Genomic DNA, 57,375 nt, shown 5'->3' on the forward strand with positions numbered 1-57,375 from the left:
CTCCTCCTCTAGGTCTGATGACCCTCCGCAAGTCGAAGAGCCTTCGGCTCTTCTCCTCCTCTAGGTCTGATGACCCTCCGCAAGTCGAAGAGCCTTCGGCTCTTCTCCTCCTCTAGGTCTGATGACCCTCCGCAAGTCGAAGAGCCTTCGGCTCTTCTCCTCCTCTAGGTCTGATGACCTGTCGGAAGTCGAAGAACGCTGATGCGTTCTTCTCCGGTCTCACCTCTGATGAGGTTCGACCTCCAGAAGCCCTTTATCCTTACGGAAACGCCATATATGATGATGGACTGGCTTTTGGTTGTTGGCGTAATCATTGCGGTTTACGCGATGCTCGCCTACCTTATCAAGACATGGAACCTGTGGGAGGAGCATATCGTCTTCTATGGCCCGATCCTTGCGATCAAGACGGACCGTGTCGGTTTTTTCGACTGGTTCGCCCAATACCGTCGTTTCTTCCGGTTTTACGGTACGATCGGTGTTATCATGGTCATCGTTGTCTCGGCGCTGATGACTGCGATGCTCGTCCTCTCCTTCCAGATGACGATCGTCACGACGCCCGAGCCAACCGCGGTCAACGAGCTGAGGAATGTCCTCGCTATTCCCGGTGTGAATGATTTCATCCCCCTGACCCTCGCCGTTCTCATGGGCCTGATCATCACCATGGTGGTCCATGAATTCGGGCATGCGATCCTCTGCCGTATCGAAGGCATCCGTGTCAGGTCGATGGGAATACTCATCCCCGTTATCCCTATCGGTGCATTTGTCGAACCCGATGAGGAGGACCAGGAGAAGACAAAAGGCCTGGCGAAGATGCGGATGTTCGGGGCCGGCATCACCAACAATATCGTTCTTGGTGTGCTCTGTTTCGGGCTGTTGATCTTCCTGCTCGGTTATGCGGTCCCGCTCACGACCCCGGTGATCAGTGGTGTGTATGTCGATTCACCGGCCTTTGCCGCCGGTATCCCGGCGAACTCCCTGATCACGGAGGTGAACGGTGTCAGCATCACCACGAGGGATGATGTGGCAAAGGTCCTGGATGCGACCCGGCCTGGCGATACTGCAACCGTGGTCGTCGAAAACAACGGCATTGCGGAAACTTACCGTCTGACCCTCGCAACATGGCCGGCAGGACCGACTGGCAAGACGAGCGGGTTTATGGGAGTGTCGTACTACGATGCCGGCCAGCTGAAACAGATCTTCGATAACATGTGGAGCCCGGTGGGATTCCTTGTCCTCCTTGCCATCCCCATCTGGGTGATCCTCGATCCCTCCCAGTTCGGGGCATTCATGATCCTTATGAACGATACCGCCGGATCTGTTATGTGGGACGTGCCGTTCCCCTTCTTCTGGTTCGTCATCCAGCTCCTCTTCTGGTGCGGCTGGTGGAACCTTGTGGTCGGGACGTTCAACGCCCTGCCGCTGGTCCCCCTTGATGGAGGGTACATCATGAAAGAGGGAGTGGACCGGCTCCTCGATAAAAAAGGACTGATCCGGTACTCGGGACATCTGGTCGCAGCGGTCAGTTACGCGATACTGATCATCATCCTTGCGATCTTCCTCCTTCCCCATCTGGCCCATTAGGAATGGATATCATACTTTTTCTAAAATAATTTCAAATATTTTTTATAGGCCCGTGGAATACGTTCTCATCTATGCAAAAGAGACGGGGAGTTTTTTCGTATAGATGGGTTTTCCTGATCGCACTGGTTGTCCTTGCCTGTATGATTGCCGGGTGCACCCAGCCTGCGGGAAGTGGTCCAGCGGCACCGGCAAAGGGCCCGGGTGGCTGTGATTCTGCGGCAACCTGCAGTGCCTACTGCCAGCAACACGGGATGGAATGCGACCAGTTTTGTAGTTCCAATACTGCTGCCTGCGGTGGTGCGATGGGTGGACCGTCCGGTGCATCTTCCGGCAAAGGCGAGATGGGTGCCGGGACGTCCTGTGCCGATGATGCAATCAAACAGAAGATGGGGACGGTCATGAGCTCTGCTCTCGTCAACCCCCCCGAACAGGCCCGAGGCATCAACTGGATGACCAAGACCCTGCCCGCAGGGAACCCGTTCGCCGGTACATACTATGTTATCGGGACGGCATTTGGCCCCGGTGTCGATGAGACCGGCTGGAATGGGGAAGGTGCCCCCCAGTATACTGCCGGGAAGATGTACTGTACGTTCGGGTACTGGGACAGCGTCCCGAAGGGAAAAAGCGCCACGCTCGGACTTGAGACGCCCTCGTCTTTCAGCACGGACAAGTACGACCTGATGGTCTTCTGCGCGAACTTCTCGGCACCATCGCAGGCGGCGATGACTGCGGCACTGCCCACGCTCCCGATGTCCGAAGAGGTGGCACGGCAGTACTTCTACTCGGTGATCAAAAAGGATTTCATCAACATCGACGGTAAGACGATGACGAAGACGGGCAACATGTACCAGCTGATGTGGAAGGACTCATCCGCTTCGCACGATCAGTGGGAGGTCCAGATCGGCCACGGGTACATCAATGTCGGCCAGGGTGCCGTGAACTATGGCGAGACGGAGTACGTGATGTCCCTGAGGGGCCAGGACCCCGGCACGCGCTGGACCTACCATGCGTGCAGGCCCTGCATGAACTGCGGGAAATGGACCGAGGATACGGAGCTGAACAAGGACTGCACACAGAGCTCCGACTGTACCGGGGGACTTTCCTGCAGCGGAGGGTACTGTGTTGACCCGAAATCCGCGGCAACGTCATCGTCTTCAACTTCTGCCGCCATAGTGCCGGCATCAGTGCAGGGGACTGGTGGGCCGGGCAATACCGGGGCGCCGGGTTCAGTATGCAGTGCGATCAAGGACTGTGCGTCCGGCCTGACCTGCAAAGGCGGAACCTGTGCGGTGCCGGCAGGGCCCGCATAAAACCGTGGGGAATCCAACCTTTTTTTTCATTTGTATTTACGATACCCTCGGCCACTGACCGGCGGGTTAAAAAAAATAAAAAAGGATCCGGGTCCCGGTTTTCGGGAATTATTCTTCAGGGCCCTTTTCAAGCGGTAAGACTTTCCGCTTGCTCGTGTCCTTGAGTTCATCTTCCGAAACCTTCGGAACTGCGTCCTGGATATCCTTGAGGATCGCATCGATGGTATCCTGTTTTGGAATGACCCCGAGGATACTGTCATCCATGACTGGCCGTCCTGCCACTTCTTCAACGGACTCATCCTTTGCACCAAGGAACTTTGCACCTTGGCGGATCAGCTCGGAGATCTCGAACGGGAAGATGATCTTGGTTGCCTGCCCGTTTGACATGGACTTGAGTGCGTCCAGCGAGAGCACGGTGATTGCCTTGCGGTCGAGCGGTGCGGCCCCAACGGAAAGAATGCGTAATCCCTGTGCTTCTCCCTGCGCCTGGAGGATCCGGGAGAGCCGCTCGCCTTCTGCACGGAGCACCTTGCTCTGCCGCTCGCCTTCGGCTTCGAGGATCATGCTCTGCCGGAGGCCTTCTGCCTTGAGGATCGCAGAACGCTTCTCCCCGTCAGCCCGCAGGATTGCCGCACGGCGGGCACGTTCGGCCGCGGTCTGCTCGGTCATTGCGCTCTTGACTGCCTCGACCGGGTCTACTTCCTTGATCTCCACACGTTCGACCTTGACACCCCACTGGTCGGTCTCGCGGTCTAGGATGTCACGGAGCTTGGTGTTGATGACGTCCCGGTTGTACAGCACCTCATCGAGCTCCATGTCACCGATAATGCCACGGAGGCTCGTCTGGGCAAGGGCAATGGTTGCGATTCGGTAATTGGCGACCTCGAAGTATGCCTTCTCGGGATCAATCACGCGGATATATACAATCGCATCGACATTGGTCGGGGAGTTATCCTTGGTGATAACTTCCTGGCTCGGGACATCCATGACCTGTGTCCGCAGGTCGAGTTTCGTCACCTCTGATATGAAGGGGACGATCCAGCGGAAACCGGGGTTCATCCGGCCGATGTACTGGCCGAGCCGGATCAGGAGGCCCTGTTCGTACGGCTGGATGATCACGACACCTTTTGCGAAGATCGCAATGATGACGAGTACGAGGAATATGACAATCAGTGTTTCGATAAATGATACCATGTTATGCTACCTCTTCGACGATGATATGGACTCCCTGGGAGTCAACGACTTTCACGTTCCTTCCCGGTGGGATGAGCAGCCCGGTTGATTTTGCACTCCACTCCGTGCTCCCGATCATGACCTTGCCGGAAAGTGTGTCCGGGTTCACGTCTTTAATGACCCGCCCCTCCCTGCCGACAATCGAGTCGCGGCTGATGGTCGTGGGGCTCTCATCCGTGGTGACCCGGCTATACATCCAGACCGTGAACCCGGCGGCAGCAATCGCTACTATGACACCGATCACGATGCCCCACCCGTTGTTGAAGATGTCCATGCCAAGGAGGAGCAGGATGCCAAAGATGATCATGACCGTTGCCGGTACGGTGGCAAAGAACCCGGGGCTTTGGACCTCCACGAGGAGGAGGACTGCTCCGATAACGATCAGCAGCCAGCCGAGGGCGATTCCTTCCAGAAGAACCATAGTTATTGTTCCGTTGGCGGCGGATAAAAAGAATGGGAAATCATCCCGGGCCATTTATTAAAATTTGTGGTTGAATGGGGCCGGACGTCACGGTTATTCCGGTAAGCTCGCACCGGCTTTTTGCAATATCCCATTATGCATGCAAGGCTTGTTCCAGCATACGTGAGGATAGACTATCTCATACGCAACTTTGCCACTTTCACCCCGACGGGAACGCCGAGTTCATCGGCGACCGGCCTGCATTTGGCTGCGAGCAGGTAGGCGATGGGGGGCATGTCGTTCATATCAGAGAGAGACTCGAAGTTTGCCATGCCCTTTGCGATGATGATCGTGCATTGATCGAGGGCCTGCCGTAGATCATCCGGGATCAGGTCCAGGTTTATACCGATCTCTGCTTCCGCTCCCCCTCCGGTGGATGTCAGGTGATCGACAATCCTGTCCAGCCCGAGTTCGAGTGCGTCCTCCATCGTGGCATCGTTCAGGATCGGGGACTCCTTGACGGCAAGGGTTACGTGCGAGCCATGCGATTTGAGGTACTGTATCAGCAGTTTGTCAAATACGATCTCGCCGCAGTTGTCGCTCAGGTACACGACGCGGGAGCAGAGTGGCAGGATCTTTTCTGTGTCGTCAATATAGAGGTCTTTCTCAATTTCCGCTGAGAAAAACGAGAGAAAATCCGTGGTAACATCATGTCCTTTGACGCCATAATCGAAGATGTTGGCGATGACCGCTGCATGGACATAGTCCCGGAATGTATGGAGCCGGTGCCTGACCTGCCGGCAGACCCCGTAAGCCTGCTGGTTGCCGGAACGCTTGAGTTTGTCGAACGGGTCGGAGGTTTTGAGCAGGTCATATGCCCGGCGGTGGATCCGGCTTGCGACCCGGGGGTGGCTGAGCGGCTCGTTGCGGAGTTCATCAATTACCCGGCGGCATGCCCGGCCGGTCTTCTCGGTGAGAGCAGCGTCCGCTCCGCAGAGTGAACACTCAAGGCTGACACGGGAGAGAAGGCAGTCAACGCAGGTATCGGAAATTTTCATACGGGGAGCACCAGAAAAACAACACGAAATGGGGCCACTGAGATTTGAACTCAGGTCAGAAGACCCCCAGTCTCCTAGGATGGCCAGGCTACCCTATGGCCCCGCTCTCTTACTATAGGTCGATATTGCTTATGTATCTTACCTTATCCGGGCTGGCAGGAAATCCCGACGAAACGCCGTAGGTCAGATCTTCCCGCGCTTGAACTCTTCTACCCGCGCTATGAGGTTCTCAAGTTCCGCATCGTTGACCCGGATCCTGCCCGCGATAGAGTCGACCTCGCCGAGGAGCTGGCGGATTCGCACGTACATGAGGTAGATGATGAGCTGCTGGACTACAATGACGAAGCCGAACAATACCAGCATGTAGCCCTCGTATGTCATGGTCACTCCCGAACGATAATCACCGGAACACCGCCCGTGCGAGGCGGTCTACGAACCCCTCTTCGTGGGTGTCTTTATCATTGTCTTCGTATTCAATCCCCGACATCTGCGCTGCGATCCGTTTGAATGCCTTGGTGGCCGGGGCTGTGGGGTACTTCAGGACACAGGGACTCTTGTAGGCCGCCGCTCTCCGTACGCTCGCGTCTTCCGGGACCACGTCGATCACGCGGACACCCAGTACGTCCTCGACACTCTGGGAACGGATCTCGGTATGCTCAAAGCCGGCCCGGTTAAGGATCGCACCATAGACCTGCCCTCCCATGACCTCGCAGAGGATCTTGGTCTTGAGGGCATCGGCCATGGATGCAAGTTCCGGGTTGACCACGAGGATCACCTGGTCCGCAACCGAGAGCGGCACGACGCCTTCCTTGGAGATCCCGCTGGGTGCATCGATCAGGAGAAACTCGCACCTGTCCACCAGCTTGTGCATGACATCCCGCAGCTTGTCCGGGTCGGCCTGCTGGAACCCCTGAAGCGAGATCCCGCTCGGCACGACTTTTACCCCGGCCGGGCCTTCGTAAATCGCGTCCTCGATATCTGCTTTTCCCGCAAGCACTTCGTGGAGGGTGACCGGCACGTCGTCCATTCCGAGGATGAGGGCCATGTTGGCCATACCGATATCCGCATCGAGAATGTAGGTCTCACGTTCGAGCTGGGCAAGAGAAATACCAAGATTGACCGTAAGCGTAGTCTTCCCGACGCCACCTTTCCCGGATGTGATGGTATATGCCCGGATCATCTGGACTCTTATTTCGTCCGGTCAGTCAAAAAGGTATTTATCTGAATTTGCGCCCACCCCTGCCGATTAAATGCATCCGGGTCCCTTGCGGGGGCGGGGAAACAGATATCCGGAAAAAATGGCAGGGATATCTTGTCTCTACCGCTGTCTGGGATCCCCCATGGGGCCCGGCCACCGGAGGCCCGCAGAATATGACATGGAATCCCGCTATCAACCCGAATCCCTGTGATTTTCACCAAAACTGCGATATCACAGGAACCCAAAAAAGAATATGTATTTAAGTTCTTATCAGGTATTATCAATTACACAGGGTAGTGCAGCAGGAGCAGCAGCATGTTAAAAGAGAAGATCTCTGCATTTATTGAAACGATTCGATCCATCGACGGGGTTGCAGCATGTGCCCTTGTATCCCGGGATGGGATCATTGCCGGGAAAAGTTTTGACCGCGATCTCAACGAACCCTGGTTCGGGGCACTTTCTGCAACAATACTTGCATCTGCAGAATCGGTGGGCAGCATCATCAAGATGAAGTCCATGATGTCTGTCACCATTCGTGCCCAGGACGCCTCCATTGTCGTCATGGGTGCCGGGGAAAACTTTCTCATTGCAGCCATCATGGCTGACAAGGCGGATATGGGAACCGTTCATGCTGCGCTGCTCCCTGTTGCCAAAAAAATAGGGGAGGCCATGTAATGTATACCATACTTGTTGTAGATGACAGCCCATTCATTGTCGATGTTTTTGTGACTATGCTGGAGCGTGGCGGATACCGTACCGTTGCCGCGTACGGGGGGGAAGAATGCATCGAGATCTTAAAGACGGTCACCCCGGATCTTATCCTGCTCGATATCATGATGGAACCCATTGACGGGTGGCAGACTCTCGAGAGGATCAAGGAGAACCCCGCAACAAAAGAGATCCCAGTCCTGATGCTCACTGCAAAACAGCTGACCCCTATCGAAGCCCAGGAGTACGGGATCTATATCGAAGATTATGTCTTAAAACCTATTACCCACCGCGAACTCTACGATGCGATCGAACATGTGCTCAGCCGCCGCCAGGCAATCAAGTCCGACATGGATATGGCAAAACAATCGGGATTTGATGCCGAGATCATCTCCGAATATGCCCGCCTCAGCAAAAGCATCGATGTCAACCGGCGCCTTATGAAGATCCTCGAGACCACGTACAATTTCAATGACTCGAAAGTCCGGGTCAGTGACGAGATCTCCCGGGCAATAAAGAGCATGGAGATGAACATCAAGTTCCAGGAGACCCGCCTCCAGCAGATCAAGGGTGAGATGTCCGGGACCCCGTCACCCGGCACGCCAACCTGAAATCCGGTAGATCTTTGAAATAGTATGTGGGTGCATGGTATCCGGCACCCGGGATGATGACAGGTGATGCCTGTCACCGACCCGGCCAGCCGCACACCGGAGCCATGTGCGGGAGAGGGATTCCGTGGATGATACGATCCTGATTGTAGACGATAGCCCTTATATTGTTGACGGGCTCGTCGCGCTGTTAAAACGGAGGGGGTTCAACCCGGTTGCATCCCATGGCGGGGACGAGGCCCTCGCATACCTTGCAACGGAAAAACCCGATCTGATCCTCCTCGATATCATGATGGAGCCCATGGACGGGTGGGAGACCCTCGACCGGCTCAAGGCAGATCCCGCGACAAAGGATATCCCTGTTCTCATGTTCTCGGCCAAGAAGATCACACCGGAGGAAGCCGAGCAGCACGCGCTGAATATCGAGGATTTTGTCTCAAAGCCGGTCAACCCCGCACAGCTTCTCGAAGCGATCACGGGGATCTTTACGCGGAGGAGCGCCGTCATGACGGAAGCGCGGGATGCAAAGGACGCCGGTCATGATACAGGACTCATCGATGAATACTCGGCGCTCCGGAAGAGTATCGAAGTGGACCGGAACCTTCTTGGGGTCCTCAAAAAAGCCTGTGACATGAAAAATCCCGGGCGCGAGGTTCCGCCTGAGGACCTTGCTGCGATCCAGAAACTTGAAGCAAAGATACAGATCGATGAACTGCGTCTCAAAGAGATCAATGAAAATTTTTCAAAGACGACATAAATCACCGGCAGAATTGATCTGTTGTCTTACCAGAGCTTGTACAAGTACCTCAAGAATATTTAAATAGTTTTTTAGCATTGTTATAATGCTCTAAATCTTGGTCTGTATAGTATACCTTGGGTTCGTAGCTCAGTTCGGTAGAGCGCCTGGCTTTTAACCAGGTGGTCGGGGGTTCAAATCCCTCCGGGCCCGTTGCCACGAGCAATCGTGGGTTTTTTGCGGTGATGCATCTGAGAGGAAATCTGTTTATCTGTGAGGGGGTTTTTCATTGAGCACCAAACTGAATGTGCTGGAACACGTGATGGTGCCGGATCATCAAATTATGAGCGAGGAGGAAGTATCCGAACTTCTCACCCGCTACAACATTACTACGGAGCAATTACCGAAAATCTATCATGACGATCCTGCAGTCAAAACGATCAGCGCCGAAGCTGATGATGTGATACGGATTATACGGGCGAGCCATACGGCGGGCAGGGCCGAGGCATACCGTCTCGTGGTCAAGAGACCAAAGAAGTAAATTCCGGGGTTGGTCAGTCTGATTGACAGAAGTATTTTATCGAGGGCATATTTTTCACGGGAGCATGTTGCGCGCCACCAGCTTGACTCCTTCAACTATTTCCTAAAACACAATCTTCAGAAAGTGGTCAACGAGCAGCGGGTCATCGAGACCGACATCGAGAACCGGGGCAAGAATAATGAGCCGGTCTGGGTCGAACTCGGTACGATCGAAGTTAAAAGGCCGCTCGTGCGGGAAGCGGACGGGTCGCAGGGAGAACTCTATCCCAGCGAGGCCCGGCTCCGCAACCTGACGTACGCGGCACCCATCCAGCTCGGGCTTACGCTCGTGCATGGCGATGACCGGCAGGAGCCGATCATCACGACGATCGGGCAGCTCCCGATCATGGTCGGGTCCACTGCCTGCAACCTTTACGGCATGGACGATGCCCAGCGTGTTTCCCACGGCGAGGACGCGTTCGATGCCGGCGGTTATTTTATCGTGAACGGCACGGAGCGCGTGCTCATGACATTAGAGGACCTTGCGTCCAACAAGATCATGACCGAGTTCACCGAGCGCTACAACGAGCGCATCTACGTGGCCAAGGTATTCTCCCAGTTCCGCGGGTACCGCGCACTGGTGGTTGTCGAGCGGAACAAGAAGAATCTCCTCGAGGTCTCCTTCCCGTCCGTTGCGGGTCACCTGAAGTTCGTGGACCTGATGCGGGCGCTGGGCATGACCAACGACCAGGAGGTCGTGAACGCAGTCTCGAGTGACGAGGACATCCTGACGTTCATGATGCAGAACCTGGAAGAGAGCGAGTGCGATTCGGTCGAGGGCGGTGTCATGTATGTTGGTAAGAAACTGGCGCCGAACCAGACCAAGGACTACCAGCGCAAGCGCGCCGAGTTCGTCCTGGACAATTACCTCCTGCCGCACCTGAACTACTCAATGCCGGCAAACCTCAAGGAAGGCGACGAGGGCTACCAGGAAGCAGTCCTCTCGGTCAGGCTTGCAAAAGCGCATTTCCTCGGCCGCATGGCAGAGGCCTGTTTCGACCTTGTCCTGAACAAACGCAGGATCGATGACAAGGACCACTACTCGAACAAGCGGCTGAAACTCGCCGGCGACCTAATGGAAGACCTCTTCCGTATCTCGCTCAACAGGCTCACCCGTGATATCAAATACCAGCTCGAACGCGCCAGCATGCGCCACCGCGACCTCTCGATCGCGACCGCTGTCCGCGCCGACGTGCTGACCGAACGCCTCCTCCACCCGCTCGCCACTGGTAACTGGGTAGGCGGGAGGACCGGTGTCTCCCAGCTCCTTGACCGCGTGGACCATATGGCCGTGCTCTCGCACCTCCGCCGTGTGATCTCCCCGCTCTCCCGGTCGCAGCCTCACTTCGAGGCCCGTGACCTGCACCCGACCCAGTGGGGTCGGATCTGCCCGAGCGAGACTCCTGAAGGGCCGAATTGTGGACTGGTGAAGAACTTCGCCCAGATGGTGGAGATCAGCAAGGGTGTTGAAGACGAGGACGAGATCAACCGCATCCTGCATAACCTTGGTGTCGAGCACATCCGGGGTGAATCATGAGCAAGAAGTCACGTGTATTCGTTGACGGGGCATTGATCGGCCTTGTTGACGACCCGAAGGAACTGGTCGCCAATATCCGGAGCATGCGCCGTCAGGGTGCGATCGCGGCGGAAGTGAACGTATCCCACAAGGAGTACAACGGCGATGTCGTGATCCTGACCGACCGTGGCCGTGCACGCCGCCCGTTGATTGTCCTGAAGAACGGCGAACCCCTCATCACCGAAGAGGACCTCGCCCGGCTCGAGAAGAAAGAAGTGGACATGAACTCGTTTGTCCAGCGCGGCTTAATCGAGTTCATCGATGCCGAAGAGGAAGAAGACCTGCTCATTGCAATGGACTTCTCGAAACTGACGCCCGACCACACCCACCTTGAGATCGACCCTTCCCTGATCCTTGGTATCGGTGCGGCCCACGTCCCGTTCCCCGAGCACAATGCAAGTCCCCGTGTCACGATGGGCGCAGGGATGGTCAAGCAGGCGCTCGGTTTTGGCGCTGCAAACATGAAGCTCCGCCCGGACACCCGTGGCCACCTGCTCCACTACGTGCAGAAACCGCTCACCCACACCCAGACCTCGGAACTGATCGGTTCCGACGACCGGCCGGCTGGCCAGAACTTCGTCGTCGCGATCCTCAGTTACGAAGGGTACAATATTGAAGATGCGCTCATCTTCAACAAGGCCTCGATCGAGCGTGGCCTCGGCCGGTCCCACTTCTTCAGGACCTACGAAGGCGAGGAACGCCGGTATCCCGGTGGCCAGATCGACCGCATTGAAGTCCCCGAAGAGGATGTTGCCGGTGCCCACGGCGCCGACTCCTACAAGAACCTTGACGAGGACGGCGTGATCAACCCCGAGACCGTTGTTGCGGAAAAAGATGTGCTGATCGGCAAGACCTCCCCGCCGCGTTTCCTTGAGGAACCGTCCGGGGAGTTGATCGCGGTCGAGAAGCGTCGCGACACCTCTGTCACGATGCGCAGCAACGAGCACGGCATTGTCGACACGGTCATCATCACCGAGGGCGAGAACAGTTCCCGTCTCGTGAAAGTCAGGACCCGCGACCTCCGTGTGCCGGAAGTCGGCGACAAGTTCGCGTCCCGGCACGGGCAGAAGGGTGTCGTCGGCCTGATCACCCCCCAGGAAAACATGCCCTTCACCGAGAGCGGCATCTCCCCCGACCTTGTCATCAACCCGCACGCAATCCCGAGCCGTATGACCGTCGGGCACATGCTCGAGATGATCGGCGGCAAGGTTGGCTCCCTTGAAGGCCGTCGCATTAACGCCACTGCATTCGGTGGCGAGAGCGAGGCCGATATCCGTGCCTCGTTAAAGAACCTCGGGTTCTCCCATAACGGACGGGAGATCATGTATGATGGCATCACCGGCAAGGTCTTCAAGGCGGATGTCTATATCGGTGTCATCTACTACCAGAAACTCTACCACATGGTATCGTCCAAGATGCACGCCCGGTCCCGCGGACCGGTGCAGGTTTTAACCCGCCAGCCGACAGAAGGACGTGCCCGTGAAGGAGGTCTCCGGTTTGGTGAGATGGAGCGCGATGTCATGATCGGCCACGGTGCCGCCATGGCACTCAAGGAGCGTCTCCTTGATGAGTCGGACAAGGTGAACGAATATGTCTGCGCACACTGCGGCATGGTTGCCATGCTCGACCGTAAGCGCAACATGACCCGCTGCCTTGCCTGCGGCAACGAGACCGACATCTACTCGGTCGAGATGAGTTACGCGTTCAAGCTCCTGCTGGACGAAATGAAGAGCATGGGTATAGCCCCCAGGCTGAAATTACAGGACGTGGTGTAACATGCCATCCCCAAAACGAATCGGACAGATTGAGTTCGGCCTGTTATCCCCCAAGGAGATCCGCGAGATGAGCGTCCGCAAGATCATCTGGGCGGACACCTACGATGACGACGGGTTCCCCTACCCCCAGGGCCTTATGGACCTGAATCTCGGGGTCATCGACCCCGGTCTCCGGTGCAAGACCTGCGACCAGAAGGCAAGCGAATGCCCCGGCCACTTCGGCCACATCGAGCTCGCAAAGCCCGTCATCCATGTCGGGTACACCCGGCTCATCAGGAAACTCCTGCGTGTGACGTGCCGTTCCTGCGGCCGCGTCCTCCTCTCTCCCGAAGAGATCGAGAAAGTGGTCGGTACCGAAGACGACCAGACCGGTGATATCCTTTCCGAGAAAGACGTCAAGAAGGAGCGCATCTGCCCGCACTGCGGAGAACAGCAGCTCAAGATCAACTTCGAGAAGCCGACAACCTTCTCGGAAGTTGTTGTCGAGGACGGCAAGAAGGTGGAGCACAAGCTCACGCCCGCCGACATCCGTGCCCGGATGGAGAAGATCCCAAACGAGGACTTAATCCCGCTCGGTATCAACCCCGACGTTGCCCGCCCCGAGTGGACCATACTTACCGTGCTCCCGGTCCCGCCGGTCACGATGCGCCCGTCGATCATCCTTGAGAACGGGCAGCGGTCGGAAGACGACCTTACCCACAAGCTCGTGGACATCATCCGTATCAACCAGCGGTTCAAGGAGAACCAGGATGCAGGCGCCCCCCAGCTGATCATCGAGGACCTCTGGGAACTCCTGCAGTACCACGTTACCACATACCTCGACAATGAAGTCGCCGGCTGCCCCCCGGCCCGCCACCGCAGCGGCCGGCCCTTAAAAACGCTCTCGCAGCGTCTCAAGGGTAAGGACGGGCGGTTCCGTGGTTCCCTCTCGGGTAAGCGTGTGAACTTCTCGAGCCGTACCGTCATCTCCCCGGACCCGAACCTCTCTGTAACGCAGGTCGGTGTCCCGCGGGCAGTGGCCAACGAAATGACGATTCCCGTCCGGGTCACCCCGTACAACATCGAGGAACTCCGGCAGATCGTCCGGAACGGCCCGGAACGCCCGGACGTCAACGCCCCCTGCGGTGCGAACTACGTGATCCGTCCCGACAACCGGCGTCTCCGCCTCGGTGCCGACAATCTCGACACCGTGGCCGACATGATCGAGCCCGGCTATACGGTGGAACGTCATCTCCGCGACAGCGATGTCGTGCTCTTCAACCGCCAGCCCTCGCTGCACCGGATGAGCATCATGGCCCACCGCGTCAAGGTGATGGAAGGCCGGACCTTCCGGCTCAACCCCGCGGTCTGCCCGCCGTACAACGCCGACTTCGATGGCGATGAAATGAACATGCACGTCCCGCAGACCGAAGAGGCACGGGCCGAGGCCACCATGCTCATTGCCGTTGAGGAGAACATCCTTTCGCCCCGTTTCGGCGGCCCGATCATCGGCGGCATCCACGACCACGTCTCGGGTATCTTCATGCTGACGCATGAGATGCGCTGGTTCAGGAAGGAAGATGCACTCTACCTCCTCCGCTACACCGGCATCGAGCACATGCCCCCTCCCGGCAAAGTCGAAGACGGTGTTGAATACTGGAGCAACAAGCAGGTATTCTCCGTCATCCTTCCGGAGAGTCTCAACATGGTCTTCAAGGCCACTTCCTGCCTGAACTGCGATGTCTGCAAAAAGGAGCAGTGCGAACGGGATGCGTATGTGCGCATCATCGACGGTCAGCTCCAGATGGGGACCATCGATAAGAAGGCCATCGGTGCATTCGACGGCCAGATCGTCAACCGTATCATCCGCCAGCAGGGTATGAAACGGGCAACCAAGTTCATCGATGACTTCACCAAGCTCTCGATCCGCGGTATCATGCTCGACGGTTTCTCATTCGGTATCGATGACGAAGACCTTTCCAAGACCGAGTACGGCCAGATTGATGAGGTCTTAAAGAACGCGGCGCTCGATGTCGACCGCCGCATCAAGATCTACGAAGACGGCCAGCTCGAGCCGATGCCCGGGCGTACCATCGAAGAGACGCTCGAAATGCAGATCATGCAGGTACTGGGCAAGGCCCGTGACCTGACCGGTCAGATTGCCGGCCGCCACCTCGGTCTCGGCAACAGCGCTGTCGTAATGGCAGTGTCCGGTGCCCGTGGTTCGATGCTGAACCTGACCCAGATGGCCGGTTGTATCGGCCAGCAGTCCGTCCGTGGTGAGCGTATCGTCCGTGGTTACGATGACCGAACACTCCCGCACTTTAAGAAAGGCGACCGCGGTTCGGATGCCCACGGGTTCATCCAGCACAGTTACAAGGGCGGGCTCAACCCGACAGAGTTCTTCTTCCACGCAATCGGTGGCCGTGAAGGTCTCGTCGATACGGCCGTCCGTACATCCCAAAGCGGGTACCTCCAGCGCCGTATGATCAATGCGCTGCAGGACCTCAAGGTCGCATACGACGGCACCGTGCGGTCCACCGGTGGCAGGATCATCCAGTTCGAATATGGTGAGGACGGGACCGACCCGACCAAGAGCGCGTTCGGCGATCCGGTCGATGTGAAGGGTATCGTCGAGGCAATCCTCAAGGAGGAGGTATAAGATGGCACTCGCAGACAAGTACGACAAGAAGGTCGAGGCCGCAGCCCTCCCCCCCAAGACAAAAGAGCAGCTCCGGAAGTTCCTTGCCGAAAAGGAGATCACGGACGCCCAGTTCAAACAGATCATCGAGCGTGTTATTGCCGAGTACCAGAGCACCCGTATCGAGGCATGCGAGGCAGTCGGTATCATCGCGGCGCAGTCGATCGGTGAGCCCGGCACACAGATGACGATGCGTACGTTCCACTACGCGGGTGTCGCCGAGATTAACGTTACCCTCGGTCTCCCGCGTCTCATCGAGATCATGGACGCGAGGAAGGAGCCCAGCACGCCGACCATGACCGTCTTCCTCGAGCCCGAGTTCGGCAGTGACCGTGACAAGGCCCGGGAAGTCAGCTGGCAGATCGAGGCAGCCCCGCTCCACGAGTTCGGCGACATCACCACGGACATGGAGAACATGCACGTGGTCGTCCACCTGAACACGAAGGTCTGCGAAAAGCGCAAGATCTCCCCCATGGAGATCATGGAAGTCGCACCCAAGAAGATCCGCGACCGCAGGCACTACCGCGACTTCGAGCACGATATCGACGAGGAAGCAGCGACGATCATCTTCTCCCCCAAGAACAAGGAGAGTTACCAGAACCTCTTCCAGCTTGCTGAGCACGTCAGGAACGTGATCGTGCAGGGCATAGACGACATCCTCCGGGTCGTTGTCAGGAAAGAGACCGGGGAGTATATACTTTATACTGAAGGCTCCAACCTTAAGGACGTATTTGATGTCGTTGGCGTGGACACCACACGGACCCGCACCAACAACATCAGCGAGATCGCCCAGGTCCTCGGTATCGAGGCAGCGAGGAATGCGGTCATCCATGAAGCGGTATCCACCCTCAACGAGCAGGGTATCGCCGTGGATGTCCGCCACCTCATGCTCGTCTCGGACATGATGTGCATGGAAGGCGAGGTCAAGCAGATCGGCCGTCACGGTATTGCCGGCGAGAAGGAGAGTGTCCTCTCCCGTGCCGCATTCGAAGTGACCGTCAACCACCTGCTCGACGCGGCCGTCGCAAATGAAGTTGATGAACTGAGCGGCGTGACCGAGAACGTCATCGTTGGCCAGCCAATCCAGCTCGGTACCGGCGATGTAAAACTGATCGCAGTCAGACAACACGACAATTAACTTTAGAACACTACGAGGAATTGTACATGGATTTTAATGCTTCACTCAGAAGGGCCATCAAGACAGGAAATGTAATTCTTGGCCAGAACAACACGGAAAAATGCATCAGGGAAGGCAAGGCCCAGATGGTTGTCGTAGCCGGCAACTGTCCCGCCGCCTTCAAATCAAAACTTGCAGGCTTCGAGAACCTCTTCATCCACACCTTTGACGGGTCCAGCGTGGCACTCGGCAAGGCCTGTGGTAAGCCGTTCATGGTCAGCACCCTCGCCATCGTGACCCCGGGCGAGTCAGATATCCTCTCCCTCAAGAGGGCCTGAAACCGGGGGCATGCTATGGTCGAAGTTAAACTGACCGAAGACTGTATGCGCCTGATCTCCCAGTTCGAGAGCCTGACCGGCGCGGGGAGCCGCGACTGTGTCATGGACGACCGTAACGGGAGGCTCATCTTCGTCATCAACCCCGGCGACATGGGTCTTGCGATCGGCAAGAAAGGTGCCTCGATCAAGAAGGCATCCGAAGTCATGGGCAAGAAGATCGAGGTCGTGGAATACAACAGCAACGCGGAACAGTTCCTGAAGAACTGCTTCCTGCCGGCCCAGGTCACCTCCATCCTTTTCGAGGGAGAGGAAGACCAGAAGACCGCGACCGTGGAAGTCAGGGACGACGATCGCGGTATTGCGATCGGCAAGGAAGGCAAGAACATCTTCAAGGCAAAGAAACTGGCACTGCGCCAGCACAACATTGCGGACGTCCAGATCCTGCAAAAACCGATGGACGGTCAGCCTGAAGATGAACAGGACTCCCGGGATCCCCAGTAACATTCTTTTTTCTTTCCGGGATCGTACCGGATTAAAACGCACGAATTATATAATTTTACAATTACTATCCGGTATGGATACATCCAGGACTGCCCTTTCAGTAACTACGCTGGTATTTTTCTGGCTCCCTGCATTCACGATCCTCATGGTTACCGGCTTTTTTTCTGCCATCGGTTATTCTCTCGGCCTGGTCTTTCTCACACTAGGGCTTATCTCGTCGGTTGCGTATATCGCTGCACTGAATTACCTGCGGCGGTTTTCAAGGCACTGGTACCTTGGGCTGCCGCTGGCATTGGCGCTCATCGCAGGGACAGCATGTGCATTTCTGGCAGTTACCGTTATACCGACCCTCGCCACCCCCGGTGTTTTTCCCGGGACACTCATAACAAATTCGGGAACCGCCGCCCTTCTCTGTCTCGCACCGTGCTCCCTTCTCCTGTTCATCTCATTATCTTCAGGAGGAGAAAGGAATGACGTGATTACCGGGGCAGCCATAGTCTCCGCACTTGTCAGCCTGGTCTCCGTGGCCATGCTGCTGGATATGGCATTATCTGCCCTGAATCTATCCGCACAGATGATGTTCAGGCACCCACTCGGGGAGGGCATGATGATCCTCTATGGCATGGGGACGATGATAACCGGGATATTGTTCCTGATGGTTGTCCGCCGTTTGCCTGAGTGAAGGCACGCGACCGGATGGTGCAGGGAAACCTATGGCCCGAGGACAAATGTGCCGAAGTATTGCACAGTGAAGTCGTGTGTAAAAATTTGCTCATGCGTGTGCATACGGAAGAGTTGCGAAGTCCTATATGCCCTCCTAAACAACGGATCAGTGCATGTTCCTCTTCGCCCACGTCTTTCTTGGTGCCTTCATCGGCCTTGGGTTCTGGCACCTGACACGGGACCGGCGGGCACTTCCCCTTTGTATCATTGGCGCAATCCTCCCCGACCTTCTCGACAAATCCCTGGCGCTGCTCCTCCCTGCCTTTTTTGGGTCCGGCAGGACCCTCGGGCATTCGCTGATCTTTTTTTCCATCGCTATTGCAGCCGGCATCCTCATCTGGCACTACCGCCGCACCCTCCTTGGCATTGCCTTTGCCTGTGCGATCGTCTCCCACCAGATCATCGACGAGATGTGGAATGTGCCCTCAACATGGTACTACCCGCTCATGGGCCCGTTCCCGATATTTATTATCCTGGATTATATCGGGCATTACTTCTGGCTTGAAGTATCCAACCCGTCCGAGTGGGTGTTTGCGTGTGCATCGCTCCTCATCATCGCGCTGTGGTATACCGGCCTGCCGGAACATCGCATACCGTTCCTGACCTCACGCGGGATTACTTCTGCATGTTTTGTTAGTGCTGTCCTGCTGGGAATTGTTGGCGTGTGCCTGTTCTTTTTCGGTCTGGCCGCCATCCCCCATGCCTTTGTTGCGCCGACCTATGATCCGGTAACGAATGTAATGGCCGGTCTCGTGGCCCTGTGCGGCGCTGTTGTTCTTGTGAAATGGCCCGGGCAAGACCGTGGTATACAATGACGATCCCGAGCAAACATTCTGGAACGAACATATTCCTGATACAATGATCTTATTGCCGGGACAGGTGGATCCCAAAAACGAAGAACGGGCCTGGGGGGATTCGAACCCCCGACATCCGGGTTAGAAGCCCGGCGCTCTATCCAGGCTAAGCCACAGGCCCACTGTGCCAGTAACATTCGCGCTCGTGGATAATTAATCTGTTTCTGACAGGAAAGTACACGGATGTCTTCATGCCCGGACTGTCATTGCTTACTGCAGGTACTATTCTACGACCCCGGGTATACCGTGCTCCGGTAAAGAGATCCCGTTGGGCAGAATGCGATATCAGCCCCCCCCATACTACCTCATGGCGTTTGTCACGAACGTTCCGGTCTTCGACTGCCCGGTTCCTGGATTGAAATTGTGTGCATTGAGTGTGCTTTCAGGAGAGACGGCTGTCATGATCAGCAGTAATGCCGGAACCCGACTCTGCAAGATGCGGAAGACGGTTAGCACAGGTCTCCTGTGCAACAGGTACTGCAGGAACCAGGGGCATACGGGAGGTAAACCATGCCCAGATGTCCGGGTATGTACAGCACCGTTCCCGATATGACGGCAGTACGGTCACGGCGAATCTCTCCCCGGATCTAGGGACCGTGTTACCCTGTTCATCAGTCCCTGACATCCGGACAGTATAGTTCCCGGGGTTTGTGACATCGATGAACTCGTGGCCGAACTCAAACAGCGAGTTAAACCTCTGCCCGGATCCCTGGACAAAAAGACGTGAGAGGTTGACTTCACGGTCTGACCGGTACACGACAATCCCCTGTTCATCGGAAATTGTGTAGGTGATCCCGGCGATCCGGTTGTCAAGGGTAAAACGGCAGGGGATTGCTGTCCCGGTCACCGAAGTCCTGATCGGTTTTGTTACGCCATAAAGGGTAAAAACACTGCCCTGTGGCACGGTAATTCCGTCAGAAAGGCGGTAATCGACCTGCATGGGTGTCGTTGTGTTATACGGGTCAACGGTGTTTTCCCCGTTCATCCTGCCCGCTGGATAGATCTCTGCGCGTGTGAGTACCAGCCGGTCTTCTTGGCTGAATGGAAGAAGCGTGCCGGTGATATTTTGCTGCATCCCGGACTCCGTGTCGTAATACGCGAAGTATGGTTCGCCGATATCGTAATAGAGGAATGTGGAGTTTTTGCTGTCCTCCAGACCGTATCTGAGTATCGCGGCAATCTCGACTGCGTAGGTCGTGCTTCTCTCGTTGATATTGTACTGGATCATCATATTTTCTGCAACCGCAGGATTGTCCGTGAATGTTCCTTCCAGATCATTGACAACCTCGATTGCGTTGTTGGGGTTCCATCGTTTGGGAACAGAGTATCCCTTGTTATCATACCCGGCAAACTGGAAATACCCCGGGAACCAGTCGCGGTAGACCCTGAGGTTGTGGTTCCACGCGTACTGGAACCGGTTATCCAGGTTGACCGGGGGACGATCCGTGCTGAGGGCCGAACTGGTACGCCCAAAGGTAATCGTCTTTTGGGCAACCTGCCCCGCGAGATCTCCGGAGAGCCCGGTTACCCGGATGGTGTAATTTCCTGCTGTAAGGTCCTGAAGCGTTTTTCCCTCGCTGTCGCGGTAGGTCGTATCGAAGCCTTTGGTCACTCCCCCGAGAATGAGCCCGAGATAATAATCATTCGTGACTACCAGTTTATTGGAAGGATCAAGAAGACCGCCGGGTTCTCTGACAAGATCGGGGACCATTTTGTTCCCCCAGTCAAGCCCTTCGGTATAATTCATCTCGATCGCACTCCATGGAGTGATCCCGGTTTTCTGGTCGACATGGCTCTCCACAAGCCGGATCCTATCCCCCCTGGTATCATCCCCCCGGAACAGTTCTATCCGGATATCGCCGGGTTTTTCCACTCTGGAGGGGAATATCCCGTATACAGAGAAATCCCGCATCTCCGCGAACGTGGACTCATTGACACTCGGCTGCGTGATGACCAGTACCGGGCCTGTTCCCTGTCCAGGAGATCTTCCTTCAGCACCCCAGACCGGCATAATGCAGGTTAAAAGAATGGAGAGAATTATGATATTTACGGGGGATATCACTCTCATCATGAATACTATCGGTGGGAACCTGTTATTTATTCTGGTGTTCTCGCTGTTGCGCGAATGTACCAACGGTTCCACAAATTCACAGAACCGGAAATCTGTCCCCCCGTCTTGCCGAATAAATTTAATAAAATATATCTTATCCGGGTTCCCATGCAATACATCGACATGGAAAAAGGGTATGTTATCATGAAAACTGTCAAGATTTTATTATGTCTGATCGTCCTGCTTACCATCGCGGTTCCTGTTGCCGATGCGTTATCGATTACCTCTTTCAGCCCGGAAGTTGGTTACCAGGGTAAAACCACCACGATAACGATCATCGGTGACGGCTTTAATTCATCCGTGTCGGTCCTCCTCATGAAGTCCGGCGAGGATAATGAAACGGTATCAAACATCGAATCCCACACCAGTACAGAGATTGTCTGTAGGCTCACCGCATCCAAATTAACCAGTATGGAGGATGGGTCATGGTATTTCGTTGTTATCAACCCGGACAGTCAGGTTAAAGCAACCCAGGTGTTTAAGGTCCGTCCCCCAATGAAACTTACCTCCATCACCCCCGAGAAAGCCCGGACCAACAATGATAGTGTTAAGTTTACCATTGCGGGTTCAGGTCTTGGTGATGTCGAAAAAGTATACCTGCATCACGATGAGTACGGGAATATCTCCGCAATGGATGTTGAAGCCCCTTCAGCAACCAAGGTCACCGGGGAATTCGACCTGGACGACAAAGAGGTGGATGATGATTACGAAGTCTGCGTTATGGACAATTTTGACATCGCTACATGCGACCTTGACTTCGAGATTACCTCGGATGCAGTCGGCAGCATTGATGTCTCGTCATCTCCCTCCGGCGCATCCGTCTACCTTGACGGTACGCTGAAGGGGACAACACCCCTCGAAATCGATGACCTTGAGGTGGGGTCCTACAAGCTCCTCCTCAAAAAAAGTGGGTATTCAGATTGGTTGAGGAACGCAAAAGTCACGAATGGCGGCACAACCACCTATGATGCGGATCTCGATGTCGTCAAAACCGCAACCCCAACCAAGACCTCCACCCCGGTGACCACGGCCACCACGATAAAGGTCACGCGAAGTGCAACGGTTGCCACGCCGACACCCTGGCCCACCTCCACCCCCACCCCGGAATCGCCGGTCGATCCCCTCGTGATCATCGGGGGCGTGGGGCTCGCGTTGATCGTCCTGCGGAAACACTGACCCGGTCCCTCCCGGGAGTCTCTTTTTTTCTCATCGTTCCGGCCGGTAACCTGTACGTTTTTCCGTCACGATAGTTCCCATACTCTTGGGATCCTCCGGGAGAACGCCTTTTTACCTCTCATCATCAAACGATTGTTTCCCCGTTGAGCAATATTATGCACTCCGTGGTGAATATTATCCCGTGTTTCATGAACTGAATTTATCCATGGGTGGCCGCAGAATACAGGCCAGATAAAACCCTGATGGAAGCTTACGTATGAAACAACCTGTTTTACTGGTATACCTTACCTGCCTGATCCTGCTGACCGTCATGGCCGTTCCTGTTGCAGCAGAAACATCAACAATCACCGCGATCAGCCCGCCCGTGGGCTACGCCGGCACCACCACCACCGTCACGATCACCGGGACGAACTTCAACGAGAGTTCCGTCAAAGTCAAGCTCATGATGGAAGACGAGTCGAATATCACGTCAACGATCTCCTCCTTCAGCAGCACCGAGATTGTCTGCAAGTTCACCATTTCATCCAGCAAAGAGACCGGTGAGTGGGATCTCGTTGTCATCAACGAGGACGACTCGGAAGTGGTAGAGGTCGAAGGTTTTTCCATCCGGGACGCAATATCCCTGTCCTCCATCTCTCCCGACAATGCCCGGACCAACAACGAGAGCGTTGAATTCATCCTTGAGGGCTCCGGCCTCTCGGATGTTTCCGAGCTGTACCTTTATCATAAGAGCTACGACAACCTCTCCGCGGATATCGATGACATCGACTCAGATGAGATCACCGGGACCTTCGACCTGACCGATATGGCGGAGGTGACCTACAAGGTCTGCGTCATGGATGCGTTTGGCACCCGGGAATGCGATCTGTCCTTTGAGGTCACCACCGACGAGCTCGGCAGTATTGATATCTCGTCATCCCCCACAGGGGCATCGATTTACGTGGATGGCGATTACGCGGGAGTGACCCCTGAGTCTGTCGGCGAACTTGCGACAGGGTCCCACAAGGTCCTGCTCCAGAAATCCGGGTATTCCGACTGGGCAAAACTGGTAAAGGTCACATCCGGAGATACCACAACCGTTGATGCAGATCTCACCAAGGTTGCAACAACCGCTCCGACAACGGTTCCCACGACCTCCCCGACACTCGTACCCGCAACCATAAAACCCGTCCAGGCGTCCGGCACCGAAAAGGCACTCACACCCTGGCCGACCTCGACAACGGCAACCCCGACGACACAGGCCTCCCCGCTCGAAGGTGCGGTGGTGCTCGGTGCAATCGGCCTTGGCCTGGTCGCAGTCCGGAAACCGTGAGTTCCCCTAAAAAAGTATTTTTTCAGGCCGGTTATCCCGCGTGGTAGCACGAGGACTTGAGCACTTCGACTTCGGTCGGTTTCATCAGCCCCTCGTGGAAGACTTCCTTGATGACCGAGGTGGCGCAGAACTTCACCTGCACCCGTGCGGACATCCGCTCGCGCTCCTCGTACACCATCCCCCCGTGGGAGAACTCCACGATCCGTTTCATGGAGAGGCTGGTGGCGAGGAGGAACACGCAGATCCCCGCATCGCCCGGGGAGAGGTCCTCAATATCGATCGAGGTCATGAAGATGTGGGTCTCCGGCCCCGGCTCGACTGAGGCGATGGTGATGATGTTGTTGGTGCTCTGCAGCTCGATGGTCCGTGGCCTGCCTGCCTTGAGGTCCCGGATGATTTCGGGCGAGATGCTGGTTAATGCGGCGCACTTCATCTCAGGTCACCCGTACATCGGCAGGTCTTTCTTGGGCATGGCATCTGCGGACTGCTGCACTTCCTCGGCGAGTTTTCCCATGGTCTGTTCGATCTCGACGGCCTGCTCGATCAGCGGCTGGATGTCGAGTGAAAGGTTGTACATCTTGTTGAGCACCTCGATGGTCGCAGCGGATGCCCGGGGATCGGGGGCATTGATAGTCTCCCCCAGCAGCCCGAAGGCGGGGATGTTCCTTGCCTTGCATTCCGTGAGGATGCTCGACGCGATACCCGAGATGCTCCCGATGGGGAGGACGAGCGTAACATCCTGGATCCGCTGGAGCGCGTCCGTTGTCGTGGCCACGCCAAAGACCCGTTTTTCCGGTTCGTTCGTGACAATACCGGCAATAGTGAGCACCTCCTTTGGCTTGAAGGGCTGGAGCCAGTCCATGATCGCGTTCGAGATCTCGTAGCAGATAGGGGGGGCGATCGGGATGTCGGCAACGATCGCGGCGATTGCATAGTCGCCGCTGCTCTTGGCATAAATGCGGACGGGATCGTTGATGAGCCCTTTGTTCATCATCGCAAGCGGGGGGAAGTAACGGGAGTTCATGGAGCCGATCTGCTCGAATTCGAGCTGGTCGACCATGTACTGGAGGGCGATGGTGCCGACAAGCCCGCTTCCCGGGAACCCCATGAGGATCGCCCCGTTCTCCGGAAGTGGCCGGGATATGATCGTGAGATCCTTCTTTGGGGCGATTTCCACAAGGTCCTCGTGGACCGAGTCGAGCCTGGAGATGAGCTCGGTGCAACACTCTGGAGCATCTGCCGTCATTAGGTTAACATACACCAAAGTACTAAAAAAGTATTATGCAAGAGTACCCAATCAAACGCGGGCTGACCAAGGACCTCGATACACGGGCGGCAGCGGAACTGAAGAACTGTTTTGGCGTGGAGCCGGCAAAGACGGAGAAGGGTTTCCGGATCGCGTTCGGTGCGCTGAAGCGGCTGGACGTCAACCCCGGAGCCGGCGGGAAGTCGGTTACGATTGATACCGAATCTGACATCAGCGCAGGCGATGAGGTGATCATCGACACCAACAAGCGCTTCCGGAAATTCCTCGATGCCGTGACCGGCTTCTCAACAAAGGAACGGGTCAAGCGGGCCAAGAGCGTTGCCGGGGAATAACCACAGGTCTCCCCGTCACCATCCTTTTTTGATTACCGGGCCTTTTTGTTACCGTTGAGGTCTCCTGATGAGACAGAGAGCACCGGCAACCGCCGGTATGGTGATCCACACCCCGACCGGTGACTGTTTCGTAGGGAGGGGAGTGGGAGCGGTAGTCTCCTCCACCGTCTCTTCAACAACCGGGGCCGTTGTCGCGACCGTGGTCGCAGCCGTCCTCACCGGGTTGAGCGTGGCGGCAACAAACACCGTGTCGGAAGTGGTCTCGGTCGGGCTGATCCCGGACAGGGTCAGGCCGTACAGGTAATACTGGTCTGCTGCAACCACCTTCGATCCGTCACTGCTGACGGCAATGGACCGGGGCTGGATACGGCTGTCGAATTTCCGCTGTGTCTGGAGCCTGCCCCCGTTGTTGAGGATCAAGACCGTGCCGTCGTTTGCCCCCACCGCAATCACGCTCCCGCTCCGGGAGACACTGACTGCGTTCGCCCACTGCCCGGTCTTGTACGTCCAGTGGACCTTGCCGTACCGGTCAATGGCCCGGACCGTGTTGTCCTGGCTGCCGACAACGATGATGGAGCAGTCCTGGCTGCACGCGATGTCGTTGATCGCGGCATCGGAGACGTCGAATTGCCAGTTGAACGCGCCTTTTCTCGTGTGCGATGAGACGCGGGATCCCCCCGCGGTGATGACGGTCGATCCGTCGTCCGATATGACAATATAGGTGTCCAGGCTCCCGGCGCGGCTGTCGGTCCAGACCGGTTCGAGCGAGGAGGTGAAGAACCGTATGCCCGCGTCCGTTGTGGCAACCACAAGGTCCCCGCCGGGTGCGATGGCCACCTGCTTTACCACGTCCGTCTTGTTCCTGCCAATGAATTCGCCGTTGGACGCCCACGAGTTATAGTTGCCCTTGTCATCGACAGAGATCACGAAGCTGGCATTGGGGGCAACCGCAACAGCCTTGATCGTACCTTCCATGTTCCGCGACCAGACCTGGATGCCGCTGACGTTCAGCAGGGTTACGGTGTTGCCCGAGCTCGTGACCACGTAGTTGCCGTCCGCGCTCATGTCCGCGATGAACCCGGCCTGCCCCCCCCAGTGGACGTCCCCGTCCCAGCTGCGGACCAGCAGCTGGCTGCCCCCGCTGTAGACTTTCGATGCGTCAGGGGTGATGGTTACCCCTGAGAAGACGTTGTCCGCGAGCATGGGGGCCTGTCTCCAGTCGATGCCGAGACTTGCTGCAGCCACGGTGCCGGTGAAGCATGCGGCGATGACGAAGAATATTGTAAAGGATCTGATCAAGGAGCCGGAGTACATGGACTATCCCTGAATCGTATCATGCCGCGGGATATCATATTTATGTAACCCCGCGGTTATACGAATGGACCCGATGCGAGGCAGGGGGACTCCCTGTCCCGTTCCCTGTCCATCCTTTTCCAGCCGTTCCGGCCGGGCGTGATACAGTCAATCCCGGTAATCCCGGCAGCAGCGATAACGAATATCATGCCGATCTTAAGGCTATAGGGGAAAAGTCACGGAGCGGTCTTTCGCCACAGGATTATCGCCCCCAGTCCAGAAAGGCCGGCGATCGCACCGAACCCCGGGGTGCTCTTTGTCGCGGATGTGGCAGCGGCAGTTGGAGCAGTCAGCGCTGGTGATGTCGCAGGGAAAGGTTCCGCCGGGCTGATGTCCCCGGCATATGATTCGTTCCGGGCCGGTGTGGCCGTCCCCGTTGCAGTCGTTGTCGTGTCCGGGGCAATTACATATTGGAACGATGTGGATGATCCTGACGAGCCCCCTTCCCCGTAAGCATTGGTGATCGTGATGGGGAATGACCCAAGATCTGATGCCGGGGCGATGATGGTGATCTGGCTGTCATTGATCACCTTCAGGCCCGTCCCTGGTTTCCCCCCGAACGAGACGTCTGTTGTGCCGGTAAACCCGGATCCCGTAAGAGTGACTGCCGTGCCCCCGTCCATGCAGCCGGAGGTTGGGGAGATATTCTCCAGTCGCGGGAACGGGATATCGTAGCGGAACAGGGAGCGTGACTCTGAAGAGCTGCCGGTATGGGCAGGATTAATGACGGACAGGGCAGTTGTCCCGGCAGGGCCGGGTGGCGAGATGACCGTGAGCAGGGTGTCATTGATGACCTCAAGCCCCGTCCCGTTCTTCCTCCCGAATGAGACGTTGGTTGCGCCGGAGAACCCGGACCCCCTGACCAGGACAACCGTGCCCCCGGTGGTGAAGCCCGAGGTGGGCGAGATGTTGTAAAGGTCCGGGAACGGGTATTCAACCAGGAACATGGTCGATGGCCCGGCAGAGCTGCCGGTCCCGTGGGCATTCTTAATTGAGACCGGGACCAGCCCGGGGGGAGAGTAATGGGTGATGGCCGTGAGATGGCTGTCATCGATAATTGTCGGGATTTCGCCGTATTTCCCGAAATACACATACTCTGTGCCGGTAAACCCGGACCCCGTGATGGTGACAACGGTACCCCCGTTCATGGGGCCGGAGGCGGGCGATATGCCGGACAGTTTCGGGAGCGGGAATTCTTCGTAATTGAACATCGTGGACGGGTCCGGGGATATCCCGGTCCCGGCGGGAGTGGTGATGGAGATGAAGACTGAACCCTCAGCATGTGGTGGCGTGATGATCGTGAGCTGGGTGTCATTGAATATGCTCAGACCCGTCCCGGATATCTCTCCGAACCGGACGTCCGTTGTGCCGGTAAAACCGGATCCTGTGATGATAACCGGGGTGCCCCCGGCAAGGGGACCGCCGGAAGGTGAGATACTGTATATCACCGGCACTGAGACTGCGGATACCAGCCCGACTAATGCGGAAAGGATGATGATGATCAGGATACAGGACACTTTACAGGATGGGACCGGGCGGTTTCCCGGGCCTCTTGTTCCTTCACTTACATCGGCTGCTGGCAATGAACAACTCTCCCTGAATGCAGAGTTCATTGTAATTTTTACATAAATATAATCATACCGAAAAGAAGCCGGATAATTTTTCATTCGTAAATATATCGGGATCCCACGATACCGGAAGGCTCATGCAGGGGCGGTAATTTTCCCGGATTATAGGAATAACCAATAAAAAAAGAAAAAAATTATTCAATAATGATCGCCGGCTTGAACGGCAGTGCGGTCAGCGCCTTGACCTGGCCGGCGTCTTCTGCGGGGACGATGTGGATCGCAACCCCGAACTCCTGTTCGAGGAATCCCTTTGCCGCCTCGAAGACGGCCTGCTCGTTGATGGGGTCACGCACGAGCGGCCCGACCACGTAGGGCGGGAGGCGGTGGATGAGCGTGGTAATCTGTTTTGCCGCATCGGTTGCTTCCCTGCCGCGTTTCCGCATGTTCTCGTCCTTCATGATCTCCTTGATCACGGTGTTCTTATCGCTTGCCTGTGCGATCGTGCGGAAGACCTCGTGCTTCCATTGCGGGGCAAGGGCGATGGTGATTGCCCTGGGCGTGATCTGGATCAGTTTTTTGATCGACTCAACGTCCTCGACCGTGCGGGCGAGGAGTTCCTCGGAGAGCTCGGCCTTCTCGTTGACCTGCTGTGCATCCATCTTCGGCCACGGGGCGAACGAGACGAGGCCTTCTCCCGCGAGTCCCTTCCAGAGGTGTTCTCCCGTGAACGGGATGAACGGGGCAAGGAGCCTGATCCAGACCGAGCAGAGCTCGCGGAGTTCCCTGCTGCCATCGCAGTCCTTCGGGAGACGGCGGTGGTACCACTTCAGGTCGGTCTCGATCCCGAAGTAGGCTTCCTGCAGGGCCTGCCGGGTCTGGAAGTTGTCGAGGGCCTCGGTGGTCTTGGCGATGTGGAGCTGGAGACGGCTCATGAGCCAGCGGTCGATGTCGTGCGGCTCGCCGGTCGCGTCCTTGATCTCCATCACGGTGTTGTAGAACCGCTCGATCTGCTTCTTTGTCGAGAGCACGAGCTCGTTCCTCCAGTCAAAGTCCTGCCACGGCTCGGCGCTTCCCATCAGGAACATACGGACGGTGTCGCCACCGAACTCCTTCACGGCGTCCTCTAAGAGGAAGACGTTCCCCTTGGACGAGGACATCTTCGCACCATTCAGCAGTCCCATGCCGAAGACGACCATGCCCTTTGGCATCAGGTTCTTCTGACCCTCAAAGACCGTTGCATGGTGGAAGATCTGGAAGGTGAGGTGGTTACTGATGAGGTCCTTTGCCGAGAACCGGAAGTCGTACGGGTACCAGTACAGGAACTCCTCCCGCATGGCATCAAGTTTCTTCTTCTCGGGGAGGTCGTCGGATTTCTTCCCGAGGAAGATGTAGTCGAAGACTTCGGGGGTGAGGAGCTTTGAGTCGATCTCCTTGATCCTATGGGCGATCGTGTAATACGCCATGTACACGGTCGAGTCGGAGAGCGGTTCGATCAGCTGGGTGGTGTCCCACGGGAACCGGGTACCAAGACCGACACGCCGGGTGCAGGCCCAGTCCTTGAGCCAGTCGACCGTGCGGTCGAACTCGAGCCGGACCTCGGGGGGCACGAGGGCCATGTCCTTGAGCTGGTCCTTGACCTGCTGCTTCCACGCGGGGTCGCTGTACTTCAGGAACCACTGGTCGTGGAGGATCTTCACCTTGACCTTGTTGCCGCACCGGCAGACCACGGGGCGCACATCGAACTCGTACATCACGACCGAGTCGTACTTCTCGGTCATGAGGAGGGCGACATCGTCGCGGGCAACCCGCACCGGCTTGCCGCCGTATTTCTCGAAGAGTTTGCCTTTACTGAACTCCGCGGAGTAGATTTCCTGCGTGAGGGCGTCCATCCGGCTGTCCATCTGGTTCGCGATACCGGCCTTCTCGACCGCGAACTGCGCCGGGACTTCGCCGTAGCCTTCGACCTTGATGAGCGGGATCGGCTTGATGTCTTTGTACTTGCCGGCCTGCTGGAGGTCGCGGAGTGCAATGTAGTCGAATGGGGCGTGGGCGGGGACACTCATCACCATGCCGCTTGCCATGTCGGGGTCCACGAACTCTGCGGGCAGGATCGTGATCTCGCCGCAGAGCGGGTGGCTGACCTTCTTGTCCACGAGGTCGCTGCCCTTGATCTCTCCGGTGATCTCGACCGTGTGGTCCTGGAGTGCGAGCTTCTCGGCTGCCTCCTTTGAAACGATCCAGGGCTTACCGTCAAGGAGGATCTTCACGTACGTCACGGTCGGGTTGGCCCAGAGGTTGGTGACCCCGTGGATGGTCTCGGGCCGGAGGGTGGCGCACGGGATGAAGGCGTCGCCGTACCGGAACATGACGAGCGTGAACTTGATCACTTCTGCCTTGTCGCCTTCGAGCAGGTCGTGATCGCCGACCGGGTTGTCGTCCACCGTGCAGTACCGCACCGGGTGGGCGCCCTTGATCACGTGCCCTGCTTCATAGAGGTGCTTCCACTGCCACTCAATGAACCTGCTGTAGGTCGGGTCGACGGTGATGAACCGCCGGCGCCAGTCAATGGAGAGGCCGCAGGCGGTCATGACCCGCTGGTACTCGGCCGCGAAGTGCTTGACAATGGTCAGCGGCTCGGTGAACCCTTCGAGCACGTTCCCCGGGACGCGGTAGAGGTCACGGTAGAGACGGATCGTCTTCTCGTCCCCGGCAGCGATCCGTTTGGAGATGCCGACCACGGGAGCGCCCGTGACGTGGAACGCCATCGGGAAGAGTACCTGCCTTCCCTTCATCCGCCAGAAGCGTGCGACCACGTCCGGCACGATGTAGGTCCTGCCATGCCCGACGTGCATGGCACCGCTCGGGTACGGGAACGCGACATTGATGTAGAACTTTTCCAGGCGGGACGGGTTGGACTCAAACGCGTGGGTCCATTTCTCCTGCGCCTCTTCTTCGAATGCGGATAGATCGAACTGACTCACTTGCATGCACCATCCGGAAAAAAGATTATACCGGCCTTAACTTGATGATCTCGTTGTTCGTGTGGCGCCGGATCATCTCCTGCGCAATACTGGAATTCTTGGCAAGGTTGATCTCGCCCTGATCGTTCACGGTTGCGGTGAAGAGGTATTCCTTGCCGGCAAAGACGTCGACGATCTTGCCGCTCTCGGCCGGGGCTACGATCGTGAGCTGTTTCTTGTCGGTCTGGATCTTGATCCCGCCACCGAGGTTGTACTCCTCCTCGTTCTTTGCCGGCTGGGCCTGCTGCCGGTCGAACTCGGACCGGGGCTTGATGTCGATCCCGATGCCGAGCTTGTTGACGATGGCAGAGATGTTCTTGCCGCCCTTGCCAATCGCGGCGGGGACGTCCTTGTCGTCAATGTAGACAACGGCTTTTGTGTCGGAAAGCATCTGGACGTCCACGAAACCTTCCGTGTACCGCCCGATCTCGCGCTGTATCTCCTTCTCGTTGAGCTTCCACCCGGGCCGCTCGTCGCTCTCCTTCTTTGCGGGTTCAGGGGTGGCCTGCGGGGCCCGCATGGGCTCGCGGGAATTGACCGGCTGGCCCACGTGCTGCACCTGGAGCGGTGCAGGCCGGGCTGCCGGTGCCGGGACGGTGATCCCCAGGACCGGCATCACGATGGTCTCGCCATCGTACCGGAAGATGTCGAGGACGAGCTCGCCCGTCTCGTGGTCGGTGACCGTGGTGACGGGCCGGAGGTGCACCTCGCCGCCCATGCCCTCGGGGACCTTGATGGTGAACCCGACATCGTAGACCTTCGTGATGACGCCCTGCTTTAAGAAGATGATCGTGTTGACGACCTGCGAGAGGACCGAGAAGTCCAGGCGGTCGGAAAAGCGCTGGACCGCGTCCTGCACGCCGTTTGCGTGGATGACGCCGACCATGCCGAGGCCCGCGAGGCGCATGTCGGCAAAGACGGAAAAGTCCTCGGCCTTCCGGAGTTCGTCGAAGATGACGAAGTCGGGGCGGACGAGCAGGAGGACGTCGGCGGTGTTGGCCATGCTGCCGTCAAGCATCGTGTACTGGGTGATCTGGTCGGGGACCTGGAGTTCCCGCGGGGCTTCCATGGTCTTGACCACGAAACCGCTATCGGAAAGGAACGTGGCAACGCTCTGGGCGAGCGTGGTCTTGCCGCCACCCGGGGCGCCGATAATGAGCATGCCCCGCTTGTCGCTCGTGATCCTCTTCGTGATGATGTCGGACTTGGTGTAGTCTTTCAACGTCACGTCAACGATCGGGCGGACGGCGGTGATCTCCATGCCGTCCGAGAACGGGCGTCTCGCGATTGCGATCCGCATGGAGCCGATCTGGACGATCGTGATGCCCCTTTTCTCGACTTCGATGAAGCCGTCGGGGTCACGCTTGGCCCGCTCAAGGATCTCCTGCGCCATCATCCGGAGCTCGTACTCGCTTGTGGGAGCGTCGCGGATCTTCACGAGTTTCATGTCGTTGATGGAGCCCTTCTTTGCCATCGGGCTGATCCGTTCCTTGAGGTACACGGCGATCGTGTGTTCGTCAAAGAACTGGTCGATGGCGAGCGGGACAAAATCGGCGACCTGGGGTTTTAAGTATATGACGTCAAGACCCTTGGCCCGGGCCACTTCGGACTGCACGTTGTCGCTCGTGATGAACCGTGCATTATTCTCAATCGCGATGTGCCTGATCATCGCGTCGATCTCGCCGCCGCTTGCAAGTTTTACCTGTTCAAGCGTGGGGCGGACACCGGAGAATTTCAATTCGATAATCTTCTCTTCGGCCATTTTGGACAGTTGCTGCAGTTCGTTTAAGCCCGCGAACCCGATCTCGCGACCGTTGTTTGCCTGGGCCTCGAGTTCTGCAATCACTGCTTCCGGGACGATTATTGTTGCACCCTTGTATTCACCGGCTTTTATCATCGATGTTATGCGCCCGTCGATAAGGACGCTGGTATCTGGTACTAAAATCATATGATATCCTCTTGTATGGTCTTCTATGGTATGCTATCATATTCGCTTCCGGAGATGCGCAGCACGCATCCCCATGCTGTTCTGCATCCCACGCTTATACGGCGTGGATGCACGGATATTCAACGATACGGAATCGTTGATGTTATTGATATATGACCAGCAAGTTTATAAATAGTGAGGGATGGCACGGATGTGCCGTCCCGAACTACGAGAAGAACACGAAGTGTTCTTCGAAGGGTGCGGGGTGGCAACGGATGTGGTGCACCATGAGCGGGAGAATAGTGCGAGAGTGTTCTTTGAGGAGTGAGGGGAATTATGGAAAGGTGTAGGGATACTTAATCTACCAACATATTGGTGAAATCCAAGGAATCGGAACAAAAACGCAACGATAATTATCTCTTATGTGAATATTCGGTTATTAATAAAATTTAAACGGATTTTAATTTGAATTGCCGACTTGATAAAAATGAATGAATCTCAATTTGATATAAAAAATTTGAAAATTTTCAATGATAATGCCATCGATAATGCAACATCTTTTAATTTTGATTCCTACGTTGAATCAATAAAAAAAATAATTTTACATCCAGAAAACACTACTCCATTCTCGATTTCAATTAATGGAAAATGGGGATCGGGAAAAACCTCATTAATGAAAACATTGCGCCGAGAGTTGAATTCCAATCCTCAACCGCACGAAAGAAAAGTTCGGACTGTTTGGTTTAATGCTTGGAAATATTCCAATACAGATAATCTCCTCGCTGCGTTAGCAAGTGAAATCTATCAGGAGATGGTAATTCCCCCGATTAAAGTAAAAAAAGGATTGAGGAATCGAGTTAAAGGACTATTTTTTTACTTTAGTGAAAATGTTGATATCCCACAGCAGATTACAGATTTGGCAAAAATCCTATCTTTGGGAAAATCACCAGATTTCACAAAATGGGGAAAAATACCGGAATATAAAAAATATTTACCCTATTATTCACATTTTCAGCAGTTCCTCGATAGAGCGCTATCCTATTTTGTGCTAAGTGATTTAGTGAGAGAATATGATGATAAAAAAGGGGTTTTAGTAATTTTTATTGATGATTTAGATCGTTGCCCACCAAAAGATATCACAACAATTTTAGAATCTGTAAATTTGTTTTTTGATCAAAAAGGGTGCATTTTTATTTTCGGAATGGATTTGACACTGATATCTGATGCAATAGAGAAACATTATTCTGCATACCCAGGATTTTCCGGTAAAAATTACATCGAAAAATTGATTCAATTACAATTCAACTTGCCAGAAATTCGTGATGAAAATATTAAGGCATTTTTTGAAAGTGGGATATCTGAAGATGAGCCACTTCGACAATATTTAGATTTGATAATTTCCTGTTCGGGACGAAATCCGAGAAAAATTAAACAATTTATTAATTCATTACGATTGATGATGACACTTGGTAGTGTCATAAAGGATCTTCACATTGAGGAGGAATTATTGATCAAATGGACTCTTCTCAATATTGTTTCAAGTAAATTTGTTAATGAGATTAAAAATCAAAAAGATCTCTTAGTATATGTTCAATGGAACGTGAAAATTGACCATTCAGATGAGGCTGAAAATAGTTGCTTTCGGTTCGAAGTAGAATCATATGACGAAAATTTTCAGAAATTGGTATTTGAGTTTACGAAAGATCCAATTATTAATAAGATATTGCATGACGGGTCACATGAATTTACTTCAGATAATCTCGGTAACTACCTGTTTCTCAGTAGTATATCTCCTAAAGAACCCTTAGTCACAATCGAAGCAAATAAGGATTCAATAATACTTGGAAATCCAATCTCGTTTTCAGGGAAATGTGTTGACGGGGGAAATAAAGTTCGATTGGTAATATCTGGTCCGGGGGATTACTCAAATGGATTGGATATTGCCACACTTGAATTATCAAGTCCCAATAAATGGAATTACACTTGGACACCGGGTTATTCCATCCAATCAGGTCATTATACTGCTCGCGTTTTAGACTTGGAAAAAAGAGTATTTGATGAGGTAGATTTTTCAGTTGAAAAAGGTGCCGTGACGATAGTATCTCACGGAGCACAATCATACTCCCTCGGTGAAAAAATTAAGTTCAGTGGTACTTGTACGGCAGGTCCTGCAGTGTTCTTATCAATTATTTCGCCTCCTTCCGGCACCCAAAGAAAAATTGACCAAACTTTAATTGAAACAATCAACAATGATGAGAATACCTTCCTTAAAATTGATATTAATAATGACTATACTTGGGAATACGAATGGGATACGTCAAAAATTGCACCTATGATGACAGAAGGAACGCATACAATCATCGCATGTGATAGTCCATTTTCAAAAGAGAATAGTGAAGATCATGCCTATGGAACCGTATCAATAATTTTAAAGAAACCATTCTTACGCGCTCTCATTTCTGATACGATAGACGTTTTAACACCCAAATCAGTGAGTGCAACCGGTTCACAATCAATAGTCGCACAAGGAGATCGTTTCTATATTACCGGAACCGCAAGCGGAAAACCTCAACCAGGAATACAGATTTGGATATTTGGGGATGACTCTCACTTAGAAAAAATTGTACCCGTCAATCCCGATGGGAGTTATTCTTTGAGACTTGATCGAGAGGATACAAAGAAACTTCCTCCGGGTCAATATTATGCAATTGTCCAACACCCGATGATGAATAAAGAATTTGATGTATATCCTGATGCAAATGGTGAATCCGTATTAAGTAATGATCCAAAACGTGGGATTCAATTATTCTCACTCACTGGACGTTGGAACAAACTAGGAATTGAAGCAGCAGAGGCTGTTGCTGAAGCAATCAATAATAAAAATATTGATGATATTTACACAAAACTCCAGTTCCTTATTACGAAGCCTTCTATTCATTTTGACACTATCCGTGACAAACATATTGGTGAAAAATTTACATTAACAGCAAAAACGAATTTAGCTGTTGACGATGAAATTCGTTTTGAAGTATTTCCCTCGAATCAAAATGTTGAAGCTCCCGTAGCAAGTGGCGTAGTAAAAGTGTTAAAAGGAGACTCCGGATTAAATGGTATAAAAATTGATTTAGATACTACATCGTGGATACCTGGAGAATATATTGCAAAACTGACGGGTGAGTTAGTAGAAGTTACTACAGAAATTACCTTTAATATTTTGGGAGAATAGGTGATTTTTCCCTATCTTCATTCTTACATAATCCATCCCTTGTCCGAACACATGTCCTAACTCGTGCTCTCATATCTCACCTTGGCAACCCCCCTCCCCCCACAAAAGTACTACCGACGGCTCCTCCATCCATCTCCGTTGGAGATCCCCTTATCGCAGGGGGTAGGTCATCGCCCCTTCACCCACTCTCCGACGTGAAACTGGTGATCCGGATCCAACCCGGCTCCCCTTATCCACGTCCTAATCCTTGTGGCACCCCCTTTTCGTCAAACAGAACGCGTCTATGGGCGTCTTTTTGTAGGGTGATTTTCTGCGGAAAATCAACTATCATAAAAAAGGCCGTTTCCCGGATTATCCTTCGCTGGAATGCGCCCAAATATGACCTCTGTATCTCCGACGTAAAAATGGATAAATTTCAGTGAATTATGACCTCATTTCTGAGAAATAGGGCCTCTGGGCCGGAAAAAGAGGAGTAATCCGGGGTCATTTCAGGCTTGGGTGGGCATCATCGTGTTTACGGTTTTACGTCGTCAAGTTAGTACAGTTATAATTCCCCCGTTCGCAGCCGGCAAGAGTATGCGATCCAATCCTGTCAGAAAAGATCATATAATACTGCTCATGGTATTCATACACACCAGGATTTGGATAACATTCGACACGCGTCAGGTTCTTACACACTGCTTGATGAAACCGGATATAATCGCTCTCATTGCCATCAAACCCTGATATAATCCGGTGACCATACGACCAGGTACCGGGACCATTGGTCACACCATGCACGGATCTCTCAAAATCCGGAAAATCTTTCAATTCATCATAGGTAACGTGGATGATTGTTTTGTTGTGCAGATAAATGAGGTTCCATTCCTGAACTTCAAAATGAACATCGATCACTTTCTGGTCCCGCGGCTGAAGATCATCCACAAGGAAAGAATTACCTGTTATTTTCTGTTCCGGTGTCCGCGCAGGTGTTACGGATATTGGAACGGGTGACATTTCAGAGAGGGATAAATCGTTGAGGATGATCCCGCCATCCCCGGCATCTCTTCCGGCACCATTGCTGATGGTATCATTCAGGGGAATAAAAAAAATCTTCCTGTCGCCATAACGGGGATCGGATTGTTCCGGCCAAGCGTTAATGATGTATTTCCTGTTATTCCATGAGGCCAGATTCAGATCAGCAGACCAGACTGCGGACTCTTTTGTACCGGATGTGATGGACGTGCCGGAAATTCCAACAATCTCATCGGCAGTATTCTTTCGGGTGGTGATATCCGCCGGCCAGATCTCGTACAGGATCCCTGAACCGACAGGGAGACTCGTTTTACCGGACAGGTGGATCATCCCGTCTTCTGATTGTCGGGAAACTGATACGATAGTAACTGTTTTTGTAATTCCGTTACCGGTATCTCCCGTTCCTGTCAGCAGGATGAGAACGATGGCAAGTGTGACGATTGTTACAAGTGCCCAGTGCCATTTTTTTATTGTCATGATCTTTCCTCATCGGGATGTCCTGTAATATTTGGGTATAGTGTAATATTTCTGAACGTGTTTTTTTCCGGTGATATAAGTCATCCTTTTTCAGCAGTTATGATTCTCCCGGTGGCTCGGCAATGTCAAGAACGATCACAGAGATAAAATAATACCGTCTGTTATATTCGAAGGCGGGTAAATCGGCATAACATTCAGTACGCGACTTATTCTTGCAGATAGAATTGATAAACGGGGGATAATCACTCATGTCTCCCCTTAATCGTGCAACCTCCCGCAGATTTTTGGTATCCACGGCTGCGGTAGTATTCATATCACTGTGTAACGTACTCTCAAGTTTCGGGAATTTTTTCAAATCATCATTTGTGACATGAAGGATTGTTATATTACGATCACTTCGGAGAATCTGTTGATAACCGGGGTCTCCTTCATAAATGTAGTAATCTGTAGCAATCTTTTTTTGATCCTGCGGCTGAAGATCCCCTTCAGGTGAAGCATTCCCATAAGGAACCGGGCTGAATGTCCCCGCGGGAATGAAGTACATATTCGAGACTGTTTTCTCGCCCGTTCCCGTCAGCAGGATCAGGAGGACGATGAGTATGCCGATCGTTACGAGTGCCCAGTGCCATTTTTTTATTGTCATGAACATCCGTCCTCAGGATATTCTGTTAAAGTTGGAGATTGTAATAGCATTTTTACACGTGCGATGGGTATACACCTGATCATCACAGGTACTCTCCTTGTTATTATCATTAAAAACTCACCCCATTACCTCCTGAAAATCCGTGTCCGGAATTCTCTAAATAAAAAAATGTTTTAAATCGGAAAAAAAAGGGAGATCAGGGAACATACCCGCTCACATATCCTTTTGTTTCCTTCAGCCGTAACGCATTATTATGGTTATTATCTCCATGAACTCCATCATCGGTAGAGAAAATCAATGGATCCTGTGAAACAGTAGAATACATTGTTGTTTGTTTAACAGCCCCGCTCAAGCTATAATTTATGGCACGGTTATATGGTTCTTGGTAAGGAGCGGCCGCCCCATCTTGATGATCTCCATCGAACAGGTGACCAATTTCATGAGTAAATACATAGGCGCGATCTTGTGCATTTGCAACGTATCCTGGCATAGCTTCATACGACATAACCGCATGACGATAATTGGTTCCATCATAACCTTCCGCCACACCTATTTCAGGTCCTGTAAATGGTATTCCGCTTAAATATATTGCGATATCCGCACCTTTTGTAGTCAGGTAGTCATTATTGACAATTGTGTGAAATACACTAAATGGAGCTGAAGGATTGAAATTCTGGCTCAGTTCCATCCTCTTGGAGTCATCGAAAATCGGCACCAGCCGGATTTTGATATAGTTGACACCAAATGCACTATTTGCATCATTCAGTACGGATTGTGCCCGTTTTTTCCAGTTTGAATAACCGGAATACATCGTATTATCCGTGACGATGAGAAGTTTCACATCAACCATACTATCCAGCGTAGCAGATCGTTGGCCGGATACAGTTTTGACAGAATCGGATCTTTGTTTTACGATATTTTCCCGTTCAGTTTTTAGCCAGTTGAGTTCCTCATCGGATAACAATGCAACCGGTTTTATCTCTCCGGATGGTAATTCCACGATAAGATCATTTGTTAAATCGATCTTGTGCTGGGTGACATCTTTTGAAGAATACGCAATCTGTTGTTCGGGATTCTTGGGGTAATCATTCGATATCTCGTCAAGGTAGATATATTCTGAAGAGTCAACGGAGATCCTACCGAGTACTCCGCTGTCGTCCATGGTAAGCTGGACATTACTCTCGGGAAGAGTGCGGCCACCCTTTGCTGTGACAAGCTTACCGTTGAATGTGTACACTCCCGTCTCTGCACTCGGATAAAATGTTTCCTCGTGCAGATCCATGAAATAGGGAATCCCATTCAGATGAACCGGAACTTGTTTGCCCGATAACAACTGTGTTTTCAAGGTTTTCGCATCGATATTGAGTGTTTCATATTTTGCAATCGATGAAGAAACGGCATTCATGGATCTCTTCTCATTCAGCATGTGTGACGTGGATACTGACAGACCATCAAATGTTATCAGTGCTGTTTTCGATGTCTCATTCTGTTGCGTTTGGAATTGGTCGGAAGAATTCCCTTCCGCACTCACCATCGGTACCATCGCCATCGCGGCCAGCAATAGTGCCAGCAGGACGACGCCAGGTTTCCATAATGTCATTCGTTTTCCTCCTTCTTTTCATACGCTACGCTCGGAGGCACGGGAAAATCTTCATAAGAATGGAAGATAATAATCACATGCCTACGGGCAGGACCGGGTTCAACAGAGTTTCGTCACTTGGTGAACCCGTCCTTTCTTTTCGGGACAACCTACGGCTGTCCACAATGAACGATTTATAATTCTACTATTTATGTTTTCTATCTCATTCATCTACCAATCAAGATACTGAAAAAAATGCGAAAGGTACTGAAGGACGAAACGTAAACAGGATTACCATTATTGACTGGAAGAAATAATTTTACCGGCGTTGCAGAATCCTGCGCGGGCGTTTCTTTTGCTCTTGCCTTCTCATGTTCAGTGTTCCTCTATCATGCATCCTCCCTGTCGGCCCTTGCAATGCCCTCCCGTATCACAGCTCGACAATCCCATACTCCAGAGAGAAAGTGCCGACGGCCCCCCATCATCCCTCCACCCCGGGCAAGTGGATACCCCCTCTTAAATGATGATAAGAAGAAGCGCACATGCATCATCATGAGCTCTGGTGTCATAATGGATCAGGTCTACCTGGAGATGAAAAAATCCGGCAGGACCTGGTGAAGAGAGAAGCTCTTGAAGCTCTCGTTGATACGGCAGAGATCCTGAGCAGTCCGGCAACCATACCGGCAATCAAAAAAACGACCGCGATATCCGGCAGGGTCGGACAAAGGCCCTCCGAGCCTCGACCGAACGCATCACCGTTCTTCGATGTCGACTAATCGAGTGAAACAAGATTAGGAGAAGAGAAGAAACCGAAGGTTTCTTCGAATGTTTTTGCCAGGGAACCGGTGGCGTGAAAATCGTTCAGAATGATCCCTAATTATACGCTTCATTGTGATGAAGTAATTTTAAGAAAACAATTGCGTTTTCCTTTGCATCAATCACGTAAAACAGGACAAAATGTCCGATGTGAACCCGCCACTGGCCCTTGAGCGGGGGATGGAGAGGCTTACCCGATTCCGGGTTTTCAATTAGGAACTGTATCTTTTTCTTGAGTTGCTCGTACCGTGCAGGACTCTTCGCCCGAAGCTTCCTGCAGGTCGAGGCCAGATCCGGATCAATGACGGCCCGGTAGCTCATGCTTCAATTTCCTTAAAAAAATCATCAATGGAATTATACGTTTTTCCTTTGCCTTTTTTGATGTCGGCTTGGGCTTTTTTCAGCTGTTTGATAAGTTCCGGTTTTATCGCCGATTCCGGGGGATAGACATTCTCATCGATCTTCTCTTCAATCCGGTCAAGCCGGCTGACAATATCGGTGAGTAATAATTCAATTTTTTCATTCTTTGCAAGACCTCCGGCAGACTCACGGACTCCGGCAGGTTTTTCTCCGGCTGCGGTGATCCGTTGCGGATCGTACGCAAAGCCTTTCCTGCTCCGGGACCCGGATTGCCCGGCTGCTCTGGAAGTCATAGTAATGATGATGTTTGTATTCTTCTCTTCAATAGCCTTTTGCCATAGCGTCCCGTGGATAATTCTTCGGATAACCCCGCTCACGCATATTCCCGGAGCAGCACCTTCACCACATCCGCAAGCGGTGCGAGATCGTGCCGGCTCGTCTCCCAGATGATCGTCGGGCTGATCATAAAATAAACGTGCACCATCTTGTCCCGCATTCCCGCGAACTCTTTCCAGGGAACATCCGGGTGGTGATCGATAATCTCCTGTGGGATCTTCTTGAATCTGTCGAACCCCGCTGGGGTGAGACTTAAGAAGAACAGACCATGTTCTTCGTTGCTTCCCCAATCACGACAAAATTGAGAATGATCGCCTCACGGGTTTTCCGGTCGGCGAGCAGTTGCTCGTACGTCATGTCCTTTGTATAGGACTGGATCGTAGAGACTGCGTCGTCAATATCCGTGAGGTAGAGTTTTACCTCACGCTTAGACATAGATGACCTCGGCGAGCACACCCTGGCGGATCACCGGTTTTAAGGAATCGGATGTTACCAGATCCACCTGCTTCCCGAGCCTCTCGGAAAGGAAATTTTCAAGCCGCATGAAGGTGACAAAACCCACCGGCTTTGAGAACTCCACCAGCAGATCAATATCGCTTTTGCCCGTCTGCTCATCCCGGGCAACGGAGCCAAACACCCCGATTGTCTTGACGGAATACTCTCTCGAAACTTCCCCTTTGAATTTTTTTAGTGAGGAGAGAATATCCTGCCGGGTGGATTTCATGGCTGTACCTATGTTACAGTGGGTGATGAACTATTAATAAATATTTTAAGACCGGGTATTTCATCTAGATTACCCTGCCGATTCTGTTAACTTTTTTTAACAACAATTTTATACCTTGTTTCCCAACATCTGAAAAGACATTCTTATGAAACAGCCATTTGAGGGATTATTCGGGGATACCTGCGAGACCCGGCTCCTCCAGTTCCTGCTGCCGATGTACGGCATCGAGTTCGATATGGCCGAGCTGGTCGATGAGATCGGTCTTACCCGGCAGTCGATAGCAAAAGCCATGAATAAGTTCGCGGCGCGGGGGATGGTGATGATGAGGAAAGAGGGGAGGACTCCCCTCTACTCCATTAATGAAGATTCTCCGCTCGTGAAGCGCCTTGAGGACTTCGACAACTCGCTGATTGAATCGATTATCGGAAAGGCAGAATTCAAAAAGATCCAGAACGCACACGAGAAACGCACTCATGCAATCTCTCTCAAAAATGCAGGGCACGGAAAAGAGAAGATCCTGTTCCGGCATGATCATTCAGGAGATAAGGCTCCCTGTGTTGCGAGCCGGCCCGCGACCTACCTGAAAGAAAAACGGGCGGATCAGAATTATTCTGATTGAGTCCCGGCCCCCCACCCCCCGTCGCGTACGTGAGGGGTGCCTGCTGATACCCCCCAGCCCAATTCAGATCCGCTTAACTTCCCCCAACCAGACCCTGCTTAAAAAAAATTAATCAAGGTCTGCCAAAAAAATTTCAATCAAACCCTGCCCAAAATTTTTCAACCAGACCTTGCTCAAAAAAATTTAAACAGGGTCCGACCCCCACAATGCGTCCAGTTTTCCAAAGAAAAATCCGGAAAAAATATGACGGACGTTGTACATGTGGTTGACTTTTATCAATCAAGGGCCGCTCAAAATTTTTTAATCAGACCTTGCCAGAAAAAAAATGAGCAGGGGGTGAAGGGGTGCTTAAAAAATCTCAGGCATGGTCTGCATGAAAAAATTCCGGTAGACTTCCTTAAAAAAACCGCATGACTTTCCTCCCTCCTCCGGAAAAACTTAAAACCACATCGTTTAATTCCATCGATGATTCAGTATAATTAATGTCGATTATAATTGAAGTGGCCTTTCTCTTCATCATCGCAGTGGTCCCGCTGCTCCTCTACGCGGGCCTGAAAAGAATTGTCAACCCCGTGCCTGTCGTGCTCCCGGTACTCATCGCGGGCATCATCATTATCCCGCTGGACTATATCACGCTGAAACTTTTCACGCTGGACCTGATCCGCATGGAACGGGGAGATGTGATCCTTTTATCAAACGCCTTTTTTGCACTTGTGATCCTGTTCGGTGCCGTGGCAGTTGTTACTGCGTTTGCCTACCTGAAGAGAAAGATGGCGCAAAAGTGGCACTGGATCGCAATGGCACCTGCGGCCTTTGCCGGGGCGGTCTGCACGGGCATCTCACTCATTATTGAAACGACCGCTGAAGGCCCATGGCCCCATTATTTCCACAGGCTCCCGGTCTTCATCGGCGTTTTCATGGATTACATAATCGCGGTTTTTCATCTGGGTGATGTTGTTTATGGCCACGGGTCACAGGTCTATAATCTCATACTCTATGCAGGCCTGTTCCTTGAAGTGTTCATCGTCTCGGTGCTGGTCTATGCGCTGACCTGTTTCCTCTGGTCCAGGGTAAATCCTCGCAAGGACCAGTAATCCCATCGTGGTAATCCCCCTCTCCCCTCCATCATCCCCTTATCTCCGACGTCCGACTGGTCATCAGGCCAGGAGGAGGAGAAGAAATCATCAGATTTCTTCGACGTGAAACCCCCCCATCATCTGCCTAACACCCCATCTATACTCCCACTCTCCGACGTAGAATAGGTGATCCGGATCCGATCCTGCTTCCATCAGCCACATCCCAAATCCTGTGGCACCCCCTTTTCGTCAAACAGAACGCGTCTATGGGCGTCTTTTTGCTGGGTGATTTTCGGGCAGGACACCCCATGAAAAGGATAGTCCGGATTCAGGGGAGTTTCCCGATCCAAAGAGACCTAAAGAGACATCTTTCCGAGCGTGATTTGTCCGTTTTTACAGCAATCTAAGCCCAAATCAGCGATATCCAAAAATAAGGGGCATGCTTTTTCACGAATAAGACACTTAAATTCCCCCGGACCCGGGAATCCGGGGCCATTTCAGGCTCGGATAGGAGGATGGTATATACAGAGGTCGCTCACCCCCTGCCTCTGGCAACGCCTTCGCGTATCACAGCCCGGGCAATCCCCCACTCCAGAGAGAAAGTGCTGACGGCTCCCAAGTGAATCGCACCGTCTCACAGTATACCACAACCCTTATAGACGCACACGACGATTTTCTTTTAATGACAGCGCAGGTTGCACCGCGTGCAAAAAATCCGCTTCCGAAAAAAGTTGCCGGCAAAAAAGGCAGCAGGGGCAATGCCTCTCTGAATGCAATAGCGGAGTACTCGCTGACCGGTTTTCTCGAAGATGAGCCTGACATCTCCTCGGTGTCCGACATCAAAGTGCGGTACCGATGAAAGGAAAACTTTTCCGGCATTTTTTTAATTCTGAAATTTTTCCGGGGCTTGTTGAACTCTCAGTAAAAAACAGTGAAACTATTCAGAGCCTAAAAAAAGCGACAACCTGTGTCTGTTACACCGCGACAGTCTCAACCCGCACGCGGCTGATGATAAACTCATTATCTGCCGGGATCTCTTCCCCGTCTTCCCTCAGGCACGAGATGTGGAGTTCGATTGCTTCCTTGGTGTTCGCAATCGTCTCTTCAATGGTCTCTCCCTGCGAGAAACATCCTGAAAGAGCTGGCACTTCAGCCCAGAACCCGCCTTCTTCAGCTTTGTGAATCAGTATCGTGTATTCCATATTTTTTCCCCTCATAACAATTTTTCAAATTCCTCTTCGGACAGACCCGCTTTTTTAATCGCAGCTTTCAGGAGACCGATTTTTACTTCTCCGGAAATTGGGATCGTGATCAGGTGTCCGCCAAGCATTTTGATATTGACATGATCCCCTTTTCCCGGGCGAACCATCCCTCCGGCATTGGCAAATGCCCTGACCGCATCTTTTCCTTTTATGTTGTGGAGAGAAGTCACCGGTCACAATCCTTTGGTGATTGTTAGTGCCGGTAATTCATCATCTTTTTGCTGGACAAAATTACTCAAATGTTATTTTTCATCACTATCAGATGCTCCCTTTATTTCAGATCCCCCGGCCGTTAGCAACGCCCTTACATATTGCAGCTCGGGCAATCCCCTCACAATCCAAAACCCCCGAAGGCCCCCCGCCGGTGAGCCCCCCGCCCGGGACCTGCTCCCACTCCCCCCGACCCGGACCATTTACGGGATCCGTTTGCCGATTGGGGGGATTGGGCCCGGTCATTGACGGAAGACGGTCCGGTTTCCCGGGTTGCAGGATGCAGAAATGCCCTGTGATTTTTTTAGGGAATGCATGGTAAGAATGGTGAAGAACTGGTTTCCTGTCCCGAAAGAGTCAGGCCGAAAAAAAAGCCGGGTGATGGCCGGTTATCCCTCGGCCTTCTTCGGATCGTCCGTGACTGCGATCGTGCATTCGCCGATCTTGATGAGCATGGCTGTCGTGAGAAGGGGAGTGTCTTCCTTCCCGCTGGCGATGATGAAACGTTTTGCGGCTGCCATCTCCAGTCTGTCGGACTGGGCGGGGATCTGGTAATATGACATAGTCAGGGTTGCACCGACAGGGAACTTCCCTGTCGGCGAAGTCGCTGTCAATACCAGGTCGCCCCAGAACCCGGCCGGGACACTGGTCTGGAAGCCGGCGATCTGGTTACCCTGGTCATCGGGTTCCGGGAGCGGGGTATCCACGTTGATAGGGCAGGACCGGTCGGTACACTGGGAATTGATCTTCGTGCCGGGAACAAAACCTCGTCCAACGATCCGGAAGTAGAAATAGGCGGAAGCCGGGTTGACATTCCCGAAATGGAAGACCCGGCTCATTTGGACGAGGGTGTTGGGAGAATAACTGATATTCCGCCAGCCGACAGCAGGGTTCTCCTGCACCCACAGGGAATATGCTGCATTGGAAACAAACGACGGGGGGATCGTGACGGGATGTGCCGTTGTCTGCGCGACTGCGATGAAACAGTAGTGCGGGCCGGCTGGCATCCCTGTCAGGAGGAAGGCCGGGTTTGAGAGCCCGATCTCGCCGGGAGCGATCGAAGTATTTCCCGAACTGTCAACGAACTCCGGGATCTTCCCCCCGGCAGTCGAAACTGGGGTCCATGTCTTTGGCAGGAGGAACAACGAAGCATCCGCATAATACAGATCGACCCTACCGGAACCCGCACTCGTGTTGAGATTCTTCGAACGGACATAGATGTTGTTGATCCCGCTGTTGATGATGGACCTTCCTATATCCGGACCTGCGTAGGTTTCCTTGGCATGGTTCCCGGTGAGCATCTCGTTCTGATAGGGAATGATATCCGGCGACTGCCATGGGTTGCCGCTTGACGGGATGGTCCCGGTATCGCCGAAATTATCCCTTATGTAAAGATCATTATACACTGTCATGTCTTAACCTCCATAATCATCGATTCCTGTTCTGGGATTTCACCGTACCGATAACGAAATTGTCAACTGCCCCGGCGAATTCCCTGACGGAAAGCGCCTCTTCACCGATACTTCTCACGTCGACGAGCATGTTGTGGCGGACAAAGATGATGCCCGTGTCCATCTCGCCATGACCGGTAAAACCGATATCGCCGATCTGTATCCCCCGCTCATCGAGGCGGGGCAGTGTCACGGCCATAGAGAAGCTGATCTCCCGGAGCAGGGCCATGCGTGCCTCGTCATTCGAGGGATATTCACTGATACGCACCATGATCCGGTGCCGTCCGTTTTCTCTCTCCTCATAATAATCCGCGTATCCCTTACGGCCCCAGGGAATACGCTGTTCCCGGTGCCAGGTTGTTTCAACTTCCTTCAGATCCAGGCTCACCTGTCGTGCGCGGAACTGTGCATCTTCCCGGGAAGGGCGTGGCCAAGCATCGAACCCGAATCTCTTCCTTGCACCCTCATACCAATCCTGCATGTTCATGGACTTCTCACCTCCTCATTTGACAGGCCTGCGGCCCGAATTCGTAAAGGCCCAGGGCCCTCTGGGCAAACACTGCGGAATACCTTCAACGGTATTCGTGGCGAGCCTCTCCCGGTATAGTGCATCCTTGACGGAGACCGGAAATGGGGATGGCATCGGTGGCAATTTGGAGAACTGCACATTTACCGGTAATCCGGCGGTGTGCGGCCCGGTCCCCCAGGGATTGGAGCCTGTGTCATATTCCAGGCAGGCATCGTAAAGGGTATCGGTCATGCACCCGTTCCTCGTCCAGGTGATTTCATGATAACTGAACCGCCCACCATATTCTTTGAAAGGCACGGCCCATGTTTTCGTCCCGATTGCGCGGATCTCGTTACATTTGAACCCTACATCCCCCCTCGGACTTCCGGACATAATAGATTCCATTACATCGCAACCCAGGATATTGGCAAAGCTCGTGACGATCGTTGCGCAATCGGTACAGTTGACAGTATTCCCGTTCCCCTTCGTCTTGTCTTTCAGGTACTCAATGAATTGTCCGCACAGGAAACATTCCAGGTCGCCTAGTTTTTGGGGATATTCGACGTAAAACGATCTACCACTCTCCACATCATAGATCAGGTTGTGCTTGGAATTCACTTCCAGGGTGACTTTAGCCAGGATCTCATCAACGCTCCGGGCGCCGGCGGCCCAGACACAGACCTTATCCAGCACATTGGTCCAGGGCAGTTGCTGGTTGGTACGGTCCGGGACCTGTATCCATGGTGTATTCGGCTTGTCGAGGAGGACATAGACAACGTGGGTCGTCGATACCATCGTTGTCCACGCACCCCCGTCAACCTGGAACTGCCAGGTCCACGTCACCTCGGCACGCTGGACCCCTCCTGCAGCCAGAGAATTGTGGGACAGGGGCAGGGTGACCGTTGCGCTGGTGTTCGACCCGAATACGACGGCAACCGGATCAATCGCCCCCAGGATGCCCCCATCTGTCACCTGGATCCTGACGGAACGTGTCGTGGCTTTCGGGAGGTTGAGCACAACCTTGACCGTGGGGGTCTTGCCCGCTATCGCGTTCAGGGCATAGGCACAGGGTGCTTCATCCGGTTTTGTTTTTCCGGGAACCCATTCCGGCACATCGATAACCGATTTATAATTGCACCGGATCGTCAGAGCTTCAGTAGAAGCGCCGGTAGGATCGTGATCGAATGCTATACTTGCCAGGCTCACGGTCGGGAGCGGATCGCAGGATTTCGGTTTGCTTGCATAGGTGATACCAAATGATATCGCTGTCGCGACAAGGGATGCGATAATTCGCACGGAAGCGAAACCCGTTACGATGGCGAATATATTGCCAATGATCCGGATCAGGGCCCAGAAACCGATGTCAAGTACTAATACGATGAGCTGTCTCAGCATCCCCTCCGAATAGAGATACCCCATCAGTGCAAGAATATCCGAAGCGCCGATGGCCGTACCGAGAGCCATTATCGCCTTGATTTTTGGCACCTTCAGGATGCGTGCGATAAAAACGATAGCCTTGTCTGTCATCGTTGCCCCGACACCGGTTATCACGTCAAGAACTCCCCCAATCACGATGAAAACCAGGGTGATCTGCCACATCGTGCAGTCATCGAAATTTTCTTCCGCAGTACGATAGGCAACATAGGATCCCGAGGGCCGGTGGACGATCAGGAGGCGCTCCCCGTTGATTTTATGGTGTGTCACCAGGAACGGCAGGGAGGCCGGGTCGTTCACGATCCTGTCACGGACATCGGCCCATGCCTTCCGTATCCGCTCCTTGTCGGTCGGATCATCAAAAGCCGCAACATCCGCCGCTTCGGCAGCATCGAAAGCAGCATGGTTTTCCTCATAGATCTCCCGGAAGTTCAATCCGGCGCGTATCTCCGCCATCATCTCCGGGCCAAGCCCCGTCTCCGGTACTGCGATGGTATCGCAGGGAAGTATTTCAGTACTGACCGGGGCCGCTTCCAGCTGCCCGGAAAGGACTGCGCCTTCGGCAAGGCCGATGGGATGGCCGTTTGCCTGGTTCCGGGCCGGGGAACTGGTAAAGACATAGGCCCCTAAAAGACCCGGGGAGCCGGCATCCGGCGGCGTGGCCATGAATCCCGCTACCTCAGCGGTACTCAGGGCCCGGGACCAGACATCCACTTCGCGGATATATCCCTGGAGCGTGGTGGTGCCAGAAGGATTACCCTTTTCGATCGCGGCGCCAATCAGGAGATCGCCGAACGGGTTATAGAGCGGGATGGGCACGCAGGTGATGGAGCTGTCAGGTGTGCCGTTGATGTACAGCGTGAGATTGACACCATCGAATGTCGTGGCAACATTTGTCCAGGTGCACGGGGGAACTATGCCGGAAGAGGTCAGGGTCTGGCCGCTCATACTGACCGATCCGCGCTGGGAGACGAGGCGGTAGGCTGATATGGCCTCGTCGTACTGGACATACAGCGCCATGCCGGTATCAAGCATCAGGTCGCTGTTGACAAAAACGGCCTGGACCGGGTTGATATCCGACGAGAGATAGATCCAGGCCTGTACGGAATATGGATCCACCTGCCTTCCACCGGGATTGATGTCGACATCGCCCAGCGGCCGGATGAACCCGTTGGTGCCCAAGGAGACTGCGGGTGAAACTTTAACCATGAAGGCGTTGTTCTGCAGGGATATCGGGTACGAAGACGGCCCGCGATCGACCGGCCTGTTGACACTGAAGTCAAAGTCCGCGACAAGCGTGCCGGCCGGGGGTGTGCCATACATTGTGTGCAGCACGGTGTCGGTATTCAAGACAGTATTGTAAATGCGCACGCGTTTGACGAGCCCCTGCACGCCCTGGCCGATCAGGACAGGATCCCTGCTGGGTGTCACCTGGCCCATGCAGCTCTGCCCCGTATTGAACTGGCCGTCGATATAGAGCCGGATCATCGAACCATCGAATGTCGCGCAGATATAATGCCAGTGATCATCCTGGAGCTGTGACTGGGATACATCGGAAATGACTGCCGGCAGACCCGCGAACTGGAAATATACCGACGGGCCTTGGCTGCCAAAGGAGAATACATTGTTCTGGCCCAGCACGACCGTAGACGCGGGCAGACCGTTGAAACGCACCCAAGCATCAACGGAAAACTGGATCTGGCCGGTGAACCGGCCGGCAGCTGCCGGACTGGTCTGGGCCCCCGACAGGGCATCCAGGGACATCGAGATGTAACTGCGATCGGTCCTCGGATCACCGTGCACCATACGTACCACCATCCAGGAAATCTCTCAAAACCGGTGTCAGTCCCGGTGAAAACAAAGTTGGACGTCTGCAATACTCTCCTCCGTGGATGAAGGAATGTTCCCGGATGCAGGCCCTTTGTGATAAGGCCTGCGCAATCGTATATATTTCGATCATAAAATGTAATATTCTAATTAGTTATTTATTATTTTCTAATTATGTTTTTATTAAATACAAAGTGAATTATCCGGGGATGAATTGACGGCAAGAGCCGATAAACAGCATTATCAGGCTAAACAGACAAGCGATTCATCATGGTATCGAATGTCTCGACCGTGTTGTCTTTCATCGTTGCGCTGATCATTTCAACGGTAATAATTTATTACATTGCGAAGTCCTTTGGTGCAAAGGACAGCCTGACCACGGCAGTTTTCGCTGCGCTCATCGGCACGGCCGTTTACACGATCTTTTATTATGTGCTGGGCCAGGGCCTGTTACCGGCATTCATTGCCGGAATTGTCTGGCTGCTGGCATTGCAGAAACTCTATACAATCGGCTGGATCAGAGCCCTTGCCATTGCGGTTGTCATCTGGATCGTAACTTCCATTGTCGGGTTGTTCCTGCCGGTGCTCTGAGAAAGCCTGAGCATTCTCATGTGGGGGCTCTTTGGGGTAAATGTTCATTGCGGGAGCCCCTCCGACGTCCGACTGGTCATCAGACCAGGAGGAGGAGAAGAAATCATCAGATTTCTTCGACATGAAACCCCCACGATCATCTGCCTGACACCCCATCTATATCCCCACTCTCCGACGTAGATCGGGTGATCCGGATCCAACCCGGCTCCCCCCAGCCACGTCATGAACCTTATGGAAGCACCCGATCGGCCACAGGAATGCGTCTATGGGCGTCTTTTTGCAGGGTGATTTTTGGCGGTTTTCCCGCACATCCTGAATATTGTGGGGCAAGGGTATCGCCCATCCAAACAGCTCTAAACAGGCCGGTTTTTTCCTGTGGAAATGAGCCCGTCTGGCATTCCGGCGTGATATATCAGGATTTTTTAAAACCCCCTGAAAAATGACTAAAAACAGGCCGGTCGATGATCTTGCATTTCTGGCTATCCGGGGTTGGAATGAGCCCCTTTTGGTATCTGGGGTGATAGTACTCACTATATGTGATCCGTCGGGGGAAACTTACTGATAAATGGTTCCCGGCAACGCCCTCCCGTATCCCAGATCTGGCAATCCCCCTCTCAAACAAACGTGCCGATGGCCCGCCCACTGAGAACACGGCCCGAACAAACAGCAAAACATATCGTTATCCGGATAAATGAGGGAATATGAAATATCTTCTTTTTATTTTTTTACTGCTGGCAGCAGTAATATTTACCGGGTGTATTGGGGGGAACCGAAATTCTATTGTTACAACACCCACTCCACAGATCGTTTACGTCACCGTTCTTGTAATACCGACACAACAGACAACAGTACTACCAACAATATCAACAATAGGTTGTGAATGTGATTTGTCCGGAAGTTGTAAAGAGGTAAGTGGTAATATCGAAGAACTGATTGGCATCCGACAGGATTGCGCAGCGGAGACGGTAAAACGATCAAAAGGATCCAGCGGAGGAACAAATCTCAGTTACTTTACGTCAGATAATCCTGCATGTGACAGGCTTACTTCTTGCACAAGTCATTGTCTCTATAAATTACAACAGCACTACGATGATGTTTGTCTGTCTGGATATCAGGTATGAAATACATCTCCACACTCAATGCCTGCGTTATCATCTCCCGCTCCGACCGGAACGTATGCAGGCACACCATCTTGTGGCCGGCAGCGGTCTTCCCGACGTTTACACGATCTTCCTTGCGATTGTCGGGGTCCTGGTCCTCATCTGTCTTGCCGGTCCCGGACACTCACTCGTGAAAGAGCGCCGGAAAAATACGAATATGACCTGATCCCTGTCCTCCTCCCTCTGTCCTGTGCACCATGAACGCGCCGGTGCTTCTATATCGCCACAGCCGGTTCCGCCCAAGGGTTCGGGAACCACCGGTTGCATTTCTTGCAGTGCAGCATCGGGCCGGTCTCTGTTGTTCGCCATCGTAATCCACAGTGCGGGCAGGTAAAGGCATGGTCCTTACCGTAGTCGTCAACAATCTCTGGCATACCTGTCCACTTTGCTGAGGCATATAGATAGGAGTATCGATCGGGGAACTTTTTATGATGGAGAGCCTCTCTCACCCCCCTCCAGCTCGAGTACCGGCTAACCGGGTCCGCGATAGCTCCGGATGCGCATACCTCACGAGGCGTGATAAGGACCATCCCAAAATTTAAGCCATGAAAAGGTGAGAGCACTCGTGTATGCCGGATTCCACAACCCTCCTGTTCGTCTCCAATCTCGACAGCAGGGTGCTGCAGTCACTCCATGATTATTCTTCGGGCAGGGCGGCTGCTTCCGAGGCGGATCTGTGCGCCCTCACCAGGATCATCTACAGCCCGGTCGGGATAAAGAAAGAGTGGAAACGGTTTTTAAAAGAATGCACAATCCCGCCACGGTCCCTTTCCAGGGATGAGTTCACCAAGGAGTTCGGGAACCTCGCGATCACCTTCCCGGTCGTGCTCATAAAGAAAGGCACGGAACTCTCGGTCCTCATCAGCACCGAAGAGATCAACCGGTTTGACGACCTCCATGACTTTATCCGCCTTGTCGGGGAACGGATCTCCCTCGTATAATTTTCTTACCCCGTCCCTGACCCAGAATATTTTCGTCCGGTTAATGATGAGCGACCCGCGCCGACCGGCACGGGGAACCGGACCGGATATTTTCACGTGCGCGGAGATGTGCAACGGCTCCGACAGGGGGATACCGGGAATTCCAATCACGCGGAACGGTAATTTTCCACGGTACTGTGGGAAAAGAACTCTTGTTTTTTTATAGAAGATTATCCATACTGTCCATCATAGATACTAACTGTGGGAATGATATGATTACCGATTACCTGCATCAACATGGAAAACATCACTCATCTTCGAAGAAACCGGTGGCCGGCACGCGGCTGAAACGGACAACCGTGGACAGGGCCTGGCCCCTGCTCCTGCTCGTTCTCATGATCGTCGCCCTGGTACCGGTGGTCGGCGCCAGTGTGCCGGAAGCCTCGTTTACCGCGAACCGCACGAGCGGGGAGCAGCCCCTCTCCGTGCAGTTTGTCGATACATCGAGCCATAACCCCACCTCGTGGTTCTGGTCGTTTGGTGACGGTGCGTCATCGTTAGAGTCGGATCCGGCACATACCTACACGATTGACGGGGACTATACGGTCACCCTGACCGTCACCAATGCGGATGGCAGCGACACCCTGACCGAAAATGATTATATCACGGTCACAGAGACCCAGGACTCCCCGGTTGCGGCATTCACGTCCTCGCTCACGTCCGGGGTATCGCCGCTGACCGTGAATTTCATCGACTCCTCGTCAAACAGCCCGACCTCGTGGATCTGGTCATTTGGTGACGGCGGGACCGCAACGGAGAAGAACCCGTCGCATACGTATACGACAAAAGGCACCTTCACGGTCACGATGACCGCCACGAACGCCGGTGGCAGCTCAACGGAGACGAAAGTAGGCTATATCAGCGTAACCACAGAAACGGCTGCACCGGATGCATCGTTTACCGCCACGACAAAAGAGGGACCGATCCCGCTCACCGTGAAGTTTATCGATACCTCGGCAAACGGCCCGACCTCGTGGGTCTGGTCATTCGGCGACGGCGACTACGACAGTGCACAGAACCCTACCCATACCTATACCCGGAACGGGACCTATACCGTTACCCTGACTGCCACGAACTCCAAAGGCAGTTCCACCGCTTCAAAACATGGATATATCGAAGCGGAAGATGCCCTGCCAATCGCCTCCTTTGAAGCGGATAACACCTCGGGACTCGCCCCGTTTGTTGTGCATTTCACCGACACCTCCCAGAACGCCCCTACCTCGTGGAGCTGGTACTTTGGCGATGAGGAAAGTTCAACGGTCCAGAACCCGGTCCACATTTTTGACAGCAGGGGGTCCTATACGATCGTCCTGACCGTAAAGAACAGCAAGGGGTCCAACTCGACGAGCCGGTCAAAGTACATCAACGTCACCGGGCGGGTCGCCCCGGAGGCATCCTTCTCCGTTGACACGTCCAGCGGACCGGGCCCGCTGACCGTGCATTTTACCGATACCTCGATCAACAACCCGACCTCATGGCAGTGGTCGTTCGGTGACGGGTTCTCGACCGCAGAGCAGAACCCGGTCCATACGTATGCCAGTACCGGCACGTTTACCGTGGTCCTGACGGTCACCAATACCGAGGGAAGCGATACCGAGACTTCAACAAGTCTCATCACGGTCACGGGGACAACGCCAGAGTCCGCCGCACCCGCCACGCCTGAGGAAACCCAGGCCCCGGCCTCCGCAGAAACTCCCGCAGAGAGCACCCCCGGAACCAGCTCCCCGCTTACCTCCGGATGGCTGGTCCCGGCCCTGATCGTTATCATCATTGTCGTGGTTGCAGCGATTGTTATCCTCAGGAGAAGGCCCCCGGGAGGCCATTCCGGATCGCGGGGCAGGGATCTCTGATCCGGCGCTCCCTTTTTTCGCATACCCTTTTTGAGATAATCTTCTCCTCCCGGTTCCCCAGACATTAAGACCCGGGACAACGAATAATCAGCAACACTTCCCAACCCGCAGAACAGCATCATGAACCAGGTCTATCTTTTCGGTCATCGCCAGCCTGATACGGACAGTATCGCGAGCGTCATCGGGTACGCGGAGTACCTGAATACCGCGGAGCCCGGGAAATATATCCCGGCCCGGTGCGGCGAGCTGAACCCCGAATCCCGTTACATGCTCGAACGGTTCGGTATCAACGCGCCGGTCCTTGTTGATTCGGTTGAGCCCCGGCTTTCCGACATCGCATACAAACCGGTCTTCTCGCTCCCGCAGGACGTCCCGACCGTTGACGTTGCCACGCTGATGGCAAAGGAAGGGATACGGAACGTGGTCATCACCGATGCAGCGGACCGGCCGGTCGGCATGGTGGGCGAGCACGCGCTTGCGAATGCCTATATCCAGAAAATCCATCTCTCCGAGCTGACGGTCACGCCCATACCTGTCGGGACGCTTGCACGGATCCTGAACGCGGCGATCATCGTTGCCGCACACGAGACGCTTGAAGGCCGGGTCTATATCTCCATCGATGCCCTGCATGTCACGCTCGCGAAGATGACGAAGAACGATATCGCGGTGGTCGGCGACGATGAACCCGTCCAGCTGGCTTTCATCTCCGCAGGGATCGCCTGCCTGATCATTGCCGAAGGCGCTCCCGCTGGCGAACGGGTCTCCGTGGAGGCAGGGAAACGCGGCGTCACGCTCCTTTCTACCGACCTCGACGCGTTCGGTGTCGGCAAGATGATCAACCTTTCCCTCCCGGCCCGGGAAGTGATGGAGACCGAGATGCCGGTCCTCACGCTCGATGACACCCTGGCCCGGGCCCGGAAGGTGGTCTCGTCTTCAAAATTCCGGGCTGCCTGTGTTGTGACGCGGGAAGGCACCATTGCCGGGGTACTGACCCGGACAACGCTCCTTGACGATGTGAGGAAACCCGTCATCCTCCTCGACCACAATGAGTCCTCGCAGGCAGTGAGCGGGATCGAAGAGGCAGAGGTCATCGAGATCATCGACCACCACCGGCTCGGGACGATCACCACGTTAAAACCGATCCGGTTCCTGAACGACCCGGTGGGGTCGACGTCGACCATTATTGCCCTGAAGTTCCTCGAGTCCGGGCAGACTCCCTCAGGAGCCGTTGCCGGCGCCCTCCTCTGCGGCATCCTCTCCGATACCCTTGCGTTACGGATGTCAACGACCACCGGGAGCGATACCCGGGCCGTTGGGTTCCTCGCGAAGGTGGCCGGAGAGAACGCCGATGAGCTGGGAAATGACCTGCTGGAGCAGGGCATGGACCTCACGGGCGCAACGCTTGAAACGATCCTTGCCCGGGACACAAAAGAGTTCGACCTGTCCGGCAGGAACGTGCTCATCTCGCAGGTCATGGTCCCGTCGTTTGCGTGGAACACTGACCGGGCGGGAGAGATACAGGCAGAGCTCGCAACGATGAAGACAAAGACCGGTGCGGACCTGGTCCTTGTCCTGTTCACCAGCGTGCTGGACAATGCCAGCGATTGTTACGGCGAAGCGGACCCGGACCTGCTCCTCGCAGTCTTCGAAAAGTCCCTGCCGGTCCACCTTGACGGTGTCATGTCCCGGAAGAAAGATTTCCTCCCCTGGCTCGGGGCACGCCTCCACACGTTGTCCGGGTCCGGATGAGTTTTAGAGGGAATTGCAGTTTCATACATCTCTTTATCGTCTCACCCGCCAAGTAAGCATCACCCTATGCAAAATACTGTAAAAAATATAAAGATCATCCGTGACTAGTTGAGCAGGATCGGTATCGGGGAAAAGAACCTTGACGATGCGGCCATTCTCGCATCGTACGGTATCAACCAGAAAGGCAACCTTTGTTCGGTTTCCAAAGTCCATTAATTTTAATTTTTAACGGTTGGCTGATCAGGCTGGCATGCGATCACCACCTACTCTCATGTATCTCCGGGTGGGTCATGGACGGTTTTTTTAACCTTGCGGAGAAATCATGGTACCGCAAATGGTTCCCGTAAGGTGAAATGATGAAGACAATAGCACTGTTCGTTATCACGGTTTGCATCCTGGTCATTGCCGGCTGCACGGCACCGGCATCCGGTCCTGCCACCACC

General features: G+C 53.9%; 57 protein-coding genes and 3 tRNA genes (1 of these 60 only partly in view). 31 read left to right on the forward strand and 29 right to left on the reverse strand.

The annotated features are described in order from the left end of the window. Positions 1-228: 228 nt before the first annotated feature. Positions 229-1,581 carry a site-2 protease family protein gene (locus M0R30_RS00005; RefSeq protein WP_292541968.1) on the forward strand — a complete coding sequence of 451 codons (1,353 nt, stop codon included), beginning with the start codon at positions 229-231 and terminating at the stop codon, positions 1,579-1,581. Between the two features lie 71 nt (positions 1,582-1,652). Next, positions 1,653-2,891, forward strand: coding sequence for a hypothetical protein (locus M0R30_RS00010; RefSeq protein ID WP_292541969.1), 1,239 nt, complete (start codon positions 1,653-1,655; stop codon positions 2,889-2,891). A gap of 108 nt (positions 2,892-2,999) precedes the next feature. On the opposite strand, the gene M0R30_RS00015 is transcribed toward M0R30_RS00010, so the two are convergent. The 6 genes from M0R30_RS00015 to minD form a co-directional block, all read right to left on the reverse strand. Further along, positions 3,000-4,085 (reverse strand): SPFH domain-containing protein, encoded by a 1,086-nt coding sequence (locus M0R30_RS00015; RefSeq protein WP_292541970.1) that lies wholly within the window; start codon positions 4,083-4,085, stop codon positions 3,000-3,002. Position 4,086: 1 nt separating this feature from the next. Continuing rightward, positions 4,087-4,545 carry an NfeD family protein gene (locus M0R30_RS00020; RefSeq protein WP_292541972.1) on the reverse strand — a complete coding sequence of 153 codons (459 nt, stop codon included), beginning with the start codon at positions 4,543-4,545 and terminating at the stop codon, positions 4,087-4,089. A 173-nt stretch (positions 4,546-4,718) separates the two neighbouring features. Further along, positions 4,719-5,582, reverse strand: coding sequence for an ARMT1-like domain-containing protein (locus M0R30_RS00025; RefSeq protein WP_292541974.1), 864 nt, complete (start codon positions 5,580-5,582; stop codon positions 4,719-4,721). Between the two features lie 29 nt (positions 5,583-5,611). Continuing rightward, a tRNA-Pro gene (locus M0R30_RS00030) sits at positions 5,612-5,685 on the reverse strand. Between the two features lie 80 nt (positions 5,686-5,765). Further along, positions 5,766-5,963 carry a hypothetical protein gene (locus M0R30_RS00035; RefSeq protein ID WP_292541975.1) on the reverse strand — a complete coding sequence of 66 codons (198 nt, stop codon included), beginning with the start codon at positions 5,961-5,963 and terminating at the stop codon, positions 5,766-5,768. 19 nt (positions 5,964-5,982) lie between these two features. After that, entirely contained in the window at positions 5,983-6,762 is a 780-nt protein-coding gene (gene minD, locus M0R30_RS00040) for a cell division ATPase MinD (protein WP_292541977.1), read from the reverse strand. A 333-nt stretch (positions 6,763-7,095) separates the two neighbouring features. Here minD and M0R30_RS00045 point away from each other — a divergent pair, with 333 nt between their 5' ends. The 13 genes from M0R30_RS00045 to M0R30_RS00105 all read left to right on the forward strand — a co-directional run bounded on the left by M0R30_RS00045 (position 7,096) and on the right by M0R30_RS00105 (position 18,936). Then, on the forward strand, positions 7,096-7,455 hold the full coding sequence (locus M0R30_RS00045) for a roadblock/LC7 domain-containing protein (protein ID WP_292541979.1): 360 nt from the start codon (positions 7,096-7,098) through the stop codon (positions 7,453-7,455). Next, positions 7,455-8,099 carry a response regulator gene (locus M0R30_RS00050; protein ID WP_292541980.1) on the forward strand — a complete coding sequence of 215 codons (645 nt, stop codon included), beginning with the start codon at positions 7,455-7,457 and terminating at the stop codon, positions 8,097-8,099. Before M0R30_RS00045 ends, M0R30_RS00050 begins: the two co-directional genes overlap by 1 nt. Positions 8,100-8,223: 124 nt before the next feature. Next, positions 8,224-8,853 carry a response regulator gene (locus M0R30_RS00055; RefSeq protein WP_292541982.1) on the forward strand — a complete coding sequence of 210 codons (630 nt, stop codon included), beginning with the start codon at positions 8,224-8,226 and terminating at the stop codon, positions 8,851-8,853. A 118-nt stretch (positions 8,854-8,971) separates the two neighbouring features. Beyond that, positions 8,972-9,045, forward strand: a tRNA-Lys gene (locus M0R30_RS00060). Between the two features lie 76 nt (positions 9,046-9,121). After that, entirely contained in the window at positions 9,122-9,373 is a 252-nt protein-coding gene (locus M0R30_RS00065) for a DNA-directed RNA polymerase subunit H (RefSeq protein ID WP_292541984.1), read from the forward strand. An 18-nt stretch (positions 9,374-9,391) separates the two neighbouring features. After that, positions 9,392-10,948, forward strand: coding sequence for a DNA-directed RNA polymerase subunit B'' (locus M0R30_RS00070; protein ID WP_292542762.1), 1,557 nt, complete (start codon positions 9,392-9,394; stop codon positions 10,946-10,948). Next, positions 10,945-12,762, forward strand: a complete 1,818-nt coding sequence (gene rpoB / locus M0R30_RS00075; protein WP_292541986.1) for a DNA-directed RNA polymerase subunit B — start codon at positions 10,945-10,947, stop codon at positions 12,760-12,762. Before M0R30_RS00070 ends, rpoB begins: the two co-directional genes overlap by 4 nt. Before the next feature lies 1 nt (position 12,763). Then, positions 12,764-15,403, forward strand: coding sequence for a DNA-directed RNA polymerase subunit A' (locus M0R30_RS00080; RefSeq protein WP_292541987.1), 2,640 nt, complete (start codon positions 12,764-12,766; stop codon positions 15,401-15,403). Between the two features lies 1 nt (position 15,404). After that, on the forward strand, positions 15,405-16,580 hold the full coding sequence (gene rpoA2, locus M0R30_RS00085; RefSeq protein ID WP_292541989.1) for a DNA-directed RNA polymerase subunit A'': 1,176 nt from the start codon (positions 15,405-15,407) through the stop codon (positions 16,578-16,580). 26 nt (positions 16,581-16,606) lie between these two features. Continuing rightward, positions 16,607-16,897 (forward strand): 50S ribosomal protein L30e, encoded by a 291-nt coding sequence (locus tag M0R30_RS00090; protein ID WP_292541990.1) that lies wholly within the window; start codon positions 16,607-16,609, stop codon positions 16,895-16,897. Between the two features lie 15 nt (positions 16,898-16,912). Then, positions 16,913-17,398, forward strand: coding sequence for a NusA-like transcription termination signal-binding factor (locus M0R30_RS00095; protein WP_292541991.1), 486 nt, complete (start codon positions 16,913-16,915; stop codon positions 17,396-17,398). Between the two features lie 73 nt (positions 17,399-17,471). Continuing rightward, positions 17,472-18,080 (forward strand): hypothetical protein, encoded by a 609-nt coding sequence (locus M0R30_RS00100; RefSeq protein WP_292541992.1) that lies wholly within the window; start codon positions 17,472-17,474, stop codon positions 18,078-18,080. A gap of 154 nt (positions 18,081-18,234) precedes the next feature. After that, positions 18,235-18,936: a metal-dependent hydrolase gene (locus tag M0R30_RS00105; RefSeq protein ID WP_292541993.1), complete on the forward strand. Its 702-nt coding sequence runs from the start codon at positions 18,235-18,237 to the stop codon at positions 18,934-18,936. Between the two features lie 85 nt (positions 18,937-19,021). On the opposite strand, the gene M0R30_RS00110 is transcribed toward M0R30_RS00105, so the two are convergent. Both M0R30_RS00110 and M0R30_RS00115 read right to left on the reverse strand, forming a co-directional pair. Beyond that, positions 19,022-19,096: transfer RNA gene (locus M0R30_RS00110), tRNA-Arg, on the reverse strand. A 261-nt stretch (positions 19,097-19,357) separates the two neighbouring features. Then, positions 19,358-20,986 carry a hypothetical protein gene (locus M0R30_RS00115; RefSeq protein ID WP_292541994.1) on the reverse strand — a complete coding sequence of 543 codons (1,629 nt, stop codon included), beginning with the start codon at positions 20,984-20,986 and terminating at the stop codon, positions 19,358-19,360. A gap of 207 nt (positions 20,987-21,193) precedes the next feature. Here M0R30_RS00115 and M0R30_RS00120 point away from each other — a divergent pair, with 207 nt between their 5' ends. Both M0R30_RS00120 and M0R30_RS00125 read left to right on the forward strand, forming a co-directional pair. After that, complete coding sequence (locus tag M0R30_RS00120; protein ID WP_292541996.1) at positions 21,194-22,261, forward strand: PEGA domain-containing protein; 1,068 nt, start codon at positions 21,194-21,196, stop codon at positions 22,259-22,261. A gap of 256 nt (positions 22,262-22,517) precedes the next feature. Beyond that, on the forward strand, positions 22,518-23,573 hold the full coding sequence (locus M0R30_RS00125; RefSeq protein WP_292541997.1) for a PEGA domain-containing protein: 1,056 nt from the start codon (positions 22,518-22,520) through the stop codon (positions 23,571-23,573). A gap of 31 nt (positions 23,574-23,604) precedes the next feature. Here M0R30_RS00125 and M0R30_RS00130 read toward each other — a convergent pair whose 3' ends face one another. Both M0R30_RS00130 and M0R30_RS00135 read right to left on the reverse strand, forming a co-directional pair. Beyond that, the gene (locus M0R30_RS00130) at positions 23,605-24,006 is read right to left on the reverse strand and encodes a DUF473 domain-containing protein (RefSeq protein ID WP_292541998.1); all 402 of its coding nucleotides are present in this window, start codon (positions 24,004-24,006) and stop codon (positions 23,605-23,607) included. A gap of 6 nt (positions 24,007-24,012) precedes the next feature. Then, positions 24,013-24,819, reverse strand: coding sequence for a proteasome assembly chaperone family protein (locus M0R30_RS00135; protein WP_292542000.1), 807 nt, complete (start codon positions 24,817-24,819; stop codon positions 24,013-24,015). 35 nt (positions 24,820-24,854) lie between these two features. Here M0R30_RS00135 and M0R30_RS00140 point away from each other — a divergent pair, with 35 nt between their 5' ends. Further along, the gene (locus M0R30_RS00140; protein WP_292542001.1) at positions 24,855-25,172 is read left to right on the forward strand and encodes a DUF5611 family protein; all 318 of its coding nucleotides are present in this window, start codon (positions 24,855-24,857) and stop codon (positions 25,170-25,172) included. 48 nt (positions 25,173-25,220) lie between these two features. Here the strand turns inward: M0R30_RS00140 and M0R30_RS00145 are convergent, their stop codons facing one another. The 5 genes from M0R30_RS00145 to M0R30_RS00165 all read right to left on the reverse strand — a co-directional run bounded on the left by M0R30_RS00145 (position 25,221) and on the right by M0R30_RS00165 (position 33,061). Then, on the reverse strand, positions 25,221-26,486 hold the full coding sequence (locus tag M0R30_RS00145; protein ID WP_292542002.1) for a hypothetical protein: 1,266 nt from the start codon (positions 26,484-26,486) through the stop codon (positions 25,221-25,223). Positions 26,487-26,542: 56 nt separating this feature from the next. After that, entirely contained in the window at positions 26,543-26,674 is a 132-nt protein-coding gene (locus tag M0R30_RS00150; RefSeq protein ID WP_292542004.1) for a hypothetical protein, read from the reverse strand. A gap of 27 nt (positions 26,675-26,701) precedes the next feature. Further along, the gene (locus M0R30_RS00155) at positions 26,702-28,108 is read right to left on the reverse strand and encodes an IPT/TIG domain-containing protein (protein WP_292542006.1); all 1,407 of its coding nucleotides are present in this window, start codon (positions 28,106-28,108) and stop codon (positions 26,702-26,704) included. Positions 28,109-28,287: 179 nt separating this feature from the next. Further along, positions 28,288-31,080 carry a leucine--tRNA ligase gene (leuS, locus tag M0R30_RS00160; RefSeq protein WP_292542007.1) on the reverse strand — a complete coding sequence of 931 codons (2,793 nt, stop codon included), beginning with the start codon at positions 31,078-31,080 and terminating at the stop codon, positions 28,288-28,290. 19 nt (positions 31,081-31,099) lie between these two features. Then, positions 31,100-33,061 (reverse strand): PINc/VapC family ATPase, encoded by a 1,962-nt coding sequence (locus M0R30_RS00165; protein WP_292542008.1) that lies wholly within the window; start codon positions 33,059-33,061, stop codon positions 31,100-31,102. A 181-nt stretch (positions 33,062-33,242) separates the two neighbouring features. Here M0R30_RS00165 and M0R30_RS00170 point away from each other — a divergent pair, with 181 nt between their 5' ends. After that, positions 33,243-33,368, forward strand: coding sequence for a hypothetical protein (locus M0R30_RS00170; RefSeq protein WP_292542011.1), 126 nt, complete (start codon positions 33,243-33,245; stop codon positions 33,366-33,368). Between the two features lie 159 nt (positions 33,369-33,527). Then, positions 33,528-36,266 (forward strand): P-loop NTPase fold protein, encoded by a 2,739-nt coding sequence (locus M0R30_RS00175; RefSeq protein WP_292542012.1) that lies wholly within the window; start codon positions 33,528-33,530, stop codon positions 36,264-36,266. Between the two features lie 522 nt (positions 36,267-36,788). Here the strand turns inward: M0R30_RS00175 and M0R30_RS00180 are convergent. The 3 genes from M0R30_RS00180 to M0R30_RS00190 form a co-directional block, all read right to left on the reverse strand. Beyond that, positions 36,789-37,757: a hypothetical protein gene (locus M0R30_RS00180; RefSeq protein ID WP_292542014.1), complete on the reverse strand. Its 969-nt coding sequence runs from the start codon at positions 37,755-37,757 to the stop codon at positions 36,789-36,791. Positions 37,758-37,854: 97 nt separating this feature from the next. Next, positions 37,855-38,400 carry a hypothetical protein gene (locus M0R30_RS00185; protein WP_292542016.1) on the reverse strand — a complete coding sequence of 182 codons (546 nt, stop codon included), beginning with the start codon at positions 38,398-38,400 and terminating at the stop codon, positions 37,855-37,857. Positions 38,401-38,596: 196 nt separating this feature from the next. Then, a complete protein-coding gene (locus tag M0R30_RS00190) occupies positions 38,597-40,000 on the reverse strand; it encodes a M12 family metallo-peptidase (RefSeq protein ID WP_292542017.1) in 1,404 nt (467 codons plus the stop codon). A 593-nt stretch (positions 40,001-40,593) separates the two neighbouring features. Between M0R30_RS00190 and M0R30_RS00195 the strand changes: the two genes are divergently transcribed. Next, the gene (locus tag M0R30_RS00195; RefSeq protein ID WP_292542019.1) at positions 40,594-40,755 is read left to right on the forward strand and encodes a hypothetical protein; all 162 of its coding nucleotides are present in this window, start codon (positions 40,594-40,596) and stop codon (positions 40,753-40,755) included. Positions 40,756-40,852: 97 nt separating this feature from the next. Here M0R30_RS00195 and M0R30_RS00200 read toward each other — a convergent pair whose 3' ends face one another. The 5 genes from M0R30_RS00200 to M0R30_RS00220 form a co-directional block, all read right to left on the reverse strand. After that, positions 40,853-41,116, reverse strand: a complete 264-nt coding sequence (locus tag M0R30_RS00200; protein WP_292542020.1) for a type II toxin-antitoxin system RelE/ParE family toxin — start codon at positions 41,114-41,116, stop codon at positions 40,853-40,855. Continuing rightward, positions 41,113-41,532, reverse strand: coding sequence for a hypothetical protein (locus tag M0R30_RS00205; protein ID WP_292542022.1), 420 nt, complete (start codon positions 41,530-41,532; stop codon positions 41,113-41,115). Before M0R30_RS00205 ends, M0R30_RS00200 begins: the two co-directional genes overlap by 4 nt. After that, positions 41,529-41,651 (reverse strand): HepT-like ribonuclease domain-containing protein, encoded by a 123-nt coding sequence (locus M0R30_RS00210; protein WP_292542023.1) that lies wholly within the window; start codon positions 41,649-41,651, stop codon positions 41,529-41,531. Before M0R30_RS00210 ends, M0R30_RS00205 begins: the two co-directional genes overlap by 4 nt. Positions 41,652-41,743: 92 nt before the next feature. Beyond that, a complete protein-coding gene (locus M0R30_RS00215) occupies positions 41,744-41,926 on the reverse strand; it encodes a HepT-like ribonuclease domain-containing protein (protein ID WP_292542025.1) in 183 nt (60 codons plus the stop codon). Beyond that, positions 41,919-42,215 carry a nucleotidyltransferase family protein gene (locus M0R30_RS00220; RefSeq protein ID WP_292542027.1) on the reverse strand — a complete coding sequence of 99 codons (297 nt, stop codon included), beginning with the start codon at positions 42,213-42,215 and terminating at the stop codon, positions 41,919-41,921. Before M0R30_RS00220 ends, M0R30_RS00215 begins: the two co-directional genes overlap by 8 nt. A 145-nt stretch (positions 42,216-42,360) precedes the next feature. Between M0R30_RS00220 and M0R30_RS00225 the strand changes: the two genes are divergently transcribed. The 4 genes from M0R30_RS00225 to M0R30_RS00240 all read left to right on the forward strand — a co-directional run bounded on the left by M0R30_RS00225 (position 42,361) and on the right by M0R30_RS00240 (position 44,769). Beyond that, on the forward strand, positions 42,361-42,834 hold the full coding sequence (locus tag M0R30_RS00225; protein ID WP_292542028.1) for a hypothetical protein: 474 nt from the start codon (positions 42,361-42,363) through the stop codon (positions 42,832-42,834). 243 nt (positions 42,835-43,077) lie between these two features. After that, complete coding sequence (locus tag M0R30_RS00230) at positions 43,078-43,248, forward strand: hypothetical protein (protein ID WP_292542030.1); 171 nt, start codon at positions 43,078-43,080, stop codon at positions 43,246-43,248. A 68-nt stretch (positions 43,249-43,316) separates the two neighbouring features. Then, positions 43,317-43,928, forward strand: a complete 612-nt coding sequence (locus M0R30_RS00235; protein WP_292542032.1) for a hypothetical protein — start codon at positions 43,317-43,319, stop codon at positions 43,926-43,928. 664 nt (positions 43,929-44,592) lie between these two features. Next, complete coding sequence (locus tag M0R30_RS00240; protein WP_292542033.1) at positions 44,593-44,769, forward strand: hypothetical protein; 177 nt, start codon at positions 44,593-44,595, stop codon at positions 44,767-44,769. Positions 44,770-44,884: 115 nt separating this feature from the next. On the opposite strand, the gene M0R30_RS00245 is transcribed toward M0R30_RS00240, so the two are convergent. From M0R30_RS00245 to M0R30_RS00265, 5 genes are all read right to left on the reverse strand, one after another. Then, positions 44,885-45,112, reverse strand: coding sequence for a type II toxin-antitoxin system HicB family antitoxin (locus M0R30_RS00245; RefSeq protein WP_292542034.1), 228 nt, complete (start codon positions 45,110-45,112; stop codon positions 44,885-44,887). A gap of 11 nt (positions 45,113-45,123) precedes the next feature. Continuing rightward, entirely contained in the window at positions 45,124-45,342 is a 219-nt protein-coding gene (locus M0R30_RS00250; RefSeq protein WP_292542035.1) for a type II toxin-antitoxin system HicA family toxin, read from the reverse strand. A gap of 429 nt (positions 45,343-45,771) precedes the next feature. Further along, entirely contained in the window at positions 45,772-46,794 is a 1,023-nt protein-coding gene (locus M0R30_RS00255; protein WP_292542036.1) for a hypothetical protein, read from the reverse strand. A gap of 16 nt (positions 46,795-46,810) precedes the next feature. Beyond that, complete coding sequence (locus M0R30_RS00260; protein WP_292542037.1) at positions 46,811-47,320, reverse strand: hypothetical protein; 510 nt, start codon at positions 47,318-47,320, stop codon at positions 46,811-46,813. A gap of 15 nt (positions 47,321-47,335) precedes the next feature. Next, the gene (locus M0R30_RS00265; RefSeq protein ID WP_292542038.1) at positions 47,336-50,581 is read right to left on the reverse strand and encodes a LamG domain-containing protein; all 3,246 of its coding nucleotides are present in this window, start codon (positions 50,579-50,581) and stop codon (positions 47,336-47,338) included. Between the two features lie 291 nt (positions 50,582-50,872). On the opposite strand from M0R30_RS00265, the gene M0R30_RS00270 reads away from it, so the two are divergent. Together M0R30_RS00270 and M0R30_RS00275 are read left to right on the forward strand one after the other, a co-directional pair. Further along, positions 50,873-51,193 (forward strand): hypothetical protein, encoded by a 321-nt coding sequence (locus tag M0R30_RS00270; RefSeq protein ID WP_292542039.1) that lies wholly within the window; start codon positions 50,873-50,875, stop codon positions 51,191-51,193. Between the two features lie 1,176 nt (positions 51,194-52,369). Further along, positions 52,370-52,519, forward strand: a complete 150-nt coding sequence (locus tag M0R30_RS00275) for a hypothetical protein (protein WP_292542040.1) — start codon at positions 52,370-52,372, stop codon at positions 52,517-52,519. 49 nt (positions 52,520-52,568) lie between these two features. Here the strand turns inward: M0R30_RS00275 and M0R30_RS00280 are convergent, their stop codons facing one another. Continuing rightward, positions 52,569-52,727, reverse strand: coding sequence for a hypothetical protein (locus M0R30_RS00280; RefSeq protein WP_292542041.1), 159 nt, complete (start codon positions 52,725-52,727; stop codon positions 52,569-52,571). Positions 52,728-52,922: 195 nt separating this feature from the next. Between M0R30_RS00280 and M0R30_RS00285 the strand changes: the two genes are divergently transcribed. From M0R30_RS00285 to M0R30_RS00300, 4 genes are all read left to right on the forward strand, one after another. After that, positions 52,923-53,294 (forward strand): hypothetical protein, encoded by a 372-nt coding sequence (locus M0R30_RS00285; protein ID WP_292542042.1) that lies wholly within the window; start codon positions 52,923-52,925, stop codon positions 53,292-53,294. A gap of 251 nt (positions 53,295-53,545) precedes the next feature. Beyond that, positions 53,546-55,183, forward strand: coding sequence for a PKD domain-containing protein (locus M0R30_RS00290; protein WP_292542043.1), 1,638 nt, complete (start codon positions 53,546-53,548; stop codon positions 55,181-55,183). A gap of 120 nt (positions 55,184-55,303) precedes the next feature. Further along, the gene (locus tag M0R30_RS00295; protein ID WP_292542045.1) at positions 55,304-56,932 is read left to right on the forward strand and encodes a putative manganese-dependent inorganic diphosphatase; all 1,629 of its coding nucleotides are present in this window, start codon (positions 55,304-55,306) and stop codon (positions 56,930-56,932) included. Between the two features lie 353 nt (positions 56,933-57,285). Continuing rightward, positions 57,286-57,375 carry the start of a hypothetical protein gene (locus tag M0R30_RS00300; protein ID WP_292542046.1) on the forward strand. It continues 465 nt past the right edge of the window, so the window shows 90 of its 555 coding nt (coding positions 1-90); it begins with the start codon at positions 57,286-57,288; the stop codon falls past the right edge of the window.

Origin of the sequence: Methanoregula sp., assembly GCF_023227875.1 — an archaeon.
Taxonomy (GTDB): domain Archaea; phylum Halobacteriota; class Methanomicrobia; order Methanomicrobiales; family Methanospirillaceae; genus Methanoregula.

Bases quoted from the DNA above. Each gene is read 5' to 3' on its own strand.
- M0R30_RS00005 (WP_292541968.1), top strand. From the start codon at position 229: ATGAGGTTCGACCTCCAGAAGCCCTTTATCCTTACGGAAACGCCATAT.
- M0R30_RS00010 (WP_292541969.1), top strand. From the start codon at position 1,653: ATGCAAAAGAGACGGGGAGTTTTTTCGTATAGATGGGTTTTCCTGATC.
- M0R30_RS00015 (WP_292541970.1), bottom strand. From the start codon at position 4,085: ATGGTATCATTTATCGAAACACTGATTGTCATATTCCTCGTACTCGTC.
- M0R30_RS00020 (WP_292541972.1), bottom strand. From the start codon at position 4,545: ATGGTTCTTCTGGAAGGAATCGCCCTCGGCTGGCTGCTGATCGTTATC.
- M0R30_RS00025 (WP_292541974.1), bottom strand. From the start codon at position 5,582: ATGAAAATTTCCGATACCTGCGTTGACTGCCTTCTCTCCCGTGTCAGC.
- M0R30_RS00035 (WP_292541975.1), bottom strand. From the start codon at position 5,963: ATGACATACGAGGGCTACATGCTGGTATTGTTCGGCTTCGTCATTGTA.
- minD (WP_292541977.1), bottom strand. From the start codon at position 6,762: ATGATCCGGGCATATACCATCACATCCGGGAAAGGTGGCGTCGGGAAG.
- M0R30_RS00045 (WP_292541979.1), top strand. From the start codon at position 7,096: ATGTTAAAAGAGAAGATCTCTGCATTTATTGAAACGATTCGATCCATC.
- M0R30_RS00050 (WP_292541980.1), top strand. From the start codon at position 7,455: ATGTATACCATACTTGTTGTAGATGACAGCCCATTCATTGTCGATGTT.
- rpoB (WP_292541986.1), top strand. From the start codon at position 10,945: ATGAGCAAGAAGTCACGTGTATTCGTTGACGGGGCATTGATCGGCCTT.
- M0R30_RS00080 (WP_292541987.1), top strand. From the start codon at position 12,764: ATGCCATCCCCAAAACGAATCGGACAGATTGAGTTCGGCCTGTTATCC.
- rpoA2 (WP_292541989.1), top strand. From the start codon at position 15,405: ATGGCACTCGCAGACAAGTACGACAAGAAGGTCGAGGCCGCAGCCCTC.
- M0R30_RS00090 (WP_292541990.1), top strand. From the start codon at position 16,607: ATGGATTTTAATGCTTCACTCAGAAGGGCCATCAAGACAGGAAATGTA.
- M0R30_RS00095 (WP_292541991.1), top strand. From the start codon at position 16,913: ATGGTCGAAGTTAAACTGACCGAAGACTGTATGCGCCTGATCTCCCAG.
- M0R30_RS00100 (WP_292541992.1), top strand. From the start codon at position 17,472: ATGGATACATCCAGGACTGCCCTTTCAGTAACTACGCTGGTATTTTTC.
- M0R30_RS00105 (WP_292541993.1), top strand. From the start codon at position 18,235: ATGTTCCTCTTCGCCCACGTCTTTCTTGGTGCCTTCATCGGCCTTGGG.
- M0R30_RS00115 (WP_292541994.1), bottom strand. From the start codon at position 20,986: ATGCCGGTCTGGGGTGCTGAAGGAAGATCTCCTGGACAGGGAACAGGC.
- M0R30_RS00120 (WP_292541996.1), top strand. From the start codon at position 21,194: ATGCAATACATCGACATGGAAAAAGGGTATGTTATCATGAAAACTGTC.
- M0R30_RS00125 (WP_292541997.1), top strand. From the start codon at position 22,518: ATGAAACAACCTGTTTTACTGGTATACCTTACCTGCCTGATCCTGCTG.
- M0R30_RS00130 (WP_292541998.1), bottom strand. From the start codon at position 24,006: ATGAAGTGCGCCGCATTAACCAGCATCTCGCCCGAAATCATCCGGGAC.
- M0R30_RS00135 (WP_292542000.1), bottom strand. From the start codon at position 24,819: ATGACGGCAGATGCTCCAGAGTGTTGCACCGAGCTCATCTCCAGGCTC.
- M0R30_RS00140 (WP_292542001.1), top strand. From the start codon at position 24,855: ATGCAAGAGTACCCAATCAAACGCGGGCTGACCAAGGACCTCGATACA.
- M0R30_RS00145 (WP_292542002.1), bottom strand. From the start codon at position 26,486: ATGTACTCCGGCTCCTTGATCAGATCCTTTACAATATTCTTCGTCATC.
- M0R30_RS00150 (WP_292542004.1), bottom strand. From the start codon at position 26,674: ATGATATTCGTTATCGCTGCTGCCGGGATTACCGGGATTGACTGTATC.
- leuS (WP_292542007.1), bottom strand. From the start codon at position 31,080: ATGCAAGTGAGTCAGTTCGATCTATCCGCATTCGAAGAAGAGGCGCAG.
- M0R30_RS00165 (WP_292542008.1), bottom strand. From the start codon at position 33,061: ATGATTTTAGTACCAGATACCAGCGTCCTTATCGACGGGCGCATAACA.
- M0R30_RS00170 (WP_292542011.1), top strand. From the start codon at position 33,243: ATGGCACGGATGTGCCGTCCCGAACTACGAGAAGAACACGAAGTGTTC.
- M0R30_RS00175 (WP_292542012.1), top strand. From the start codon at position 33,528: ATGAATGAATCTCAATTTGATATAAAAAATTTGAAAATTTTCAATGAT.
- M0R30_RS00180 (WP_292542014.1), bottom strand. From the start codon at position 37,757: ATGACAATAAAAAAATGGCACTGGGCACTTGTAACAATCGTCACACTT.
- M0R30_RS00185 (WP_292542016.1), bottom strand. From the start codon at position 38,400: ATGACAATAAAAAAATGGCACTGGGCACTCGTAACGATCGGCATACTC.
- M0R30_RS00190 (WP_292542017.1), bottom strand. From the start codon at position 40,000: ATGACATTATGGAAACCTGGCGTCGTCCTGCTGGCACTATTGCTGGCC.
- M0R30_RS00200 (WP_292542020.1), bottom strand. From the start codon at position 41,116: ATGAGCTACCGGGCCGTCATTGATCCGGATCTGGCCTCGACCTGCAGG.
- M0R30_RS00210 (WP_292542023.1), bottom strand. From the start codon at position 41,651: ATGCGGGACAAGATGGTGCACGTTTATTTTATGATCAGCCCGACGATC.
- M0R30_RS00215 (WP_292542025.1), bottom strand. From the start codon at position 41,926: ATGTCTAAGCGTGAGGTAAAACTCTACCTCACGGATATTGACGACGCA.
- M0R30_RS00220 (WP_292542027.1), bottom strand. From the start codon at position 42,215: ATGAAATCCACCCGGCAGGATATTCTCTCCTCACTAAAAAAATTCAAA.
- M0R30_RS00225 (WP_292542028.1), top strand. From the start codon at position 42,361: ATGAAACAGCCATTTGAGGGATTATTCGGGGATACCTGCGAGACCCGG.
- M0R30_RS00230 (WP_292542030.1), top strand. From the start codon at position 43,078: ATGACGGACGTTGTACATGTGGTTGACTTTTATCAATCAAGGGCCGCT.
- M0R30_RS00235 (WP_292542032.1), top strand. From the start codon at position 43,317: ATGTCGATTATAATTGAAGTGGCCTTTCTCTTCATCATCGCAGTGGTC.
- M0R30_RS00240 (WP_292542033.1), top strand. From the start codon at position 44,593: ATGACAGCGCAGGTTGCACCGCGTGCAAAAAATCCGCTTCCGAAAAAA.
- M0R30_RS00245 (WP_292542034.1), bottom strand. From the start codon at position 45,112: ATGGAATACACGATACTGATTCACAAAGCTGAAGAAGGCGGGTTCTGG.
- M0R30_RS00255 (WP_292542036.1), bottom strand. From the start codon at position 46,794: ATGACAGTGTATAATGATCTTTACATAAGGGATAATTTCGGCGATACC.
- M0R30_RS00260 (WP_292542037.1), bottom strand. From the start codon at position 47,320: ATGAACATGCAGGATTGGTATGAGGGTGCAAGGAAGAGATTCGGGTTC.
- M0R30_RS00265 (WP_292542038.1), bottom strand. From the start codon at position 50,581: ATGGTGCACGGTGATCCGAGGACCGATCGCAGTTACATCTCGATGTCC.
- M0R30_RS00270 (WP_292542039.1), top strand. From the start codon at position 50,873: ATGGTATCGAATGTCTCGACCGTGTTGTCTTTCATCGTTGCGCTGATC.
- M0R30_RS00275 (WP_292542040.1), top strand. From the start codon at position 52,370: ATGCAGGCACACCATCTTGTGGCCGGCAGCGGTCTTCCCGACGTTTAC.
- M0R30_RS00280 (WP_292542041.1), bottom strand. From the start codon at position 52,727: ATGCCAGAGATTGTTGACGACTACGGTAAGGACCATGCCTTTACCTGC.
- M0R30_RS00285 (WP_292542042.1), top strand. From the start codon at position 52,923: ATGCCGGATTCCACAACCCTCCTGTTCGTCTCCAATCTCGACAGCAGG.
- M0R30_RS00290 (WP_292542043.1), top strand. From the start codon at position 53,546: ATGATTACCGATTACCTGCATCAACATGGAAAACATCACTCATCTTCG.
- M0R30_RS00295 (WP_292542045.1), top strand. From the start codon at position 55,304: ATGAACCAGGTCTATCTTTTCGGTCATCGCCAGCCTGATACGGACAGT.